Genomic DNA, 46,724 nt, shown 5'->3' on the forward strand with positions numbered 1-46,724 from the left:
TGAAACATAAAATTATTAAATATCTGTTAGTACTACTTGTTGTTTTTTTAACATCAAAATTAAGTGCGCAACAAGATCCACAGTTTACTCACTATATGTATAATATGAGTGTTATAAATCCTGCCTACGCCACAGATAATGCTGATGTGATAAATTTTGGTGGATTGTATCGCACACAATGGGTTGGAATTGAAGGCGCACCAACAACACAAACCTTCTTTGCCCACAAACCAGTATCCAAAAGAGTAGAAGTAGGTATTTCAGTTGTTCATGATGAAATTGGAGATGTAGTAAAAGAGAACAATATTTTTGCCGACTTTGCGTATGTTTTACCATTAGGCGAAACAACGAAGCTGTCATTTGGATTAAAAGCTGGAGTTACTTTGTTTGATACTAACTTTAACGGATTTGTATTAACAGATCCAACTATTGATCCTGCATTTCAAAATAATATCAGCCAAACGTTTCCTAACATCGGAGTTGGAACTTATTTGTTTGGGTCCAATTATTATCTTGGTTTTTCTGCGCCAAACTTAATGACATCGAGACATCTGGAAACTATTAACGGGCATGCCGGAAGTGGCGTAGAGTCGGTTCACTTTTTTATGACCGGTGGTTATGTATTCACGTTTAACGGAAATGATAACTTCAAACTGAAACCTGCGTTTATGGCAAAAGGTGTTGAAGGCGCACCAGTTTCGTTAGATTTAACAACCAATGTTTTAATCAATAATAAATTTGAAGCCGGAGTTGGTTATCGTATAGGAGATTCCGTTAGCGGTTTAGCCAGTTTTTATATCACGCCAACACTCAGAATAGGTTATTCTTATGATTATACGCTTTCTAATTTGAAAGATTTCAATTCTGGTTCGCATGAAGTTTTTTTACTATTTGATTTAGATTTAGGTAAACTTTCAGGTAAAGGATACGATAAATCACCACGATTCTTTTAAAATGAAAATGATGAAAAAATTATACTACATACTTTTTATTTTTTGCAGTATCACCACTCTTTTTGCCCAAAAAAAAGTCAGTGTTAAACAGGCCAACACTCTGTTTGCAAGTAAGTCTTATGTCAAAGCTGCCGAAGCTTATGAAGAAGTAATCAAGACTAAACAATCCAAACAGGTGTTGCAAAATTTAGGAGATTGTTATTATTACAATTTCCAAATGACAAACGCGGTTCGTGCCTACGGACAACTATTTTTCACCTATAAAGACAGTGTGAAAAAAGACGTGCTTTTCAGATATGCCAATGCCTTGAAAGGAACAAAAGATTTCGATAAAGGCGACGCAATGATGTCGGAGTATTTAGGGTTTGACCAAAATACTCCTAAATTCATGAAGAACATAACCCGAAACACACCAAATAGTTTCAAGTTGGAAATCATGTCAAAAAACAAAACCAATGGTGATTTCGGAATTTCGTTCTATGGCGACAAAGTGACTTTTGCTTCTACAAGAAATGCCCAGGAGAAAGCTTATGGCTGGAACGATAAACCTTATCTGGATTTGTTTTCTGCATCGGTTGACAAAAATGGTCAACTGGTAAGTGTGGAACCATTTCCGGCTATCATCAATACAAAAAAACACGAAAGCTCTGCAACATTCAGCGCCGATGGGAAAACAATGTATTTCAACAGAAGTGGTGAGAAACAGGTTAAAATTGGCGAAGAAAAAGTCGCAATGATTAAAATCTATAAAGCAGAATTTACAGATGGAAAATGGACCAATGTCAAAATGCTGCCTTTTTCAAGTGATACGTATTCTGTGGAGCATCCATTCCTGACTAAAGACGGAAAGAAACTTTACTTTGCCAGCGATATGCCCGGAACTTTAGGTTCAATGGATATTTTCGTTGTTGATGTAAATGAAGACGGAACTTACAGCCAGCCAAGAAATTTAGGCGAAACGATTAATACGATTCAGAGAGAACAGTTTCCTTTTTTAACTGAAGATGGAACGCTATATTTTGCTTCTGACGGACATCAGGGCAATGGGAATTTGGATGTTTTTATGAGTTTAAAGCTTAGCGATACCGAATTTGATAAACCGCTTAATTTAGGGTCGACTATCAATAGCGAAATGGATGATTTCAATTTCATTTTGGATGAGAAAACCGATAAAGGATATTTTGCTTCCAACAGAACAGGCGATGATAATTTATACACTTTCATTCAGGAAGATAATAAATTGCAATATTTGGTTGAAGGTGAAGTTCGGGATATAAAATCAACGGAACTTTTGCCTGGTGCGACAGTAAAATTATACGACGACAAAGGCAATCTTCTGGAAGAAATTTTGGTAGGCAAAGATGGTACTTTTACTTTCAATACCGAGCCAAACAAGAAATACAAAATCATGGCTTTCAAAGATTTTTATATTCCGGCCGAAGCCGAATTCGACACCAGCCAAAAAGGGAAAGTGTATATAGATTTGCAAATGAAAGTCGAGTCTTATTATGATGCAGAAGATATTATCAACAAAAAAGATGACGGAACCGTTCTTATCGATTTAGAAAACATTTATTTTGATTTGGATAAATGGGATATCAAACCACAGGCTGCGCAAGTGCTTGATGTCTTAGTCGGATTATTGAAAAAATATCCATACATGGAAATCCAAGTCGGTTCCCACACAGATACACGGGCTTCAGCAGTTTATAATCTGAGGCTGTCAAACAAACGTGCGGCTTCAGCCTTAGAATACTTAGTACAAAACGGAATTGACAGAAAGAGGCTGCGTTCAATAGGTTACGGCGAAACCAAACCATTGATTATTTGCCCTAGTAATGATTGTACCGAAGCAGAGCACGCCACAAATCGTAGATGTACGTTTATGATTTTGAAATAAGAGTAGTTAGTTGTTGTTAAATATTTGAATTTTTTTTTAGCAAAATGCACACTTTAAACGGTGTGCATTTTTTTGTCGACTATTCATCCCTAATCTGTATTTTTGTGATACAATTACATCTTATGAAAAAAATTCTTCCTTTCGTATTCTTCTTATTTGTTATTTCAAATCTGTCAGCGCAGCAAAGACCAAAATTGGTAGTTGGTATTGTTGTTGACCAAATGAAAATGGAATATTTGTATCGCTTTCAAAGTGATTTTTCCGAGAATGGCTTTAAGCGATTGATGAATGATGGTTTTACGTTTTATAATATGCATTACAATTATATGCCAACTTATACCGCACCTGGGCATGCGTCAATTTATACAGGAACGACACCAGCAATGCACGGAATCGTGAGCAATGAATGGTATAGCAGAAGTTTGGGAAAAGAAAGATATTGCACAGATGATGCTTCGGTACAAACTCTTGGTGATGGCACCAAAGAAGAAGGTGAAATGTCGCCAAAAAATCTGCAGACAACAACAATCACAGATGAGCTTCGTTTGTCAACCAACTTTAAAGGAAAAGTAATTGGCATCAGCATGAAAGACAGAGGCGCAATTCTTCCTGCTGGGCATTTTGCCAATTGGGCATTTTGGTACAGCAAAACAGGCAGCTTTATTTCGAGTACTTTTTATGGAGAAAAATTTCCGGATTGGGCAACCGAATTCAATGCGCAAAAAGGCTATATGAAATATATAAATCAAGGTTGGGATTTATTAAAGCCAGTCGCGACTTATGATGAAAGTTTACCAGATGATAATCCGTATGAAGGCAAATTATACAAAGTCGACAAGCCTATTTTTCCGTATGATTTAAAAGCCATGCTTGAAAAAAATAACCCAAGTATTTTGAGAGCAACACCTTTTGGAAATGATTATGTGGCTGACTTTGCCAAATTAGCTATCGAGAAAGAATCTTTGGGAAAAGACAATGTTACCGATTTTTTAGCTGTTAGTTTTTCTTCTACGGATTATGTCGGACACATTCTTGGACCTCGTTCAATGGAACTACAAGATACCTATTTGCGTTTGGATTTGACAATTGCGGATTTCTTAAACTATCTTGATAAAACAGTCGGAAAAGGAAATTATTTACTTTTCCTGACAGCTGACCATGCCGGTGCAGAGAATGCGCAATTCCTTAAAGCAAATAAATACGATGTAACCAATATCGACAATAAGGAAAGCACCAAAAATTTGAGGAAATTCTCTACTGATACTTTTGGAGCAGATTTGGTTTTGCAGTATGATAGCTTTAATCTGTTTTTCAATAAAGAAATTATCAAAACCAGGGGTTTGGATTTGGTTAAGGTAAAACAGGCTTTTAAAGACTTCTTAATGACGCAAAACTATGTAAAGCGAGTTTATACTGAAGAAGAGATTTTAGCCAATTCGGGAGCCGATTATCATTTGGATTGTATTGCAAAAGGTTATGACGTAACTCAAAACGGGGATATGATTATTCTCGATAAGCCAGGTTATATTGAATACGGACCAACGGGAACTTCGCATGGGACAACTTATAGTTATGATACCAATGTTCCGTTATTGTTTTATGGCTGGAATATAAAACATGGAGAATCTCATGATAAAAAAGTAATTACCGAAATTGCGCCAACACTTTCACAAAAACTGAAAATCACTATTCCGAATGGCTCTGAAAGTCATGTGCTAACAGAGATTTTGGATAAATAAATGTTGTCTTATCCGCAAAAAAGCAAAGCTTAAATCAATAATTGATTAAAAAAGCTTTCGCTAATCGATAATTTTTGAATTTTAACGATGAGTTTTGGTTAGCCCAATAAAGATGGGTACATTAGTTTTGAACTTTAAAACTCGTTAATATGAAAAAAATCTACTTTTTTATGGGTTTGCTTTTCGCAAACTTTACTTTCGCTCAAATTCAAACTGAAGATTTTGAAGCGGACACCTTGCCATTAGGCTGGACTACCAATATGGTTTCGGGTACTTTCGACTGGGCATTTGGTTCCGGAACGATGCCGTCAGGAGCTAGTTTTACTTCAAACGCAGCTATTTATGATGATGACGCTGCAGGTGAAGGAGCATTGGATAACACGGTGGAACTTTTGTCACCAGCAATAAATTTGACTTCATACACTGATCTTAATTTAAGTTTTGAATACGCTATTCAGGATTATATTGGGTCAGGTTATTTCACTGCAGAAGTTTGGGACGGCACAGCATGGGTTGAGATTTTAAACGTTTCAGTCGATACGAGTCCCACTGTATTTACATTAGATGTTACTGCTTATGCCAATCCTGCTTTTCAGGTTAAATTTACTTATGGAGATGATAATGACTGGGGCTGGGGTGCAGGTGTCGACAATTTTAGTATAACCGGAACTTTGGGTATCAACAGTTTTAATCAATCCAGAATTACAGTTTCACCAAACCCAACTGCTGATTTTATCAATATCAATACTACGGATGTTTTAACAAACATGAGAATTGTTGATATAAGCGGTAAAATAGTTCAGAATATTCAAAATGGAACTTCCAGAGTAGATATTTCAAATCTGTCTGCAGGTACGTACTTTTTACAATATGACACCGAAGGGAATCATTATTTAAACAGAATCGTTAGAAAATAAATTGAACAAAAAAGACTGCGAAAGCAGTCTTTTTTTTATACCTCAATCATAATCTGATTTTGCAATAAATCATCAAACGTTTCGCGTTCTCTAATCAAATGACCTTTGCCGTTTTTCCATAAAACTTCGGCTGGTTTAAAGCGCGAATTATAATTAGATGCCATCGAGAAACAATAGGCTCCTGCATTTTTAAAACAAAGAACATCACCTTCGTGAATTTCGGCAATTCGGCGGTTATTGGCAAACGTATCCGTTTCGCAGATGTAACCTACAACAGTATAAAAACGCTCTTTTCCTTTTGGATGTGAAATGTTTTCAATGCTATGTTGTGAACCATAAAACATTGGGCGTATTAAATGATTAAACCCACTGTCAATTCCGGCAAAAACTGTTGATGTGGTTTGTTTGACCACATTCACTTTTGCTAAAAAATAACCAGCTTCGCTTACAAGAAATTTTCCGGGTTCAAAAGCCAATGTCAATTCGCGGCCGTATTCTTTCTCGAAAGCCAAAAAACGTTTGGTCAACTTTTTGCCCAATTCTTCAACATTCGTTTCGATATCGTCTTTTTTATAAGGCACTTTAAATCCGGAACCAAAATCAAGGAATTCTAAATCTTTGAATTGCTTCGCGGTATCGAATAGAATTTCAGAAGCATACAGGAACACTTCAATATCCAAAATATCAGAACCTGTGTGCATGTGGATTCCGTTGATATTCATTTTAGTATTTTCAACAATACGCAACACATGTGGAATTTGATAAATAGAAATCCCAAATTTGCTGTCGATATGACCTACGGAAATGTTCTCGTTTCCACCAGCCATAACATGCGGATTGATACGGATGCAAACCGGAATTTTTGGATACTTAGCACCAAAATGCTCTAGAATAGAAAGGTTGTCAATGTTGATTTGAACACCCATTTTGGCAACTTCTTCAATCTCTTCAAAGGAAACGCCGTTTGGAGTAAAAATAATCCTGTCAGGAGTAAAACCAGCATGCAAACCCAATTGTACTTCCTGAATAGAAACAGTATCTAAACCCGAACCCAAATTCTTCAGCAGCTTCAGGATAGAAATATTAGACAAGGCTTTCATCGCATAATTAATACGAAGCTTTTCAACTTTGAAAGCATTGGTCAAACGGTTGTACTGAAAGGCAATTTTATCAGCATCATAAACATATAACGGATTCCCGAATTGTTCTGCTAAGTCAAGTAATTCTTTGGGTTGCATTAATATTTAATGTTAAATGTTCCTTCGGTAATGGCTAAATCTGGGTATCCGCCCATTACTCCCGAAAAAGCCCCAATTAGCTTATTATCATTTCCATTGGAAGTAATAGTATATAAAAAATCATCTGTAGGAAGATAACCAATATCGCCTTCTTTTACATAAGTGAAATTGTAAATATGGTCCATATCTCCTTTTATAAAAGAAAAGCTAACACCATCATTGTAAGCACCTAGATTGGCGTAAATGTCCACACCAATATATTCATCAGGCGTGCCTTGCAAATAGGTTTCTTCATGAAAATTAATTGATTTAAATGTTTTCAGATAACCATCTACTTTAAAGGATATTGTTCCTGTTGCTTTATCATAATCCGATTTTCCACCGCCATCACTTGAACAGGAGTTTATAGAAAAGGCTGCTATTATCAAAATTAGAAGTAAAAATATTCTTTTCATAACTTTTTTAGTATAAGTTAGGGAATTGGTTTGGTTTTGCTTCGTGCATAATCGCATACACTTTCTCGAAAACATCTTCTGCAGATGGTTTTGAGAAATAATCGCCATCAGTTCCATAAGCCGGACGATGCGCTTTAGAAGTCAGGGTTTGCGGTTGGCTATCCAAATATTGATATGCATTTTGCTCGTCGATGATTTGTTGCAAAATATAGGCAGACGCTCCACCGGGAACATCTTCGTCAATTACCAGCAAACGATTTGTTTTCATAACCGATTTCACACAGTCTTTATTGATGTCAAATGGCAACAACGATTGCGCATCAATAATTTCTACATCAATACCAACTTCCAATAATTCCTTAGCAGCCTGCTCGATAATTCTAAGTGTTGAACCATAAGAAACAATAGTCAGATCGGTTCCTGTTTTGATGGTTTCAACAACTCCAATCGGAGTTTTGAATTCACCCAAATTGGTTGGCATTTTTTCTTTTAAACGGTAACCATTCAGACACTCAATAACTAAAGCCGGTTCATCAGTTTCTAACAAAGTATTGTAAAAGCCTGCCGCTTTCGTCATGTTTCTCGGCACCAAAACATGGATTCCACGAATTGCATTGATAATCATTCCCATTGGTGAACCCGAATGCCAGATTCCTTCCAAACGGTGTCCACGGGTTCTGATAATCAACGGCGCTTTTTGTCTGCCTTGTGTCCTGTATTGTAAAGTTGCCAAATCATCACTCATGATTTGAATGGCATATAACAAATAATCTAAATATTGTATTTCGGCAATTGGTCGTAAACCACGCATTGCCATTCCGATTCCCTGTCCGAGAATGGTAGCTTCACGAATTCCAACATCAGCAACACGAAGTTCTCCGTATTTCTCCTGCATTCCTTCCAGACCTTGGTTCACATCACCAATGTTTCCGGCATCTTCTCCAAAAACCAAAGCTTCAGGATATTTATTGAATATTGCGTCAAAGTTGTCACGCAAGACCAAACGTGCATCTACTTCTTCGGCAGTGTCATCGTAATTGGCCGGTACTTCAGTAGCATTCAGTACATTTTTATCAGATTGCGAAAATAAATGTGAACTGAATTTTGGCTGAATTTGGTTAATGTAATTTGTTATCCAGTTTGCCAATTCTTGTCTTCCATTTTCGTTGACAATCAATCGTAAAACTTTACGGGCAACCGTTAAAATTTCTTTACGGATCGGCTCTTTTATGGATGCTAAATCTGAAGCTTCTTTTTCGATAAAAACTTTGTTAGCGCTTGAGCCGGCTATTGAATTCAATAAAGAAACTAATTCCTGTTGTTCTTCTTTCATCGGAGAAACAAACGCTGCCCAAGCCGCTTTTTTGCCTTCCAAAACGTCTTTTTTAGAAGAGGTTTCAATCTCTTCTAATTCTTCAGCTGTAGCCAAATCATTTTGAAGTAACCACGTTCTCATTTGAGCCACGCAATCAAACTCAGTTTCCCAAGCCAATCGTTCAGCATTTTTATAACGCTCGTGTGAACCCGAAGTTGAATGTCCTTGTGGTTGTGTTAACTGATATACGTGAATTAGAACCGGAACATGCTCTTCACGGGCAATTTCAGCAGCTTTTTCATAGGTAGAAACCAATGAAGGATAATCCCAGCCTTTAACGGTTAAGATTTCGTAGCCATTTGCATTTTCATCACGCTGAAAACCTTTCATGATTTCAGAAATACTTTCTTTTGTTGTCTGATGTCTGGCGTGAACTGAGATTCCGTATTCGTCATCCCAAACGCTTATTACCATTGGAACTTGCAGCACTCCGGCAGCATTCAGAGTTTCAAAAAATAACCCTTCTGATGTCGAAGCATTACCAATTGTTCCCCAGGCAACTTCATTTCCTTGATTCGAGAAATTGGTGAAATCTTCCAATCCGCGAACGTTTCTATATATTTTTGATGCTTGTGCCAATCCTAACAATCTCGGCATTTGCCCAGCAGTTGGAGAAATATCAGCACTTGAATTTTTTTGTTGTGTCAGGTTTTTCCAATTTCCATTTTCATCGATAGAATGCGTTGTAAAATGTCCGCCCATTTGTCTACCAGCACTCATTGGATCGTGTGCCAAGTCAGAATGCCCATATAAACCGGCAAAGAATTGCTGAATGGATAATTCGCCAATCGCCATCATGAATGTCTGGTCGCGATAATAACCCGAACGAAAATCACCATTTTGAAATGCCTTAGCCATGGCTAATTGTGGCACTTCTTTTCCGTCACCAAAAATTCCGAATTTTGCTTTTCCGGTTAGTACTTCCTTTCGTCCCAACAGACTACATTCTCTACTTATTGTGGCAATTTTGTAATCATTTAAAACTTCTTGCTTGAAATCTTCAAATGTAATTTCGGTTTTGGATGTAGCTTCAGACATAGTGGAAAATTATTTCTTTACGCAACAAATTTAAAGTAAAAAGAGGAAATAATATATTTTTACTTCGATTTAAAATATTATTTTGATTTTTTTGTTAAAAGATAATTCAAATAAAAATGTTGACTATAAGTATCATTTATTTTTGTATATTTGTCAATATAATTAAAACTTTCTAATGTTAGTTAAACAACCTAAAAACATCTCACAAATTTCGTTTTTCCTTGAAAAGGTTGTTTTTGGGCAAAATGGATATGAAAAAAGTTTAAATACAACTGACAGAAAGAAGAACGGGGTTTTTTTAACTAATTCTTTACATACAGTTGAAGATTTATTAAATGTGGTAATTATTGATTCCGAAATTTTAAGTAAAAGAATTCTTGAACCATCCTGTGGTCAGGGAATTTTTATTTTGAAATTATTATCCGATGTTTATTTAAAATACCCAGATAGTTTATTGATTTCAAGTTTCATTTCAAATAATATTTACTTTGTTGATGTTCAAGAAGAAATGATTGAAAAGACTAAAAATAATATTAAAAATCTATTTACTTTTTTGTTTGATGAAGATTTTGAAGGCTCATTTAATGATATAACTTGGGATTTTACGGATAAAATTTCTACTCGAATATCTTTGTTTGATGAAATAAGAACAACTCCATTTTCCGACTTGTATAATTCATTTGATTATGTGATTGGTAATCCGCCTTATGTTACTTTATATGGACGTAGAGATAAGAAAGAAAATGAGCAGCAAAGGATTAATTATCTGAATAACTACCAACAGTTTCCAAGCTCTGTAAAAAATGGGAAACTAAATCTTGTAATGTTATTTATTGAGCATTCTCTTGATTTTTTAAAAGTAGATGGAAAGTTGAGTTTCATTATTGATGTTTCTTTTTTTGAAACTGCATATGAATTTACAAGAAAGTATTTGTTAGACAATACAACTATTGATGAACTACAAGTCAATATTAAAGATTTTGAGGTTGCAAGTGGCCAAGTCATTATTAAACTATCAAAATCTAAAAAAACAAATAATAAAGTACAAATAATTGACCATAAAACGCAGCATAATTATTTGGTTGATCAATCAAGTTGGGATAATAAAAGGGATGAGTATAAATTTAGATACAATGGATGTTTTGTTTTTAAACAAATATTAGATAAAGTTGAAGCAAAAAAAGATAAAACTATACTTGAACTATATCCCAATAAAAATTTGCGGACTTGTGTAATGCTTCTTGATATGGAAGACAAATTTACTTTTGTTGAAAAAGAAAGTAGAGATGAGAAATTACTTTATCCTTACTATCAGGGTTCAAAAGCACTTTCTGAGAAATATTGCAAACTGAATTATAAGAAATACTTTTTTTATGATAAACCATTACAGGATTCAATTAATGATGAGCTGAAAATCGAACTTATAAAACAAGGTATTAAGAATAAAAAAAGATTAGGATTAGGAGAACCTATTATCTATGATAATCCAAAACTATTCGTTAGACAATCAGCTAAAGAAATAATCACAACCATTGATTTAAGTAAAAGCGCTGCAAATAATAGTCTGTATGTTTTTTCATTAAGAGATAATTCACAAAAATCTATAGAGTTTTTGTATTTTTTATGCGGCTTCTTAAATAGCGATTTTGTCACTTATTATGCTCAGCAAATGAATATAATAAGATTTTCACAGGGTAAGCAGCCACAAATTAAAATTGGAGATTTAGGGACAATTTACATTCCGAATGATGTTAAATTACAAGATGAAATTTCTGTTTTATGCAGAGAGATTTACAATGATTTAGATTCAAAGGAAGTGATTAGTTCAAAAATAAACAGTTTAATTTATACTTATTACAACTTGACTAATGCTGAAATTGATAACATTCAGGAAAGTATTATAGTTTTTTGATTTTATCTTCCTGTATCTTGTTTAGTTTTTTTAATAGCTCTATTGTAATTTCTTTTTGTTTAGCCGTTTCTTTTTTTAATATTCCAGTCTTGAAATTTTCTAATTCTTGAGCAGCTTTTTTTAATTTTCTTTGATTAGACTCAATTTTTTTTTGCAATAAAAAAGATAAAAAATCCTCTCTGGTTCTATATTCAGTTTCAGCAAATCCGTCAACTTGCATTTGATTTGCGGGAGTTATTCTCATGCTTGAACTTATATTTTTAAGAAGATATGATTTCACAAAAAGATCATTTTTTTGAACAAATTCAAGTCCATTCTCTGCGCCTTTATAATATATTATGATATATGCTAAATAGAAAAATCCGCTTTGCATTAATGTGATAACTTTATCAGGTGTCCCACTGTCAGGATTTGTGGCTTCATTGTCAATATTAAGAGCTTTGAAATCTATCCAAATTAACTCACGGTGTCCATTCAATTCAAAAACAGTTTGTACGTCAAAAGGGTTTTTAGTTTTTCCCTCAGGAGAAGCTATAGATTCACGAAAATATTTGTGATTTTGAGTAGACTCAACAAATTTATTTTCAAGAAATTTGCTAATCCCATCTCCGACACGTTCTCCTTTTTTTACGGCAATTTTAAGGTTTGGATTTTCTTTAATAATATTTTCAATGAGTTGGTCCAATTGAGATATAATAAGCGCCTCGTATTTTTCAATTTCCATAATTATTTGAATAAATCTGATTTAAAGAATTCACAAACAGACATATCAAAGGCTTTAGCTATTTTTTCAATATTTTCTACAGAAACATTCCTTTTTCCTTGTTCAATACTGGCAATATATGTTCTGTCAAGTTCGCAAACAAATGAAAACTTTTCCTGACTAAGGCCCCTTTTATTTCTAAGTTCTTTTAGCCGTAACCCTATTTTTTCTCGTATGTCCATTGTTGTAAAGATGTAGAATTGTTGTATATAATACAACGGACTATAAGTATAGTTGTTTCAGGAAAGCAATAAAAATTTAAAACCATTTTCTGGTAAAAAGATTGATAAGAGTTTCAGGTCGGAATGTTACAATAAAACGAATCTTTTCACCATAATTTTTGTCTCCAATTTCCCAACCATTATTAGAATAAACAGGAAAAAACAACTCGAAATAATCGGTAACTAAGTTCAACCGAATTCCACTATCATTTACAAATTTTGGGTTAACATCTTTATTTTTGATGAAACCAATATCACTATAACCTTCTACCCAACTCCAAATAGTGTAGCTTGCATTAACTGTTGTCATCCACCGATTTGCTGTTCGGGTTTCCAGTTTTGACTTAAAAAAACCATCGGCAACAATCGATTGCTGACTAAATAATCCAGTGGTTTCTGAACGGCCTAAATATTCGCTTTCAAAAAGATAATCTGACGGTCTGTCCAGACCAAAATCAAAATAGTTAGAAGTTGTTTTATTGTGTAAAAAAGTACCGGCAAACAGTCGAAGATTGAGCGAACGGTTGTTGTCAAACAATTTTCGGTATTGTACTTCAGCAGCTAATTTTCCAAAAACATTTGAATATTGGAAATCACCTAAAAACGAAAAATGATTGGTTACCTCGGTTTTAGTATTGATATATTTTGCGTTAAAAATTTGATAATTTTCGCTGTTTTCGGTAACTGTAAAGGCGGATTTTTGTTTGTCTACAATGATTTCTTTAATAATAATTAATTGCTTTCTGTTATCCCTAAAATTATCGGGCCTGAAATTCAAAAAAACGGTCGGTGCTAATTTCTTATAATAGGCGTCAGGTGCATAATGCAAATAACTTCCGCTAAGCATATACTTAATGTGATTCAAATTACTGTCGCGATTGAATTGGTTTACATACACAAACCCTTTTCCCGAAAAACTCTTGGTTTTGGTTGAAATCGTTGGATTAAGATCGAAAATGAATGATTTATCTAAAATGGTTTTGTTATGAAAACGAAAACCAGGCAGTAAACCATCATATAAATTGTATTCTAAGGTTGGAACATATAAAATTTGGTTGTAATATGGATCTTCCAAATCCTTCATAAAATTGAATTTTATCGGGCGATTATTGAGATGGAATCCATGTAAAGAACGCCAGTTGTTTCTCAGATTATATTCGGGAACTTCATTTTTGTAATTGATAACGATTTTCTCTGCATCTTTTCTCGGAATAGTATAAATGCTATCGGAAGCAACATTATCTAACCATTTTTTAAAGACTATATTTTTATCTTTTATTCCATACACTGAAATCGGGACATTTGTTTCGGTTTTGTTCTTTAACGAAAAGCTAATGCTGTCTTTGGTTCGGGTAACTTTGTCGAATTTAAAATCTATAATGTCACGTGAATCGATGATTTTGTCAAAAAACCAATCGATTTTTTTAGGAGAATTGGCAGCTAAAATGCTGTCAAAATCCTTTCGGTTTGTTTGTTGCTTTTCATTCAAAACAAGAAATTGCTGAATACTATTTGGAACAATATCATTTTCCAGATAACTGTCCAAATATCTCAAACTCAATCCTGCTCTGTATTTGGAAGCAATTTTTTCGTTGAATTTGATTAAAGTATTTTTTGGATTGCTCAATGGCTGGTCTAAGTTTTTTCTGGCCATTAGCATATACAAATAACTGTATTGACCATTAAAATCTAATGAAACTAAGTTATAGCCTTTTAGCAGTTTCAGCTTGGCAACACTTCCCATCATCTTGCTGTCAGGATGATTTTCTTCTATATATTTCATCATAATATACACCTGAATTCCATCATAAATCCAGTTGTCTTTTCGTGGGTCAAGCTGTAAGGTGCTGTGCAGATAATTGTTCGTATAAGTTTTTAAAAACTTGATTTCATATAAAAATTCATCTGGAAACGGACTGATAAAAAATGGTAATTGATTCAGTCCATAGAATGGATTTTTATCATAATCGGCTTGGGCTACCGTTACTTTTGATTGTGGAAATTTCCCCAGATTTGCTGAAACATAATTCACAATCCTATCAATGACAATCGCTCTTTGAATGTCGTTCAGCCGAGTGTCTTTTAAATTCGAAACTATTTCAACATCACCGTTTTTATAGACTTCAAAATCTTTTTTACTATCAACAAACAGATTGAAATCCAAGCGATTTTTTGCTGTAAAATGATAATTGTTAAAACCGTTTACAGTTTCTTTTTGTGCTTCATTCAAATCAGAAAACAAGTCAAAATTTTGTGGAATTCTGACATCAATATCATAGTCAGAAAGCGCGTTGGCACAATCGTCTAAATTTAAATTGTCATATTTGGCAAAGGCTCTGTTTTCGTATCGCGCCGGAATAAGAAAGCAGTTTTTGAGATACATTTTACCATTTTCAGCATAACCATATTTAGTGAATTTATCACTTGGAATTTTTACGGTATAAGTCAGTGTAAATGTTGCTTTTTGATTGGGCAGCAACTTATCTTTAAGCCGAATTTGAATAACATCGGGATAGTTCTTATCTCTTTCCCAAGTCATCAAAGTTTTGCTTTCATCAATGATATTAATGTTGCTCGTTCTGCCTCTTTCTTTTTCTTTTGCCAAATGAAAACTTCTTTCAAATTCATCGGAAAACCTTGCGGCTAAAGGCGTGTTCTTTGAAGTATAGCCATTCATCCAATCGTTTAAAACGATATTGGTCAGCGTGTCATTCGTTTGGTTGTAATAAGTCAATTCCTCATTAACGGTCAATTCTTTTTTTTCATTGTCAATTTCCACAATCATTTTGGAATGATGTTGTGCCAATAATTTTATCGGAAATGATAAAAGTAAACCAAGAAAAAATATTTTAAAAATTGATTTCAATGAAGGTTAATTACAAGATTTAGGAAAACATACGTTAGAAGTTTGGACTCAAATTGTACTTTTTATAGAAATTATCCAGTGCTTCAACTACTTCGTCTTCGGTGTCAACGATTTTGATTAAGCTCAAATCGTCGGCATTGGCGTTGCCTTCTTTTGCAATCATTACCGTTTTTATCCATTCAAATAGTCCTGCCCAGAATTCTGAACCAACAAGTATGATTGGGAATTTTCCAATTTTCTTGGTTTGGATAAGTGTTACGGCTTCAAACAATTCGTCTAAAGTTCCGAATCCGCCAGGCATAACTACGAATCCCTGTGAATACTTAACAAACATTACTTTACGCACAAAGAAATAATCAAAGTTTAGGTTTTTATCTTTATCGATATACGGATTGTAATGTTGTTCAAAAGGTAATTCGATGTTTAAACCAACAGACGTTCCTTCGCCATTATGCGCACCTTTATTTCCGGCTTCCATAATTCCGGGACCACCGCCAGTGATAACGCCATAACCGGCTTTACTGATTTTATAAGCAATCTTTTCGGCTAATAAGTAATATTTCGTATCAGGTTTTGTTCGTGCTGAACCAAAAATAGAAACGCAAGGACCAATTCGCGCCATGCTCTCGTAACCATTTACAAACTCGGACATGATTTTAAAAATCGCCCAGGAGTCGTTGGTTCTAACTTCGTTCCAGGTTTTTTGTTTTAATTTTTCCTGAATTCTATCATCTTCATTTAGAAATTCTTCTTTCTTCATTTTATATATTGATTGTAATTTTTAATGTTTAAGCAAACGCGCTAAAGTAATTCTTTTTTCAAAAACGGCGCGGTATAACTTTTCTTGTTTTTTGCAATTTCTTCCGGCGTTCCTTTGGCAACGATTTCGCCACCCGCTTTTCCGCCTTCGGGACCAATGTCAATAATATAATCCGCTAATTTAATTACGTCCATATTGTGTTCAATAATTAAAACAGAATTGCCTTTGTCAACCAGTTTATTGATTACATCCATCAGCACACGAATATCTTCAAAATGCAAACCAGTTGTGGGTTCATCCATGATATAGAATGTATTCCCGGTATCTTTTTTGGATAATTCAGTCGCCAGTTTGATACGCTGCGCTTCACCGCCCGAAAGCGTGGTGCTTTGTTGTCCCAAAGTGATATAACCCAAACCAACGTCTTGTATGGTTTTGACTTTGCGATATATTTTCGGAATGTTTTCAAAAAACGGCACCGCTTCATCAACCGTCATATTCAACACATCCGAAATGGATTTTCCTTTGTAACGAATTTCCAAAGTTTCTCTGTTGAAACGCTTGCCCTGACAGGTTTCGCATTCAACATACACATCCGGAAGGAAACTCATTTCGATTGTTCTAACTCCAGAACCTTCACAGGTTTCACATCTTCCACCGGAAACATTAAAGCTAAAACGACCTGCTTTATAACCGCGAATCATCGCTTCGGGCGTCATAGTATACAAACTTCTAATTTCAGAAAACACTTCAGTATAAGTCGCTGGATTACTTCTTGGCGTTCTTCCAATCGGACTTTGGTCGATGTCGATTACTTTGTCGATATGTTCTAAGCCTTCAATTTTTTTATACGGCTGTGGCTTTTTGACGCCATTAAAATAATAGGCGTTCAGAATCGGATATAGCGTTTCATTTATCAAAGTCGATTTTCCGCTTCCCGAAACTCCGGTCACGCAAATCAGTTTTCCTAATGGTAATTCAATGGAAACATTTTTCAGATTATTTCCATTCGCGCCAGTCAGTTTCATGAATTTTCCATTGCCTTCGCGTCGTTTCTTTGGCACCTCAATTTTCATTTCACCATTCAGATACATTGCCGTCATCGTGTGTTCTTTCAGCAACTCTTTTGGAGTTCCTTTGCTGATGATTTCGCCACCAAATTTTCCTGCTTTTGGTCCAATATCAATCACATAATCAGCACGTTCAATCATGTCTTTATCGTGCTCGACAACCAAAACAGAATTTCCAATGTCGCGCAATTGTTCCAAAGAATGAATCAGTTTTTCGTTGTCTCTTTGGTGCAAACCAATACTTGGTTCATCCAAAATATATAAAACGCCAACCAATTGCGAACCAATTTGAGTTGCTAAGCGAATACGTTGTGCTTCGCCACCCGAAAGTGATTTGGAACTGCGGTTTATCGATAAATAATTCAGTCCAACATTCACCAAAAAGCGCAAACGGTCTTTGATTTCCTTGACGATTTCCGTTGCAATTATTTTTTGTTTTTCATTCAGATGTTTATCCAAATCATCAAACCAGCCTGATAATTCAGAAATATCCATTGTAGACAAATCAAAAATATTTTTCTCGTAAATTCGGAAATACATCGCTTCTTTTTTCAAACGCGAACCTTGACATTCGGGACAAGTTACTTCGTCCATGAATTCTTTTGCCCAACGTTTTATGGATGTTGACTGACTTTCGTCGAATTGGTTTTTGATGAAATGCGATATTCCTTCAAACTCTATTTTGTATTCTTTGGTAATGCCCAATGTTTTTGATTCGACAGAGAATTTTTCTTTTCCGCCAAGCAAAATAACTTCCATTGCTTCGTCCGAAATTTTCTCAATTGGATCAGTTAACGAGAATCCGAATTTTTCGCCAATGATTTCCAATTGCTTGAACATCCAGGAATTTTTGTATTCACCAAGCGGAGCAAAACCACCATTTTTGATAGACAATTTTGGGTTTGGAATTATCTTTTTCAGATTGATTTCGTGTACAGTTCCTAATCCTTTACAGACTTCACAGGCGCCTTTTGGTGAATTGAACGAAAATAAATTCGGTTCCGGATTCTGATAAGAAATCCCCGAAGTTGGGCACATTAAATTCCGGCTGAAATAGCGAACTTCATTAGTATCCTGATCCAAAATCATCAATACATTTTCGCCGTGATACATCGCGGTTTTGATGCTTTCGGTCAAGCGTTTTTCATTCTCTTCGCTGTTCTCAATTACCATTCTGTCGATGACAATTTCGATATCATGGGTTTTATAACGGTCGAGTTTCATTCCCGGAAGTAAATCCTGAACTTCGCCATTGACACGGACTTTTACAAATCCCTGTTTAGTAATTTGCTGGAATAATTCGGCATAATGACCTTTTCGTGCGCGAATAACTGGCGCCAGGATATTAATACGTTTCCCGGTAAAATTTTTGATAATCAATTCCTTGATTTGGTCATCTGAATACGAAACCATTTTTTCACCAGTGACATAACTGTAAGCTTCACCAGCACGGGCATAAAGCAAACGCAGGAAATCATAAATTTCGGTAATCGTTCCTACGGTTGAACGCGGACTTTTACTTGTAGTTTTTTGTTCGATGGCAATTACTGGTGAAAGCCCGTCAATTTTATCAACATCAGGACGTTCCAATCCGCCAAGGAATTGACGTGCATAAGCCGAGAATGTTTCGATATAACGACGCTGACCTTCGGCATAAATCGTATCGAATGCTAAAGACGATTTTCCCGAACCCGAAAGTCCGGTAATAACCACCAGTTTTTCTCTGGGAATCGTGATGTCTATATTCTTCAGATTGTGCACACGGGCACCAAGAACTTCAATCGTATTTTCAGTATCTAGCATAGCAATTTGGCAAAACGCAAAGGTAGTGTTTTGGCTTGGAATTTCTAGTAATGAGATAAGAAGTTATTGTTAAAAAAGACTAATCAATTATCATCTCTTTTAACCGCTGGCGATAATTTTCTAAGACATCAATTTTGGAAAGGAAACCAAAGTATTTTCCTTTTTGAATCACAGGTAAAATATTTGTGTTGGAAGTTTCAAATTGTTTCATCACTTTTTCCGGTTTGTCTTCTAATTGAATGACATTTTCCGGTTGACTCATTATTTCACTGATAGATGTAAATTTTACACTATACTGATTGAAAATTACTGCTTTCGCTGCTTCGAAGTTTATGATGCCAATTAGGTTTTTCTCTTCGTCAAGAATAGGGATTATTTTTTGTTCTGTTGAGGAGAAGATTTTTACTGCACTTTCTACGGTGTTATCAAGTGATAATGTTTTGTATTTTTTCTGAACAAGATTATAAAGATCAATGCTTTGCAAAATATTTTTGTCTTTATCACTAGTGAAAACATCGCCTTTATCGGCCAGCGCTTTTACATCCATCGAATGCTTTTCAAATTGTTTGGAAACAGCATAACTAACCGAAGAAACTATCATCAATGGCACCATCAAATCATAACCGCCAGTTATTTCACCAATAAGGAAAATCGCGGTCAACGGCGCATGGAACAAGCCACTCAGAATTCCGGCCATGCCTACAATAGTGAAATTGGCAATTGGTAAATGATGTGTGAAATTAAGCAGGTTTACTGTTTTGGCCACAAAAAAACCAAGATACGAACCCACAAAAAGCGAAGGCGCAAAGTTACCACCGTTTCCGCCGCTTCCCACAGTTAAACCAGTTGCAAAAGCTTTCAGCAAAACAGTTATTCCAATAAAAGCCAGTAAAACCCATTCGTTGCTTTTAAAGTGTTCCAGCATTGTATTGTCTAATAAAACTCCCGGGTTTTTGGAAGCCAGTATCTTAATGCTTTCATAACCTTCACCAAATAGCGAAGGAGAAAAGAAAATTAATACTGCCAAAATCGATGCGCCAAACAATGCTCTGCGGTAGCCTTTGTTTTTAAATGTCCCGAAAAATTTTTCTACACGCTGGAAATTACGCGCATGATAAAGAGAAGCAAAACCTGCCAAAATTCCCAAAAGAATATAAAAAGGCGTGTTGTGATAATCGAATTTGAGTGTTTGTTCAAAATTTAACAACGTATCCGGACTCAAAGTAACTTTAGAAATCAATGCACCTGTAGCTGCCGAAATAATGATCGGGATAAAAGCCGAAATTGAAACATCGGTAAGCACTACTTCAATGGCGAATAACACCCCGGCAATTGGCGCATTAAATGCCGCTCCAATTCCGGCCGCGACGCCACAAGCTAAAAGAAGAATTCTATCTTTTTGTGAGAGATGGTATTTCTGCGCAAAGTTGGAACCAAAAGCCGCACCCGTAATTACAATTGGGCTTTCTAATCCGGCGGAACCACCAAGACCAACGGTTAATGAACTCGTGACAATCTGCGCATACATTTGTTTTTTGGGAACAATACCGCCTTTTCGGGCAACGGCATATAAAATCTTAGAACTTCCTTTTTCGAGGCTGTTTCCTAAGAAATTACGAACTACAAAAACGGTCAATAGAATACCTGCAATTGGAAGTAAACTATTGATATAAGGAAGTTTTAAATAACCATTGATGTCATTTGCCCAAAGGAAAATATTATGCGCAAAACTTTTAAGGATAATTACGGCTAAGGAACACGTAATAGCTACAACGACACTCGCAAAGTAGATAAAATTCCGCTCGCTTACTCTGTCTTTCAAAAGATAAATTAAATTCTCAGCTCTTCTGAAAAAACTTCTGAATATGATTTTAAAAAAGGAAGCTTTGCTCTTCGACATTATTCAAATTTTGAATTTGCTAAAATACTTCTTAAAAGCAGTATTTTGCAACAATCATTCGTTAAATTAAGATAATTTTAAAAACCGGCTGCTTTATCATCACCACGAAAATCGGCTCCGCCTTCCAGTTTTCCTTCAGGCTGGACTAAAATGGCATCAACTTTTCCAAGAACTGGAGCGAATTTTTCATTGATGTTGTATCCTTTAGACATAAGATTTTCCAAAGTGATTTTATCAAATTTTTTGGGTTCTACCATGATATCATCAGGCAGCCATTGGTTGTGAAATCTTGGTGCATCAACGGCTTGTTGCATGTTCATTTTGAATTCGTATACATTCAGGATTGTCTGTAAAACAGAAGTGATAATCGTAGAACCACCAGGCGAACCCAACAGCATTAAAAGTTTGCCATTTTTTTCTACTATTGTTGGCGTCATTGAACTCAGCATTCTCTTTTTTGGCGCAATGCTATTCGCTTCGGCACCGACCAAACCGTAAAGATTCGGAACTCCGGGTTTTGAAGAAAAATCATCCATTTGATCATTCAAAAAGAAACCCAATTCGTCACAATATAACTTGGAACCATAAGCATCGTTGAGTGTTGTTGTCACTGCAATGGCATTACCTTCACTATCAACAATAGAGTAATGTGTGGTTTCCATACTTTCATAAACAGAAACATTTCCATGGCTGACATCAGCAGAAGAAGTTGCTTTTTCAAAAGAAAAACTCTTCATTCGGTCTTTGAGATATGTTTCATTCAGCAATTGTTTCTGTGGAATTTTGACAAAATCAGGATCGCCTAGGAAATAGTTTCTGTCGGCATAAGCTCTACGTTCTGCTTCCGCCAAAAGTTGTATATATTTTGGTGAATTATGATCTAGTTTCGAAATATCATAAGGTTCAATCATTTTCATAATCTGCGCCAAAGTAATGCCTCCGCTTGACGGTGGTGCCATCGAAATAATTTTTAATTCTTTGTACCTAAAAGTTATCGGTTTGCGCCAAACGACTTTGTAATCGGCTAAATCTTTCATCGTAATAATGCCACCATTTTGCTGCAGAAATGCAACTAATTTTTTAGCGGTGTTTCCTTTGTAGAATTCGTTTTTTCCGTTCTTCAGGATTTGTTTCAGCGTATTGGCTAAAGCCAGATATTTGATAGTGTCGCCAACCTGAAACGTCTTATTATATAAGGTTTTGTCACCACTTATTTTTACGATTGCAGCGCGATATTCGTCTAATTTGGCTTTCTCTTTTTCGGAAACGATAATTCCTTTTTCAGCCAAATCTATAGCTGGCTGGAACAAGTCTTTCAACGGAAGTTTTCCAAACTTTTTATGGACTTCAAAAATCGCAGCAATACTTCCCGGAATACCAGCAGCTAAAGCGCCATTGACGCTCAAGTTTGGAATTACATTTCCGTCTTTATCCAAGTACATATTTTTGCTGGCTTTCTGTGGTGCTTTTTCGCGAAAGTCTAACGAGCCAACATCGCCGTTTGCTTTTCGGTACACCATAAATCCGCCACCGGAAATATTTCCTGCATAAGGATAAGCCACTGCTAAAGCTAACTGTGTTGCAACCATAGCATCAAAAGCATTGCCGCCTTTTTTGATAATGTCAACCCCAATTTTGGATGCTTCTTCCTTTGCCGAAACGACCATTGCTTTGTCGGCAACGAGGCTTTTTTGTTGGGAGAAAATAGAGAAAGAAATAAAAAAAAGTAATAGAAAAATCTTTTTCATAAAGCTATAAAATGATTCGTGTATTCGTGGCTTTAACCATTTAATTCTTTTATTTTTTCTGCACAATGCTGACGCAATTCTTCAAAAAACAAAGTGAATTCCTGCTCAAATTCGGTGTAGTATTGTTTTAGTTCGACAATTGATTCGTGCATGTCGACACGGTTTTTGGTGCGATGATCCATATGAAACATAATCATTTGCAAACCGTCAATAGTTGCATAACTTACCAGCCAATTTCTGGCAAACATATACGGAATCATGGCTTTGACTTTCTCGGTCAGGATTTCGTAATTATCTTTTAGCAGATGGTAAAAAGTATCGGCATAGACTTCTAGTTTTATATTGGAATAAGTGCTCCAGTTTTTGGCTAAGAAATGGTCATAGAAAATATCCATAATCACACCCGAATAATGACCGTATTTTTCGTGTAAACGGTGCTTGCTCTGCCTGTAAATTGGATGCATATCAGTAAAACTATCTATAGAACGGTGCAACAGTATTCCTTTTCTAACCTCGCCTTCATATTCATCATAACTGTGTCCGCGAATACTATCCGCCATAAAGTTGCCGATTTTTAGCAAATCGTTGTCGCCGGAAAGATAAATGTGCGCTAGGAAGTTCATTTTAGTTAAGGTTATAAGTTGCTAAGGTACTAAGGCACTAAGGTTGTGTTGCTGTTTTGTAAATATAGAAAAAGTTTAGCTTTAATTACACTGTTTTTAAAACTTAGCGCCTAAGCGTCTTAGTTCCTTAGTAACTTTTTTTACATTTGTATTCCAAAACAAAACACATAAAATGACTTTAATAAAATCTATATCGGGAATTCGTGGCACTATTGGTGGTAAAGTTGGTGATAATTTAACGCCTGTTGATGCGGTGAAATTTGCTTCGGCTTATGGAACCTTCCTGAAACAAAATTCCAATAATAAAATTCCAAATTCCAAACTAAAAGTTGTAATTGGTCGTGATGCCCGTATTTCGGGACCAATGATTCATAATTTGGTGATGAATACCTTACTTGGATTGGGGATTGATGTTATCGACTTAGGACTTTCAACAACACCAACGGTTGAGATTGCTGTTCCATTGGAAAAAGCTGATGGCGGAATTATCCTTACCGCTTCACACAATCCGAAACAATGGAATGCTTTGAAATTATTGAATTCTAAAGGCGAATTTTTAAGTGGGAAAGAAGGGGAATTGATTTTAGAAATTGCCGAATCTGAAGCTTTTGATTTTTCGGATGTGGATTCTTTGGGAGAAATTACCGTGAATGATGCTTATATGGATATTCATATTGATGAGGTTTTGGAATTGCCTTTGGTGGATGCCGGAGCTGTTGCCAAAAGAAAATTCAAGGTTGTTGTTGACGGTGTGAATTCTTCGGGCGGAATTATTATTCCGAAGTTATTGGAATTAATGGGTGTGGAGTGCGTGAAATTATACTGTGAACCAAACGGACATTTTCCACATAATCCTGAACCGTTGAAAGAGCATTTGGGTGATATCTGTAAATTGGTTGTAGAAGAAAAAGCCGATTTCGGAATTGTGGTTGATCCTGATGTTGACCGTTTGGCTTTCATTTCAAATGATGGCGAAATGTTTGGTGAAGAATATACTTTGGTAGCCTGCGCCGATTATGTATTGAGTAAAACTCCCGGAAATACAGTTTCCAATATGAGTTCGTCACGTGCTTTGCGCGATATTACAAACAAACATAGCGGAAGCTATCAGGCGAGTGCTGTTGGTGAAGTCAATGTAGTTGAACTGATGAAAAAGACTAATGCAATAATTGGCGGCGAAGGAAACGGCGGAATCATTTATCCTGAATCGCATTATGGAAGGGATAGCTTGGTTGGTGTTGCGTTGTTCCTGACACATTTGGCGAATCTTGATATGACGGTTGCAGAATTGAGAGCTTCGTATCCACAATATTATATGAGCAAAAACAAAATAGAATTGACGCCACAAATTGATGTTGATACGATTTTGGTTGCAATGACGGAGAAATACAAAAACGAAGAAATCAATACGATTGACGGAGTAAAAATTGACTTTGCTGAAAATTGGGTTCACTTACGTAAATCGAACACAGAACCAATTATCAGGATTTATACTGAAGCACAAACGCAACAGTTGGCTGATGATTTGGCCATTCGAATTATCAATGAGATCAAAGCGGTAGCCGGGATTTAATATAATATTGCAAAACGTCTTAAAAAATGGAACCACCAAAAATCAATTTTGGTGGTTTTTTTGTTTAAATTTGATTCATTCTCTATTTTAGGGAATTACACAACTAATCCAACTTTTAAAATTAGAAATCATGAAAAGACAAATTATGTTTACGCTATCGTTTATTGTTTTTGGGTTTACTGTCAATCAAACGTTTGCTCAGGAAGCAGCTGCTGTTACCAAAACCGCAGGTTATGATTTGAAAAAAAATGTAAAATGCAGAATGGCCAGTACTCCGGAAGGTTGTTCGGTTGTTTTTGAACACGTCAATCCATTAACCAGAGAGACGAGCAGCGGCATGTCAACAGGAAGAAGAAAATACGAACCTATCCGCCTCATAAAAGAGTATAGAGTTAGTGCGACAGACAATTCGGTTTCGGAAGTTAGAAGTCCAAGAGATTTGGCTTCTGGTCAGGCTACCGGAAGGGCAGCGCAAAAAGCTGAAGAGATAGTAGAAACAACAGCGGTTGCTTCAACTGGTTTGGGAGTAGGGAAAGTATCCATTCAGGATATTCATTTTGTCGTGAGCAACAAGGACACTAAAAGAGAATTGGCCACAACGAACGGCGAATGTGATTTACCAAACGATTTACCTGATGGAACATACACTATGACTGCTTCTTGGAGTTGGGGCATGTCACAATCAGGAGGAACTAGTTCAGGAGGAATGTCAAGTGGCAGAAGTGCAAATAAAGGTTGCTCAGTTGACTTCTTAGTAGAAATCAAAGGTGGTAATTATATGGCGATTAACGAAAAAGGATTGCCAGGCGATAAAGGGCCTAAAAAAAGTAACAAGTAAAGCAAAAACCCTTTCTAATTTAGAAAGGGTTTTTTTATTTAAAGATTTTAAACTTAAGCACAAATTTCTTTTGCTGAATCAGCGAACGCCAGTCAATAAATAAAAGTGCACAGAGCAATAGCAAACTTCCTGTTAAACCTGCAATAGACTGCCATGAAAAAATATTTTCTTCGAGCGTATTTACATTTTCTGACGCAAATTTACCCATTGACAATGCTATGGAGTCGCTTGTGAATTTACCAACAAAAAATGCCGGAATAATATACAACGGACCCATTCTGGACATACCGGCGGCAACAAATAAAGGAGTTGTAGGCAAAGGCAATAAAGAATAAGCAACAATTACCAATTGGCTTTTCCATCCTTTTTCTTTTAGTTTTTTCCCTAAAAAAATAATGTCTTTGTTTTTAGCAGGTTTGAAATAGGAATCAGAAATGTAAGGAATATATAAAGTCAGAATATAACGTCCAAGAATGGAACCTGCTACACCAATACAAATGCAAGCCCATAAGTTTAGATCGAAATAAATCTGCAAAAAAATCATGATAGTAAAAGCGGGAAGAAATGGAAAAGGGACAATGTCAAATAACAAGGCTCCCAAAAAAACTAAACAGTATTGCCACCACATATTTTGAAGATTTCATGAATGGCTAATTTACAACAATTGATTTCCGGGCTTGTTACATAATTTTCACTTTTTAATATGAAATATTTTTGTTTAATGGTTGTGTTTTACATCAAAAAGGTAATATAAGATTGCTTCCCTTTGAGCAGGATTATCAAGTTCCTTCCTTAACAACTGATGATAAGTATTGATAAAAAGCAACTCATTTTCTTCAAGGTAATAGGTTAGGATTTGTGTTTTGTTGATTTTGGAATGCGCATAATCTCCTTCGAGCATTTTTGTTTTTTCGTTCCATTTATATTTAACCAAAGTAGAATCGTTAATAATCCATAAAGTTTCACGGTCGATATTTGGAGAGAATGGCTGTTGGCGGTAAACCATTTTTAAAGTCAGTGGGTTCGTGCTGACTATGGTTGATTTTAGCCATAGAGTTCTGTTTCCGGGCCAGGTCATGTTTGCATTTTGAAGTTCGTTTAGAATTGGAATCAAACGGTCTCCCTCATATTTATAGAAATAATAGTTAAACCACCAGATTCCGCTACCACTTTCATAATTTTCTTTGTAGTAAACAATGGTTTTTCCATCAAGATCTTTGTAATGTTCTAATTCAAGCCCATATCTATGATAGATGTGATGTTTTGAAATCAGTTTTTTCGTTTTAAAAAAGTATGCATCACTTGTCCAACTCAATCCAAGATAGCCTAAACATATTGCAAACTCATTATAGTCAGTTTTGTTCTTATCAAAAGAGAAAAGCGTTATTAGAATTTTTCCTTCTTCAACTTCTGTAGAATCAAAAGGGAATTTTTCAAAAATACGTTCAGCAAACTTGATGTCAATTTGTTTGTTTTTAATCGCCAGCTTGAGCTGTTGGAATTCGGAAGAAGATAATTTTTTATTGATTTTTTCCATATTTTTAAAAATGGAATCAGTCCTAAAAGAAACTTTATCCTGTAAAGATTTGGAAGACAATTTGGCCACACTATCCATAAAAGCAATTAATTCTTTTTCAGGATATTGAATTTGAGCAAGTTGTTTCTCTTTTTTTACCATTGGCTTGACCGTCTTTTTAGGAATTGCAACCTTTTTTTCTTCCTGCTTACAGGAAAACAAAGCCGCTATTAAAAGAAGAACAACGAGTGGTTTGGCGAGTTTCATATATATCTTAATTATATATCCACATCAAAACAGGTTTTTTGGTTGCCTGCAGCATTGGGTCAAGAATTTTCATATTGTTGTTGGATATTGTTGGACAGCCCCAACCTTCGGCAGTTCCATCGGGATAAACTTCTTTTTCAGAAACTTTTTCCCAAGAATGGAAAACAATAAAACGACTTTCGGCATTGCTATTGGTCTTTTCAAGTCCATGCATTACATATTTGATATTAATTCCCCAATTGCTGTATGCTCTTTTCCCAATTTTATATTTCCCTAAAGAAGATAAGTGACTTCCATCCGTATTGCTAAAACCAGGATTATCCCTTGACCAATCGTAACTCCAAGGATAATTTCCGCAGCCATGTCCGACAAGCATGCTCAATGAAGTTGTGTTTTTCCTGAAATCATAAACAAAAAAGCGATTCAATCCGGAGTGAATGCTCATGTCAATGAGTATGCAGAAATCTTCATTATAGTTGTTCTTTTTACAAAATGCTAAGGCTTCTTTGGCTTTGGTTTCTGTCCGGGCGATATTGGTTTTGGGAATATTGTTTTTGGCAACAAATCTGTTATATCTGTTATAACCAAAGGCGCTGACAACAATTATAAGCATTAAGAGAAAGGCCTTTTTCATATACTATTTAGGTTTTGAACGCATCTTTTTATAAAACGTAAATAATCAGAAAATATTATCTTTTTCGTTTGATTAATTTATGATAAACCAAAGCTACTACGATGGCTGTCAGCCAATAATAAAAAGCGAATACCCAAAAGTAAATTAAAAACCAAACTGTCCAAGTACAAATATAATCTTGCCAATTGGTATCCCAGTAATTTTCGATGAAAATCCAATCATCATATATCATATAAGTCCAATATGTTATTGAAAACAGAATTGAGAGATATTTGAAAAGTTTTAGTGCTTTTTTAAAGGAGTTTTTCATTTTTTATGCATCTCCATATAATCTAAAACCAAATTACAGGTTGCTTTTAGTCCTGTTTTGAAAGCGCTGTCATCAATGATAAATGTTGGAGTGTGATGCGGTCCTGAAGTTTTTGCATCGGCGCCTTTTGGTAAACCACCAATAAAAAAATACATGCCCGGAACTTTTTCCTGAAAGAAAGAGAAATCTTCTGCGCCTGTAATAGCAGGCACTAACTGTACATTTTCTTTGCCAGCCGATTTTTGTAGCGATGGCAGCATTTCTGCGGTTAGTTTTTCGTTATTGAAGGTAACAGGATAATAATGCTCATAAGGCAATATTACATCTGCAGTAGCTCCGGCAGCTTCGGCAGTTTTCTCAGCAATTTGTCGGATTCGGGCATAGATTAATTTTTCATCTTCTTGAGTAAAAGTTCTTACTGTACCAAGCATTTCTACCTTTTCAGAGATGATGTTATCGCGGTTTCCACCATGTATGGAAGCAATAGTTACTACCGCAGGGTTTTGTGTGATGTTTACATTACGGCTGACTATCGTTTGCAAACTATTGATTATTTGCGCTGAAACCACAATTGGATCAACAGATGTCCATGGTGCGGCACCATGAGATGGTTTTCCATTAACGGTTATTTTGACAGTTCCAACAGCAGCCATAAAGCCACCGGGTTTGTAATTAATTTTTCCAACTTCGGTTTGTGCAGCCATGTGCAGTCCAAAGATTACATCTACTTTTGGGTTTTCGAGTACGCCTTCTTTTATCATTAACGCTGCTCCGCCTTCTTCTCCGGCAGGCACACCTTCTTCAGCAGGTTGAAAGATGAATTTCACGGTTCCTTTTAAATCCTTTTTCATACCCGAAAGCATTTCTGCTACTCCCATTAATATGGCTACATGTGCATCGTGTCCGCAGGCGTGCATCACGGAAGTTTCCTTTCCGTTGTACATGGTTTTTACTTTGGAACAATAAGGCAAATCATTTCTTTCTTCAACTGGCAGTGCATCCATATCGGCACGAAGTGCCACTACTGGTCCGGGTTTGTCACCTTTTAAGATGCCAACTACGCCTGTTATTCCGACTCCGGTTTTTACTTCTATGCCTAACGATTCCAGGTGTTTCGCGATCAAAGCTGCGGTGCGCACTTCGTGGTTTCCCAATTCGGGATGCTCGTGAATGTCGTGACGCCAGGCTATGACTTTAGATTCTATTTTATCGGCGGCTGCACTAATTACAGCAGCGTGATTTGTTTTTTGAGCATGTAAAGAAATTGAAGCGAGGGTTAATAAGAATATTAGTTTTTTCATTTGGTTGGTTTTATGATTTGTTGTTGGCACGGATTACAAATCCGAGCTATCGGATAAGAAAATAAAGAAAAGCAGAAGTGAGGCAAGTTGGTTGGTTTTCATGATGTAATGTTTTGTATGCTAATATAATAAAAAAAGGCAATCCTTTTGGAATGCCTTTAGATATCGTAAAACTATGATTAGCTTTTGCTTTGTTCTGAAGCAAATCGCTCTTTCAACTCTTTTGTCATTGATTTTATAAATCCTTCTTTATCTTTCTTAGCTTCTTTTATTCTTGCTTGTATTTCAGGAGAAATTAAAAAATATTTGTTTGCCCAAAAATGAATTTCAAGTAAAATAGGCAATAAGTCAATTCCTTTCGGTGTCATTGTATAGAGCACTTTTGCTTTACTGTCTGGATGTTCTAATTTTTTTAAAATTCCATTTTCTTCAAGTGTTTGTAATCTTGATGCTAAAATATTAGTGGCAATTTTTTCTTCTGATTTTAAAAAATCACCATACGTGTTTTTATTGAAGAATAGCATATCGCGGATTATCAATAAAGACCATTTGTCTCCAAATATATCGAGCGTACAACTAATCGGACACTCTGATCTGTTTATGTTTTTTTTCATAGTTCTTAAAAATATTTTTAAAAAGCACTTGCAAATTAAAAGTAATATTATACATTTGTACTTGCAAAACGCAAGCAAATATAATTATAAAAAAAATAAGAACAAAATGGAATTAAAAGACAAAACAATTTTGATAACCGGAGGTGCCTCTGGCATTGGGCTGGAAGCGGCCAAACAATTTTTAGAAAACGGAGCCAAAGTAATTATTACAGGTAGAAGCCAGAAAAAATTAGATGCTGCGAAAAAACTTTACCCATCGATAACAGCCATCAATAGCGATGTAGTAAGCGCTGAAAATGCAGCTTCATTATTCAAAGAAATTCAAAAACTTGGCGGGATTGACATTTTATATAACAATGCAGGTGTTATTAGCAAACCCAAAAATTTGGGACTTGCCAGCGAAGGACATTTTGAAACTGCTGAATACGAAATGAGTATTAATTATTTTGGAGTAATCCGTATGAATAATTTGTTTATGGATATGCTTAAATCTAGAAACGAGAGCGCTATTATCAATACGGCTTCTATTTTGAGCTATGTGCCGTTGAATCTTACACCAACGTATTCTGCATCAAAAGCTGCCGTTCGGTTTTATACTGATTCTTTGCGCAATCATTTAGAGATTTTAAAAAGTAATGTCAAAGTATTTGAACTTTCACCGCCATTAGTGGCAACAGCAATGGCCGATGGTATGAGTGCAAAAACAATCACCACTGAAAAACTAGTAAATGGATTAATTAGTGGTTTAAAAAACAATAACTACAAGATTCGTATTGGTGATACAAAAGCTATTTATCTTTTAAACCGATTTTTACCTAAAATTGCCTGGGGCTTAATCAATGGAAAATCAAATGCAAAACAACTTCAAAACTAGATTTAGATTTGTCTATCACTCAGCGCGTTTGACTTGAATTTTCTCAAGTCCTTTGATATATCGCCTGCCGCTTTTAAAATCGCCGGTGGAGATAAAGAGTATTCTTTGCTCCATGTCTTTGATTTTTTTACCTTCCATTTCGGTGACGAAATAGAAGTTGTTTCCGGCTTCGGAATTGTAAATTTCATTCCATGAAAAAACAACTTTATATCCATCTGTGGCAACAAAAACAAAATAAAACTCGTTGAGTTCTTTTGGTTTGTCATAATCAAACTGAATAGAAGCCAATACTGTTTTGAGCAAAACTCCTTTCATATTCTTAACCGTGCTTTTCGCTTCTCCTTTATGGTTGTAAAGCGTTTGGTCTGGTATAGCAACTTTTGGAAAAGTGTCTATATCGGTTATAGAAAATGTCTTTTCAGCTTTTATCTTTCCTTCAATTTTTAGTGTTTCAGATGGAGTTACCTTTCGCTGGGCATTAATGGAATAACATGTTAAAAAGAGTACGATAAGAAGTTGTTTCATTTTCATATTTTATCTGCTAACTGCGACTGCCAACTGAACACTATTTTTGTGGAGCTTCATCAAAATTTATCATCCAGTGGATGCCAAACTTATCAACGAACATTCCAAAGTAAGCACCCCAAAACGTATTTTGCATTGCCATTATTACATTTCCACCAGCCGAAAGTCCGTTAAATAGTTTATCAGCTTCAGCTCTGCTTTCCGTATTTAAAGACATCGAAACATTTGAGCCAATAACTACATCGCCGCTTTGTGAAGTGCTGTCGCTTCCCATTAAAATGCTTCCGCCACCGATAGGCAAAGAAACATGCATTACTCTGTCGGCATCTGCAGCAGAAGGTGGTGGGCAATTTTCATCATCAGAAGGTGGCATATCACTGAATTTTCCTATGTATGGAAACTCGCCTCCAAAAACAGATTTGTAAAATAGGAACGCTGCTTCGCAATTTCCGTTGAAAATTAAATAAGGATTGATTGTTGTCATTATTTTTTTAGTAATTAGTAATTAGTAAATAGTGATTAGTAAATAGTGGCTAGTGATTTTATATGTGCGCCAAATTGTTTATGGCTTTTCACTAATCACTAATTACTTTTCACTTAAATTTGTTCTACATATTTTTTAAAATTGTCTAATATAGTTTGCCATCCGCCACGTTGCATATCATGTGGATTCGCATTTTCAGGTTCGAAGTTTTCGGTAACGATTACTGTGCCATCCAAAACATCAAATTTCACAGTTACTTTTCTTCCGTCTGCGATAACGTAAACGTATTTTTTCATTGGAACCACTTCTGTATAAGTTCCGTCAAAATCAAAGCTCATTGCGCCATCTTTCGAAGCCATCGTTGTGCTGAATGTGCCACCGACTTTTAAATCGCTTTCCGCTTTTGGACAATGCCAGTCATCTGAAGCAAAGCACCAATTGACAATATGTTCCGGCTTGGTAAAATAGTCCCAGACTTTTTCAAGCGATTCTTTTGTGGAATTTCTAACCGTGATTGATTTGGTATCGCTTTCGGCAATTTCTTTTAACTTTTGCAATGCTTTTGGAAACGCATCATTAAAATAATCAGCAAATTTTTCGACTACGTCCATTGTTGTTTTTACAGTTGTAATTCCGTCTTTTTCGGTCAAATCATAACGTTCTTCTGAACCAGACCAGGCTTTAGTTTCTTCGGTTATTGGAAGTTCTTTAAAATTTTTCAGTTCACCATTATGGATAAATGACATTACGTCAAATGGTTTTTTGATAGTAATTTTGGAATTCATTCCACCGCCATTTGGTCCCATGAAGTATATTTTGCTTCCTTCATTCCAGTCGGAAACTGCATAACAACCTTCGCTGAAAGCTGAAGTCCAGTTTTCATAATTTTCGTCATCCCAAAGCGAATACCATACTTTTTCTTTGGTCGCTTTGATATCAATACTAAATGTTGTTTTTTTCATGCTTTTTAAGTTATCGGTTGTCAGTTATTAGTTATCTGAACATTGCCATTTGAACACAGATTACTGTGGCATTTTGCTAAAATCCATATGGAGAACATTCCAACGGTGACCATCTAAATCACAGAAACCACAACCATACATCCAACCTTGGTTATCGGCTGGTTCGGCAAAAACAGTTCCGCCGGCAGCTTTCGCATTCTGGGCAATTGCATCTACTTCTTCGCGATTTTCGGCATCAATAGAAATCAGGAATTCACTCGATTGTTTGGTATCTGTAATTTGGTGCTGGATAAAATTCTGAAACATGCTTTCGGCAAACAGCATCACTACAAAGTTGCTTTCGCCAACGAGCATGCAAGCCGAATCAGGTGTAGTTCTTTCTTCAAAAAATGTAAATCCAATTTTACTAAAAAAGTCTTTTGACTTCGAGGCATCTTTAACGGGAAGATTTAGCCAAATTTGTTTTGTCATAATGTGTCGTTTAATAATTATTCCAACATTCTTTCGCGAATATACTTCACAGGCGAACTACCAAAACTTAAGAATTTTTCATGGAAATCTTTCAGGCTGTATTTGTCGCCCATTTTCTTTTTGTAATCATCTCTAAGCTGCTGAATGGCTGTTGCGCCACTGAAGTATGAACAAAGCTGAACCTGCGAAACAGTAGCTCTGTGGTATTTCTCCTCAACCTGCTGAGCGGTTTGAAAGCACTCTTTTGTCAAAAGGTTTACGATATCTTCTTTTGGTTTGTTCAGACATTGAATATCATAATCAATGATAACATTCGCCAATTCGCGAAGTTTCCAAACACCTAATGCCAATTCGATTTCCGGTTCGTGATTTCCCCAGCCGTTTTCAACCATCATGCCTTCACAATACACAGCCCAACCTTCAATCATAGCACCATTTTGGAAAACAGAACGCAACACATCAGGTGATTTTTTGTTGTTGTAAATTCCCTGTACGCAATGACCGGGAACCGCTTCGTGGATTGATAATATCTGCGAAGAATAAGAATTGGTTTCGCGCAAAGCACTTTCTGCTTTCGCTGGTGGATATAAAGTTAGGTCGTCTATATTATAATAAGTTGTTCCCTTTTTTTGATATGGCGGAACAAACTCGGCGCTTGCCATGGCAAAACCTCTTGCATATTCCGGCATATAACGAACTTTGATAGGCGTAGAAGTAGTGTCGAAATCGAATAAGTCTTTTTCGATGATGAATTTTTTCAATTGCGTTACCTGATCTTTAAGCGTTCCGTAGAATTTCGCAGGCGTTGGATGATTCAATTGCATTTTGCTCAAAACCATTCGGATTACTTCCAGACTGTCTTTTGGTTTGGCTTGTGTTGGATAGTATTTTTTCCACACTTTATCGGCAGTAACATACATTTTGTTGTGCCACATTTTCTTATCGGCAACAGCCTTGTCATAAATCTGCTCCGGAGTAAAATCGGTAGCCAAATCGTATTTGAATTTTTCGGCAAACAGCTTTTTACCAATTCTGTAATCTTTGAATTTAAAATTCTTATCAGCATCAATTTTTTCCAAACCTTTTACATAATCACCCATTGCAGTAACTGCTTTTGTAATGTTTTTTTGCAGCGCATCTTTATCAGCTGTATTCAAATGAGAAGCCGCAATCGAATCGGTAAGTGATTTGCCAAACAACTGCATTCCGCCTTTGTTTTGATTTATCGCCATTTCCAAATGTTCTTTGGTTGGCTGTTTCAGGTTTTCTAAAGCTGCTTTATAATATGCATCTGAATTCTCAAGATATTTAGTCAATATTTTCAAACGCTCATCCAATGGCGCATATGGCTGATTGATGATATAATCGCAAGAACCGCTGATATTGTAAACAGAAGCATCCCATTCCTGTTGTTTGAAAACTGTGATGTACCAAATATCGCTTTCCAATTGGTTTTTGATGATGTTGGAACTTATCTTGTTGTTGTCGCTTAGTTGATCATAATCCAAAGCATTTAAATCGGCTAACCATTTTTTAGAAAAACTGACATTATCGGCAAACGCAGCCGAATTTGGCACAACCAGTTTATCATAATATTTGCCATAACCCTGCGCTATAGAACCCGAAGGATATTGTTTCCAGTAAGCATCTAAAAATTTAGTTTCAAAAGATGAGAAGTTTGTGTCGGTGTTGTCTGTGTTGTCGTTGTTTTCTTTTTTTGGAGAATTACAACTAACGAATGTAATGGTTAGCAATACAATAAGTGCAGCAAAGGATTTTTTCATGAGATTGGTTGATTAATTTTTGGATTACGAATTTACGAAAATATATTCAGTAAATAGTTTGGTTTTATTTACTTTAACTCATGAAAAAAGCATAAAACCTTAAGCAATAGTTTTATTCACAACAAGCAGGTAAATTATATAGCTGGGTTATTTCTGTTGGTGTTAGAATGTGGTCATAAATAATTACATCATCTAGCAAACCAGTGAAATTGTCTCCTAAAAATAAATCACCGGTATTTGTTGTTGGGAAGCTTGTACCACCACAACCTGTGTTTGCAGTTTGTGTTGTTAAGGTGCCATTTATGTATAGTTTTAAATCGGTGCCTTGACAAGTAACTACAAGATGTTTCCATTGAGTAGCTATTGCTGTTACATCATACCAAAGGCTATATTCATTAATTCCAAATACAGGATTTCGTAAATCATAAAGAGCAACGGACCACTGACCTTGAGTGTCAGGGCAATGAAGAGGAGTGTCTCTACCAATTAAAAGTTCAAAATCACCATTTGATGAAGAAAGGCTTTTGTACCAAAGTGAAATTGAAAATGGCAAAGTTTGAAAATCATTAATAAATGTTGGGTTTGTATATTTAAGAAAATCGCTATTAGCAGCTACAAAATTAAAAGCACAATTAGGATTTCCTGCTCTGTCAGCTCCGGATGCAGCTGTTGAAGTATTTGTCAGATTATAACTGTTTCCTGAATGATCGTTTAGGGAACCATTACTAAATGGGTAAAATGCAATGATACCATTTTGTAAACTTGTTGGAAGACAGTCGGCAGTAATTTGAGTTGACTTATCAGATTCGCAGCCAGCCATAATTACGAGTAAAAATAAAATGCTAATTTTTTTTAAAGTATGTATCATGTTTTTTTATTTAGAGACACAAAAAATTACTTATAGTTGCGTCAAAATTATAACTTCACTTTTTTCAGGTTTGTTTTAATGATGGTGTTGATATCTTCGGAGATTTTTAATCTGTAATTCAAATATACATACAAAGCACCAACCAAAATAGATTTCAATCCGATATTGATAATCGTGTGAAAAGGGAAATCCCAAAAGTAGAACAACAGGAAACAAACCGCTAAGATGCCAAGCGATTCGAGGGTTTTAATAGTAAACGGATACAAATCCATTTTCTTTACGACAAACAAAAGTTTGATTGTGTTGTAAATCATTACCGTAATCAAAGTCGCAAAAGCAGAACCTTCGATGCCGTACATCGGAATAAAAATCATGTTCAGAACAATCATCAATACAACAGTGAAAACTCCGAATAGTAAAACAGTGCGATAGTGTTTCGTATTGACAATGATCGAATTATTATTTCCAAGCAAAACATCGTAGAATTTGGATAATCCAATTAGGAAAACAACCAGAATTCCACCGCTATATTCTTTCGGAATCAGATGATACATTTCTTTGATGTTTACAAAAATGAGTATCATGATAAATCCGCCAATAACCTGCAGATTGATAGCACTCTTTTTATACAAATCGTTAAGTTCATCGTGTTTCTTTTCGACCATTAGTTTGGCGGTAATCGGTGCGATGATTTGTGTCATGGCGCGACTTGGTACTGCAATTACTGTCGAGATAAATATCGCCACAGCATACAAGGCATTTTGACCAATGTCTTTGTATTGCGGAATCATTACTTTGTCAAAATCGACAAGCATCACGGCAACACCGCCCGAAACAATAATGAATGATGAATACTGAATTATTTCTTTAACATTCTTTGGAATGACCAATCGCAGGACAGGCATTTTCACCGAAATCGCATACAATTTCATTCCGACTAATTGCGCAAAATAGGCGAGAGCCACACAATAGACAAAAGTGTCTTTTGCCAGCCAATTAAAATGGACTCCAATAAGTAACCCCATCACAATCAAACGCACCAACACTTCGCTGATAAAATTTCCAATTACGGATTGCATGTGGACTTTTGCCCAGGCATAAAACACTTCGAAATACGCCATGAATAATCCAATTACGGGAATAAGCCAAAAGAACGGTTCGAGCGTTGGGTTTTCTTTTATCCAGCTGTGTGAAATGTTGTCATAGAAAAAGTAAAATCCCAATCCAAGTGGAATAGCCAAAGCCAATGGAAGAAATAAAATGAACGTTAAAAACTCATCGCGCTCTTTCTGATTTTTATAGGATGAAAAGAATCTGATTAGTGTGTTTTGTGCGCCAAAAGCCATCAGCGGCATCATGATATTCGCGCCCGAAAGCACGGTGGCTACAATTCCGTAATGCAGTTTTCCTAGAAAGTTAGTATATAAAAACAACGCATTAATGGCACCAATTCCAAATCCAAGGAACGTGATGATGGTGTTTTTAATGGATTGCCTTTGGACGATGCCCATTTTAGAGTTATGAGTTATGAGTTATGAGTTTTGCCAATTGCGCTGTCAAATTTTTTCTGGAATATTGTTGCAAACCAACGGCATTTACTTTCAAATTTTGATTTTGATATTCCAGATAGTATTTCAAAAGTAATGCTTTTAGTTTTTCTTTTTCGTCATAAGTAAAGAAAACACCGGTATTGGTTGAGGTAATGATTTCGGCAAAATCGGAATCTTCAGGGCCAATGGCAATAATTGGTCTTTCGGAAACCATATATTCAAAAAGTTTCCCGGGAATAATACTTTTTGTAGCTGATGAATTGATTTCTATTAACAATAGAACCTGAGATTTTCTTTGATGTTCAACTGCTTCCTGATGCGAAACATAGCCGAGATTCTGAACATAATCATTGAGTTTGAATTCGGTAATCGTATCCAAAACTTCCTGACTTGTCGCGCCAATCAGTTTCAAACGGAAATCGTTTTTAAAATCTTTATTTTCTTTTATGAGTTCCTTTAATGCTTTCCACAAAATCCTTGGATTTCTTTCAGATAAAAATGAACCAATATGCGCCAAAGTGAACTTTTCGTCTAGAGTTTGTTTCTCAATTTTTTCGATATCATAACCATTCGTGATAACTTCAATTGGTTTTGAAGTTATCGCCTGAAATTCAGTTTTGGTAGTTTTGCTGGTTACGATAATTGTGTCGGCGGAATTCAAAACTTCTTTTTCTAAAGCTTTGTGTTTCTTTTCTGCGGAAGCTGATAATTTCAAAGCTTTGTGATACCCAATAGTTGTCCAAGGATCACGGAAATCGGCGAACCACTTTATGTTTAAATCTTTTTTTAATTGCAAACCAATTAAATGCAGACTATGCGGCGGTCCGGAAGTTACAATCGTGTCGATATTGTTTTCTTCGATATATTTTTTCAGATATTTTACAGAAGGTTTTACCCATAGAAAACGTGCATCGGGAATAAAAAGATTGCCGCGAACCCACAGCAAAGTCTTTTCTAAAAAAGATTGTTTCTTTTGATTCGGAATAATTCCGGAGCTGATTTTTTTGGTTTTGGATTTGCCAAAAAAGGATGCTAAACCATAAGGTTCGAAGATTTTGTTTTTGATGATAATCGCTTTGTCCGAAACTTCACTTTCCAAATCGTTATCAATAATTGGATAGGTTGGGTTTTCGGGAATATAAACAATCGGCTGAATGTTGAACTCGGGTAAATATTTGACAAACTTTAACCAACGCTGTACTCCGGGACCACCGGCTGGCGGCCAATAATAGGTGATGATTAAGAGTTTCTTTGGTTCCAAATTGAGTTTAGTTGTTTAGCCACGAATGCACGAATAATTTTTTTCTATTTTCTTTGTTCTTTTTTCTTGCTTCTTTCTTCTAAATAAACGCCACCAATAATTACTAAGAACATCACAATCGAACTGAACAACGCAATCAAGCTTCCTGTTTTTACAACTTGAGGGTCAAATTTGAATTCGATAGTGTGTTTTCCTTTTGGGATATCCATTCCACGTAAAGTGTAATCTACTTTGAAAATTGAACTTTCTTTTCCATCAATCGTAGCTTTCCAACCATCTTTATAATAGATTTCAGAGAATACTGCGAACCCATCATTAACATTATTAGAAGTATAAATCAAATGGTTTGGTTTGTATAAATCCAATTTAATTGTAGCTGTACTATCGGCTGTAAATTTTCTTGTGCCTTTATTGATGCCTTTTGTTAAAGGTTCAGTTCTGAAAATCGCAACATCTCTGGTTTCAATTTTGCCTAATGCATTGATTTCTTCATCGGCTGAGTTCACTTCCTTCAATTCTTTTACAAACCAGGCATTGCCATTATGAAACGGATTCACAATTGGAATATCGCCTTTTTCGGTACCAACTATTAAATACTTAATGTTGAATGCATTTATTACAGGAATACTTGCTTTAAGCGAAAGTGTTTGTGGATCGATAATGCTTCCCAAATCGCCCATGCTTCTTTCGAAATGATGCTCATAAACTTCTTTAAAACGTCTTGGCATAACCGCACTATAACCACCAATCGATTTATGGAAATAAGACGAGCGTGGACTATAAATGCCACCTGCTAATTCATAAACCCTGAAGTTGGTTGTGTCCTGAAGTATCAGCGAATCGGCTTGTGTTGGTTGGTATGGCATATTAACTTCCTGAGCACTTCTGAATTGTTGTCCATCGTTGCTTAGATAGTTTTTGTCAACAAAGAACAAATCACCCACCATAAATATCCCAACCAAAATCACGGCAGTATTAGCTGCCAGTTTATTTTTGATATACATATAAAGAGCACCAAACGTAATGGCAATCAAAAATCCCGAACGCAATAAATCGGCAGAATATAAATCTTTTCGGTCTTCTTTAAGCGCATCAATAAATTGTGTGCCAAATGCTTTGTCAGGATGTTGTTTAAGTGCGTCTACTAATTGGTGGTCAATTTCGCCCACAAAGTTGAACATGCTTTTACATACAAACAGCAATACTATAATTCCAAAAGTTGTAGCTCCGGTTTTCCATAAGCTTTTCCAACGGTTTTCTTCATCGGTAAAGAAAGACTGTAAACCCATAATCGCTAAAACAGGCACACATAATTCGAGCAAAACCTGAATTGAAGAAACCGCTCTGAACTTGTCATACATCGGAACATAATCGATAAAGAAATCTGTCAGGATTGATAAGTTCTTTCCCCATGAAAGCAATAAAGAGAAAATGGCTCCGGCAAAAAAAGCATATTTTATTTTGCGTTTATCATGATATAATGCCAACACAAAAAGGAAGAAAACGACAGCGCCAATATAAGCAGGTGATGCCACTTGAGGTTGATCGCCCCAATAGGTTACAGCATAATTATCGGTAAGTTCGCGAGCTTCCTGCGGCGATGCGCCATAGTTGAGCATGAAATTATAAACATGTGAATCTTCGGTTAGCTTTTCGTTGTTCCCACCACCGAATAATCGTGGAGAAAACAAATTCAGACTTTCTACAATGCCATAACTATATTCGGTGATATAGCTTCTGTCCATTGCGATGTTGCTTTCTTTTTTAGAACCATCGGCATTGAACTGTAATTCGCTTTTGCCACGCGTACTAAAATCAGCGTATTCTTTGGTTGCCAATATACTCGTAGCATTAACACCAACGGCTAAAATTACAGCAACAGCAAATGTTCCAATGATTTTTGGCAAAGATTTTAAATCCTTTTCCTGTATAAGCTGGTATATAAAGAAGAAACTCATCACTATCAAAAGCATCAACAAATAGTAAGTCATTTGAAAGTGATTGGCTGTGATTTCAAGCGCAACGGCAAGCATTGTTAGGATTCCGCCATGCAAATATCGTTTCCTGAAAACCAGTATAAAACCTGCAACAACAAAAGGCATATAGCCAATAGCATGTGCTTTGGCATTGTGTCCGACGCCAATAATGACAATCAGATACGTTGATAATCCAAATGCAAGTGCTCCAAAAAATGCTTTCAACGGGTCGACTCTAAAAACCAGCATCAGTGCATAAAATCCTAAGAAATAAAGGAATAAATAATCGGCAGGACGAGGCAGGAAACGGATAGCATTATCCAGCATTCCGATATAATCATTCGGGTAATTTGCGCCCGACTGATAGGTTGGCATTCCACCAAAAGAGGAATTCGTCCAATAGGGTTCGGTGTGATTTTCGGCTCTGAAATCAATTTGCTCCTTTGCCATTCCTGTATATTTCGCAATATCGGATTGGTATATTTTTTTGCCCTGGATAATAGGATAGAAGTAAACTAATGAGATAATGATAAAACCAATGATGGCTAATAGATGCGGATAGAGCTTTTGAAGTTGCTTCATGTAATTTGGTTGTCGGTTGTCGGTTGATAGTTTTTGTTAAAACTTAAAACGAAGTTATTCTATTTCTTCAAAATCAACGTAGTCACCAACGATTTTTTTCTCTTTTGGTTTTTCGACAGTTTGCTTTTGAGTGGTATTTTGGTTTTGATAATTTTCTTGCTGTTGTTGAAATTGCTGTGATGCTTTTTCAACTACTTTTTTGGCAATAACAGGTAAAAACAAACGCGCTAAAAACTTCATTACGTAATAGAAAACGATAATGAATAAAAGAGTGTCCAGAATTCCCTGAAAAGATGCAGTTTCCATTGAATAAATAATTTTTGTCAAAAATACTAAATTCCACAATTTAAAAATCGCTTTGACTTCTTAAATAAATAATAAATTATACTACTTTTGAAAGACTAAGTTGTAACGCTTAAATTTCCTGACGTATGATGAATATGAAAACATTTCTTGTGGCTGCCTTTTTGCTGATTTCGGCTACTCAATATGCACAATATACAGACATTATTAATTCCAACAGACCGGGCGAATCGATGTCCGCATTTTCAGTTGGTAAAACAGTAATTCAGGCGGAAGCCGGTTTGTATGGTGTTAAGGAAGAGCATAATTTAGCACGTTATGAAGCAAATGGTTTTGGAACTGAAATCGATGTAAGATATGGCGCTTTCTTTGATCAGTTTGAATTTACGTTAAACACACAATATCAATATGATTGGTATAAAGCACCCTTAATTCAGGATACGCGTGGCGGATTTAAGCAAATCACCGTTGGCGCAAAATACCTGGTTTATGATCCGTTTATCAAACAGGACAAACCAAATTTGTTGAGCTGGAAAGCCAATCACAAGTTTCACTGGAAGCAATTTATTCCAGCAGTTGCGGTTTATGCCGGAGTTAATTTTAATATTGGAACTAATCCGTTTACGTTTCCGACAGATAGAACCGTAAGCCCGAAAATAATGGTCATAACTCAGCATCATTTTGGAAGCAAATGGGTTTGGGTCAACAATATTATCGCCGATAAGTACATGACTGATTACCCGACTTTGGGGATTATTTCCACAATGACAAGAGGATTTAATATGCGTTGGTCAGGATTTTTAGAATTCCAGGGCTATAAAAGTGATTGGTATGCTGATACTGTTTTCAGGCTTGGTGCTGCTTATCTGGTTCGTGAAAACATTCAATTGGATGCTTCTTTTAGTAAAAATGTGAAAGATACACCTTCTTTGCTTTTAGCAAATGTTGGGATGGCCTGGCGTTTTGACAGCAATTATGAAACAAATTACAAAAGAGTAAAAGGCGATAATAAGAAAGATAAGAAAGACAAAAAATCTAAAAAAGATAAAGGTAAAAAACGTAAAGACGAAGTAGAATTAGAAAAGACCAAATAATGATTACCATAATTGAAGCCAATACTCCGAAACTCCTCAAAGAGTTTGTCATGTTTCCGTTTGCCTTATATAAAAACCATCGGTATTGGGTTCCGCCGTTAATCAATGACGAGTTGGATACTTTTGATAAAACTAAAAATCCGGCGTTTACTTCTGCTGAGGCAAATTTCTATTTGGCTTACCAGGATAATAAGGTTGTGGGCAGAATTGCGGCCATTATCAATTGGGATGAAGTCAATGACCAGCAAAAAATGAAAGTGCGTTTTGGCTGGTGGGATGTTATCGATGATATTGAAGTGACTAAAGCTTTGCTTGAGAAAGTATATGAATTGGGTAAAAAGAACAATTTAGAATACGTTGAAGGACCAATGGGTTTTTCAAATTTGGATAAAGTTGGAGTGCTTACCGAAGGCTTTGATGAAATTGGTTCGATGATTACGTGGTATAATTTTCCATATTATGCAGCTCATTTGGAAAAACTGGGTTATGTAAAAGAGAAAGAATATCTCGAAAACAGATTTCCTTTTTCTAATGTAAAAACCGAATTTTTTGTCAAGCCAAATGAATTGGTAAAAAGAAGGTACCAATTGAATGCGCTTAATTTTACAAAGACAAAAGATATCCTGCCTTATGTGGATAAGATGTTTGACTTGTTTAATGCATCTTATGCAGACTTATCTTCTTTTGTTGCGGTTACGGATGTTCAGAAAGAGTATTTCAAAAAGAAATATATAAGTTTTATCAATCCGGAATATATTAAGTTCGTAATGGATAAAGATGATAATATGGTTGCTTTTAGTATAGTGATGCCAAGTTTTTCGGAAGCATTGCAAAAAGCCAAAGGCAAGTTGTTTCCTTTCGGATTCTATCATCTGCTTAAAGCAAAAAAAGAAAGCAAAGAAGTGCTTTTCTATTTGATAGGTATTGACCCGGAATACCAAAGTAAAGGAGTTACGGCAATCATCTTTAATGAATACTACACAACTTTCAAAGAAAAGGGAATTCAAAACTGCATCCGAACTCCCGAATTAGAAGACAATCACGCCATTCACAACATGTGGAAACACTTTGATCCGGTTACCTTTAAAAGAAGAAGAACCTACAAAAAGGATTTAAAGTAGAGGTCTGTTTCAAGTCCAAATTTTTAACCAAATAGGTTAGCTAAATATTTTGAAAACTAAAGGATTAAATCTTGAATTTAATCTTTTTTTTATTTTTGGATATTGCAAAGTCAATGTGCTTATGATGACTATTTTAACAATAGATTATTCAAAGTTTTTAACATAATTTAGTTAATAAAAACCAATAATTACGTTAAATGTGCCTTAATTTTTATTTGGTTTTGTGCAGTTAGTCGATTAAAACGTTTTGTTCGTAGAAAACTTACGCTTTTTTTAACGTTTATTTATAATTCTATATAATTTTATCATCCCTTTTAAAATCTACTCTGATTTGATTGGTTAAATAATTTGATTTTCAAGTCTTTTAATCACCCCCAAAAATACTAACCCAACCTATTCGTGATGTGGTATTACTTTAAATACTTAACATTATGAAAAAAAGTACATTACTACAATTTCTAGGATTTCCCTGTTGTGACAGTTATGATGTCACACAAGGAGAAAGTGGTCTTAAGCTTGATTTTTCTAAATCAAACACCACAGATTGTTGTTGCCCTGATAACAGAGGCAGTATAAAAAGCAAAGGTATGATTAGCATTATTATGTTATTCGTGCTTTTTTTATTTTCTAACATTTCATCTGCACAGATTACATTGGATGGAGATCCAAGTGATTGGTTCAATACTCTAGCCCTTCCAGGAGGAATAAAGGCTAGGATAATTGATCCAACAAATCCATCTGATGATATCTGGCAAGGAGGAGGGTCAAAAGACATCAATCCTATTAGTAGTTGGGGTTGGCAAACCAATAGTTCCAATGATAAAAATAATATCGCCAATGGGGGTTATTATTTAGATGGTAATATATTGTATTTCTTTGCTGACAGATATTCCAATAATGGGGATTCAGCTATCGGGTTTTGGCTTCTTCAAGGTAGCGTTGCGAAACTAGTAAATGGTAGCTTTAGTGGAGACCATACCGATGGAGATATTCTAATGATTAGCCATTTCGTTAATGGGGGATCTGTAGCTCAGATACAGGCTTTTAGATGGGATGGGGGTGCTAATGGAACTCTTAATCCAACACCAATTCCTTTACCTACATCAGGACTTGATGCTCGTGTAAATTCTACTGTAGTCAATTCACCACTGGCATGGGGTTATACTCCAAAAGCTGGTGCTGCTAATACTTATCCTGAGAATTCATTTTTTGAAGGTTTCATAGATTTAACAAGCATTAATTTTAATTTAAGTGTTTGTTTGGGTACTTTTATAATTGAAACAAGACAATCTCAATCATTAAATTCAACTTTAGAAGATTTTGCAGGAGGACGATTTGGCTCTGTTCCTCTTGATAAAACTTTAATAGGAGGTTCTTATTGTTCTTCTTCACCAAATACAGGTACTATCACAATGGCTAGTTCTGAGACCGGAGTTAGTTATCAGTTAGTATTGGATTCAGATAGTAGTAATGTGCAAGCAGCACAGTTAGGAACCGGAGGAACACTCACGTGGTCAGGTCTTCCCGCAGGAAGTTACCATGTCTTAGCGACAAATACGACGTCATTATGTACGGCAGTAATTGGTCTGCCTACAATTGTTACTGTAGTCAATTCTCCAACTTGTTCTATAACAGGTATTGATTCGGTTTGTCCAAGTACAACTTCAATTGGATATTCTGGTCCGGCAGGAGCTGGATTAACATATGCATGGTCTATTGTCGGAAATGGCACTATTTCAGGAGTAGCTAATCAACAAAATGTAACCGTTAATGCTGGTAGCGTTTGTGGACAAACTTTTACCCTTACTTTAATTTTAAGTAATGCGGCAAACTGTTCTTCTACTTGTACTAAAATAGTTACTGTTAATGATACAACGCCACCACAAATTACATTCTGTCCTCCAGGAGCAGCATTAGGATGTAACCCAGCGGGAGTTCCTGCGGCAGGAGTTGCAACTGCAACAGATAATTGTAGTACACCATCGATTACTTCAGCTTTAGGCGCTGTTTCTTCAGATGGATGTGGTCGTTCACAAACAAGAACGTATACAGCAACAGATGCTTGTGGTAACAGTTCAACATGTACTCAATTGTTCACATGGACAGCTGATACTACTGCACCGGAATTCACATTCTGTCCTCCGGGAGCAGCATTAGGATGTAACCCAGCGGGAGGAGTTCCTGCAGCAGGAGTTGCAATCGCAACAGATGCCTGTGGTACACCGTCAATCACTTCTGCTTTAGGTGCTGTGTCTTCTGATGGATGTGGTCGTTCACAAACAAGAACATACACTGCAACAGATGCTTGCGGTAACAGTTCAACCTGTACTCAATTATTCACATGGACAGTTGATACTACTGCACCGGAATTCACATTCTGTCCTCCGGGAGCAGCATTAGGATGTAATCCAGCAGGAGTTCCTGCGGCAGGAGTTGCAATCGCAACAGATGCCTGTGGTACACCATCAATCACTTCTGCCTTAGGCGCTGTGTCTTCTAATGGATGTTCTCGTTCACAAACAAGAACCTATACAG

The 46,724-nt window shown here is 35.9% G+C and carries 37 protein-coding genes and 1 pseudogene; 11 read left to right on the plus strand and 27 right to left on the minus strand.

What is annotated here, in order from left to right; all coding sequences use genetic code 11:
- The 4 genes from ABIQ27_RS02700 to ABIQ27_RS02715 form a co-directional block, all read left to right on the plus strand.
- On the plus strand, nt 1-953 hold a 953-nt coding region (locus tag ABIQ27_RS02700), incomplete at its 5' end, for a type IX secretion system membrane protein PorP/SprF (protein WP_348031816.1).
- A 10-nt stretch (nt 954-963) separates the two neighbouring features.
- Complete coding sequence (locus ABIQ27_RS02705) at nt 964-2,853, plus strand: OmpA family protein (protein WP_348031818.1); 1,890 nt, start codon at nt 964-966, stop codon at nt 2,851-2,853.
- A gap of 122 nt (nt 2,854-2,975) precedes the next feature.
- Nucleotides 2,976-4,592, plus strand: a complete 1,617-nt coding sequence (gene pafA, locus ABIQ27_RS02710; RefSeq protein ID WP_348031819.1) for an alkaline phosphatase PafA — start codon at nt 2,976-2,978, stop codon at nt 4,590-4,592.
- 149 nt (nt 4,593-4,741) lie between these two features.
- The gene (locus tag ABIQ27_RS02715; RefSeq protein WP_348031821.1) at nt 4,742-5,509 is read left to right on the plus strand and encodes a T9SS type A sorting domain-containing protein; all 768 of its coding nucleotides are present in this window, start codon (nt 4,742-4,744) and stop codon (nt 5,507-5,509) included.
- A gap of 35 nt (nt 5,510-5,544) precedes the next feature.
- Here the strand turns inward: ABIQ27_RS02715 and lysA are convergent, their stop codons facing one another.
- Genes lysA through ABIQ27_RS02730 form a run of 3 tightly spaced genes read right to left on the minus strand, consistent with a single transcriptional unit; the run spans nt 5,545 to nt 9,615 of the window.
- Entirely contained in the window at nt 5,545-6,747 is a 1,203-nt protein-coding gene (gene lysA / locus ABIQ27_RS02720; RefSeq protein ID WP_348031823.1) for a diaminopimelate decarboxylase, read from the minus strand.
- Complete coding sequence (locus ABIQ27_RS02725) at nt 6,747-7,202, minus strand: hypothetical protein (protein ID WP_348031825.1); 456 nt, start codon at nt 7,200-7,202, stop codon at nt 6,747-6,749. Before ABIQ27_RS02725 ends, lysA begins: the two co-directional genes overlap by 1 nt.
- A gap of 7 nt (nt 7,203-7,209) precedes the next feature.
- Entirely contained in the window at nt 7,210-9,615 is a 2,406-nt protein-coding gene (locus ABIQ27_RS02730; protein WP_348031827.1) for a thiamine pyrophosphate-dependent enzyme, read from the minus strand.
- Nucleotides 9,616-9,790: 175 nt separating this feature from the next.
- Here ABIQ27_RS02730 and ABIQ27_RS02735 point away from each other — a divergent pair, with 175 nt between their 5' ends.
- Nucleotides 9,791-11,527, plus strand: coding sequence for a TaqI-like C-terminal specificity domain-containing protein (locus ABIQ27_RS02735; protein ID WP_348031829.1), 1,737 nt, complete (start codon nt 9,791-9,793; stop codon nt 11,525-11,527).
- Here ABIQ27_RS02735 and ABIQ27_RS02740 read toward each other — a convergent pair.
- From ABIQ27_RS02740 to ABIQ27_RS02775, 8 genes are all read right to left on the minus strand, one after another.
- A complete protein-coding gene (locus ABIQ27_RS02740; protein WP_348031830.1) occupies nt 11,514-12,251 on the minus strand; it encodes a hypothetical protein in 738 nt (245 codons plus the stop codon). The genes ABIQ27_RS02735 and ABIQ27_RS02740 overlap by 14 nt on opposite strands.
- A gap of 2 nt (nt 12,252-12,253) precedes the next feature.
- The gene (locus ABIQ27_RS02745) at nt 12,254-12,472 is read right to left on the minus strand and encodes a helix-turn-helix transcriptional regulator (protein ID WP_348031832.1); all 219 of its coding nucleotides are present in this window, start codon (nt 12,470-12,472) and stop codon (nt 12,254-12,256) included.
- A gap of 76 nt (nt 12,473-12,548) precedes the next feature.
- Nucleotides 12,549-15,377, minus strand: a complete 2,829-nt coding sequence (locus ABIQ27_RS02750) for an aminopeptidase (protein WP_348031834.1) — start codon at nt 15,375-15,377, stop codon at nt 12,549-12,551.
- A gap of 34 nt (nt 15,378-15,411) precedes the next feature.
- On the minus strand, nt 15,412-16,137 hold the full coding sequence (locus ABIQ27_RS02755; protein WP_348031835.1) for a TIGR00730 family Rossman fold protein: 726 nt from the start codon (nt 16,135-16,137) through the stop codon (nt 15,412-15,414).
- A gap of 41 nt (nt 16,138-16,178) precedes the next feature.
- Nucleotides 16,179-19,010 (minus strand): excinuclease ABC subunit UvrA, encoded by a 2,832-nt coding sequence (gene uvrA / locus ABIQ27_RS02760; protein ID WP_348031836.1) that lies wholly within the window; start codon nt 19,008-19,010, stop codon nt 16,179-16,181.
- 79 nt (nt 19,011-19,089) lie between these two features.
- Nucleotides 19,090-20,910 (minus strand): chloride channel protein, encoded by a 1,821-nt coding sequence (locus tag ABIQ27_RS02765; RefSeq protein WP_348031838.1) that lies wholly within the window; start codon nt 20,908-20,910, stop codon nt 19,090-19,092.
- A 77-nt stretch (nt 20,911-20,987) separates the two neighbouring features.
- Nucleotides 20,988-22,658 (minus strand): gamma-glutamyltransferase, encoded by a 1,671-nt coding sequence (ggt, locus tag ABIQ27_RS02770; RefSeq protein WP_348031840.1) that lies wholly within the window; start codon nt 22,656-22,658, stop codon nt 20,988-20,990.
- A gap of 32 nt (nt 22,659-22,690) precedes the next feature.
- The gene (locus tag ABIQ27_RS02775; protein WP_348031841.1) at nt 22,691-23,281 is read right to left on the minus strand and encodes an acyl carrier protein phosphodiesterase; all 591 of its coding nucleotides are present in this window, start codon (nt 23,279-23,281) and stop codon (nt 22,691-22,693) included.
- A 172-nt stretch (nt 23,282-23,453) separates the two neighbouring features.
- Between ABIQ27_RS02775 and glmM the strand changes: the two genes are divergently transcribed.
- Entirely contained in the window at nt 23,454-24,854 is a 1,401-nt protein-coding gene (gene glmM / locus ABIQ27_RS02780; protein ID WP_348031843.1) for a phosphoglucosamine mutase, read from the plus strand.
- A 130-nt stretch (nt 24,855-24,984) separates the two neighbouring features.
- Nucleotides 24,985-25,692, plus strand: coding sequence for a hypothetical protein (locus ABIQ27_RS02785; RefSeq protein WP_348031845.1), 708 nt, complete (start codon nt 24,985-24,987; stop codon nt 25,690-25,692).
- Nucleotides 25,693-25,726: 34 nt separating this feature from the next.
- Here the strand turns inward: ABIQ27_RS02785 and ABIQ27_RS02790 are convergent, their stop codons facing one another.
- The 6 genes from ABIQ27_RS02790 to ABIQ27_RS02815 all read right to left on the minus strand — a co-directional run bounded on the left by ABIQ27_RS02790 (nt 25,727) and on the right by ABIQ27_RS02815 (nt 30,334).
- Nucleotides 25,727-26,320 (minus strand): hypothetical protein, encoded by a 594-nt coding sequence (locus tag ABIQ27_RS02790; protein WP_348031847.1) that lies wholly within the window; start codon nt 26,318-26,320, stop codon nt 25,727-25,729.
- 90 nt (nt 26,321-26,410) lie between these two features.
- Nucleotides 26,411-27,475, minus strand: coding sequence for a hypothetical protein (locus ABIQ27_RS02795; RefSeq protein WP_348031849.1), 1,065 nt, complete (start codon nt 27,473-27,475; stop codon nt 26,411-26,413).
- 7 nt (nt 27,476-27,482) lie between these two features.
- The gene (locus ABIQ27_RS02800; protein WP_348031851.1) at nt 27,483-28,109 is read right to left on the minus strand and encodes a murein L,D-transpeptidase catalytic domain-containing protein; all 627 of its coding nucleotides are present in this window, start codon (nt 28,107-28,109) and stop codon (nt 27,483-27,485) included.
- A 55-nt stretch (nt 28,110-28,164) separates the two neighbouring features.
- Nucleotides 28,165-28,419 (minus strand): hypothetical protein, encoded by a 255-nt coding sequence (locus ABIQ27_RS02805; protein ID WP_348031853.1) that lies wholly within the window; start codon nt 28,417-28,419, stop codon nt 28,165-28,167.
- Nucleotides 28,416-29,720, minus strand: coding sequence for an amidohydrolase (locus tag ABIQ27_RS02810; RefSeq protein ID WP_348031855.1), 1,305 nt, complete (start codon nt 29,718-29,720; stop codon nt 28,416-28,418). Before ABIQ27_RS02810 ends, ABIQ27_RS02805 begins: the two co-directional genes overlap by 4 nt.
- Before the next feature lie 179 nt (nt 29,721-29,899).
- Entirely contained in the window at nt 29,900-30,334 is a 435-nt protein-coding gene (locus ABIQ27_RS02815; RefSeq protein ID WP_348031857.1) for a helix-turn-helix domain-containing protein, read from the minus strand.
- Between the two features lie 106 nt (nt 30,335-30,440).
- Here ABIQ27_RS02815 and ABIQ27_RS02820 point away from each other — a divergent pair, with 106 nt between their 5' ends.
- Complete coding sequence (locus ABIQ27_RS02820; protein ID WP_348031859.1) at nt 30,441-31,208, plus strand: SDR family NAD(P)-dependent oxidoreductase; 768 nt, start codon at nt 30,441-30,443, stop codon at nt 31,206-31,208.
- 15 nt (nt 31,209-31,223) lie between these two features.
- Here the strand turns inward: ABIQ27_RS02820 and ABIQ27_RS02825 are convergent, their stop codons facing one another.
- The 10 genes from ABIQ27_RS02825 to ABIQ27_RS02870 all read right to left on the minus strand — a co-directional run bounded on the left by ABIQ27_RS02825 (nt 31,224) and on the right by ABIQ27_RS02870 (nt 41,977).
- Nucleotides 31,224-31,733, minus strand: coding sequence for a molybdopterin-binding protein (locus tag ABIQ27_RS02825; protein ID WP_348031861.1), 510 nt, complete (start codon nt 31,731-31,733; stop codon nt 31,224-31,226).
- A 40-nt stretch (nt 31,734-31,773) separates the two neighbouring features.
- Nucleotides 31,774-32,217: a VOC family protein gene (locus ABIQ27_RS02830; RefSeq protein ID WP_348031863.1), complete on the minus strand. Its 444-nt coding sequence runs from the start codon at nt 32,215-32,217 to the stop codon at nt 31,774-31,776.
- A gap of 113 nt (nt 32,218-32,330) precedes the next feature.
- Nucleotides 32,331-33,179 carry an SRPBCC domain-containing protein gene (locus ABIQ27_RS02835; protein ID WP_348031865.1) on the minus strand — a complete coding sequence of 283 codons (849 nt, stop codon included), beginning with the start codon at nt 33,177-33,179 and terminating at the stop codon, nt 32,331-32,333.
- Nucleotides 33,180-33,239: 60 nt separating this feature from the next.
- Nucleotides 33,240-33,650 (minus strand): VOC family protein, encoded by a 411-nt coding sequence (locus tag ABIQ27_RS02840; protein ID WP_348031867.1) that lies wholly within the window; start codon nt 33,648-33,650, stop codon nt 33,240-33,242.
- A gap of 17 nt (nt 33,651-33,667) precedes the next feature.
- Complete coding sequence (locus ABIQ27_RS02845; RefSeq protein WP_348031869.1) at nt 33,668-35,434, minus strand: DUF885 domain-containing protein; 1,767 nt, start codon at nt 35,432-35,434, stop codon at nt 33,668-33,670.
- A 112-nt stretch (nt 35,435-35,546) separates the two neighbouring features.
- On the minus strand, nt 35,547-36,302 hold the full coding sequence (locus tag ABIQ27_RS02850; RefSeq protein WP_348031871.1) for a LamG domain-containing protein: 756 nt from the start codon (nt 36,300-36,302) through the stop codon (nt 35,547-35,549).
- Between the two features lie 47 nt (nt 36,303-36,349).
- Nucleotides 36,350-37,813: a polysaccharide biosynthesis C-terminal domain-containing protein gene (locus tag ABIQ27_RS02855; protein ID WP_348031873.1), complete on the minus strand. Its 1,464-nt coding sequence runs from the start codon at nt 37,811-37,813 to the stop codon at nt 36,350-36,352.
- A 7-nt stretch (nt 37,814-37,820) separates the two neighbouring features.
- Nucleotides 37,821-39,113, minus strand: coding sequence for a glycosyltransferase family 4 protein (locus ABIQ27_RS02860; protein ID WP_348031875.1), 1,293 nt, complete (start codon nt 39,111-39,113; stop codon nt 37,821-37,823).
- A gap of 44 nt (nt 39,114-39,157) precedes the next feature.
- Nucleotides 39,158-41,671, minus strand: a complete 2,514-nt coding sequence (locus tag ABIQ27_RS02865) for a YfhO family protein (protein ID WP_348031877.1) — start codon at nt 41,669-41,671, stop codon at nt 39,158-39,160.
- Nucleotides 41,672-41,725: 54 nt separating this feature from the next.
- The gene (locus ABIQ27_RS02870; protein ID WP_348031879.1) at nt 41,726-41,977 is read right to left on the minus strand and encodes a DUF4834 domain-containing protein; all 252 of its coding nucleotides are present in this window, start codon (nt 41,975-41,977) and stop codon (nt 41,726-41,728) included.
- Between the two features lie 134 nt (nt 41,978-42,111).
- Between ABIQ27_RS02870 and ABIQ27_RS02875 the strand changes: the two genes are divergently transcribed.
- From ABIQ27_RS02875 to ABIQ27_RS02885, 3 genes and pseudogenes are all read left to right on the plus strand, one after another.
- Nucleotides 42,112-43,068 carry a transporter gene (locus ABIQ27_RS02875; protein WP_348031881.1) on the plus strand — a complete coding sequence of 319 codons (957 nt, stop codon included), beginning with the start codon at nt 42,112-42,114 and terminating at the stop codon, nt 43,066-43,068.
- Nucleotides 43,068-44,189, plus strand: a complete 1,122-nt coding sequence (locus tag ABIQ27_RS02880) for a GTP cyclohydrolase (RefSeq protein ID WP_348031883.1) — start codon at nt 43,068-43,070, stop codon at nt 44,187-44,189. Before ABIQ27_RS02875 ends, ABIQ27_RS02880 begins: the two co-directional genes overlap by 1 nt.
- A gap of 431 nt (nt 44,190-44,620) precedes the next feature.
- Nucleotides 44,621-46,724: pseudogene (locus ABIQ27_RS02885) on the plus strand (hypothetical protein); the annotation flags it as partial.

Origin of the sequence: Flavobacterium sp. (assembly GCF_039916025.1) — a bacterium.
In the GTDB taxonomy this organism is placed as follows: domain Bacteria; phylum Bacteroidota; class Bacteroidia; order Flavobacteriales; family Flavobacteriaceae; genus Flavobacterium.

Coding starts and splice junctions, on each gene's coding strand:
- ABIQ27_RS02820 (WP_348031859.1), top strand. CDS start 30,441: ATGGAATTAAAAGACAAAACAATTTTGATAACCGGAGGTGCCTCTGGC.
- ABIQ27_RS02865 (WP_348031877.1), bottom strand. CDS start 41,671: ATGAAGCAACTTCAAAAGCTCTATCCGCATCTATTAGCCATCATTGGT.
- ABIQ27_RS02840 (WP_348031867.1), bottom strand. CDS start 33,650: ATGACAAAACAAATTTGGCTAAATCTTCCCGTTAAAGATGCCTCGAAG.
- ABIQ27_RS02880 (WP_348031883.1), top strand. CDS start 43,068: ATGATTACCATAATTGAAGCCAATACTCCGAAACTCCTCAAAGAGTTT.
- ABIQ27_RS02785 (WP_348031845.1), top strand. CDS start 24,985: ATGAAAAGACAAATTATGTTTACGCTATCGTTTATTGTTTTTGGGTTT.
- ABIQ27_RS02800 (WP_348031851.1), bottom strand. CDS start 28,109: ATGAAAAAGGCCTTTCTCTTAATGCTTATAATTGTTGTCAGCGCCTTT.
- ABIQ27_RS02705 (WP_348031818.1), top strand. CDS start 964: ATGAAAAAATTATACTACATACTTTTTATTTTTTGCAGTATCACCACT.
- ABIQ27_RS02775 (WP_348031841.1), bottom strand. CDS start 23,281: ATGAACTTCCTAGCGCACATTTATCTTTCCGGCGACAACGATTTGCTA.
- ggt (WP_348031840.1), bottom strand. CDS start 22,658: ATGAAAAAGATTTTTCTATTACTTTTTTTTATTTCTTTCTCTATTTTC.
- pafA (WP_348031819.1), top strand. CDS start 2,976: ATGAAAAAAATTCTTCCTTTCGTATTCTTCTTATTTGTTATTTCAAAT.
- ABIQ27_RS02830 (WP_348031863.1), bottom strand. CDS start 32,217: ATGACAACAATCAATCCTTATTTAATTTTCAACGGAAATTGCGAAGCA.
- ABIQ27_RS02805 (WP_348031853.1), bottom strand. CDS start 28,419: ATGAAAAACTCCTTTAAAAAAGCACTAAAACTTTTCAAATATCTCTCA.
- ABIQ27_RS02745 (WP_348031832.1), bottom strand. CDS start 12,472: ATGGACATACGAGAAAAAATAGGGTTACGGCTAAAAGAACTTAGAAAT.
- ABIQ27_RS02845 (WP_348031869.1), bottom strand. CDS start 35,434: ATGAAAAAATCCTTTGCTGCACTTATTGTATTGCTAACCATTACATTC.
- ABIQ27_RS02790 (WP_348031847.1), bottom strand. CDS start 26,320: ATGTGGTGGCAATACTGTTTAGTTTTTTTGGGAGCCTTGTTATTTGAC.
- ABIQ27_RS02715 (WP_348031821.1), top strand. CDS start 4,742: ATGAAAAAAATCTACTTTTTTATGGGTTTGCTTTTCGCAAACTTTACT.
- ABIQ27_RS02765 (WP_348031838.1), bottom strand. CDS start 20,910: ATGTCGAAGAGCAAAGCTTCCTTTTTTAAAATCATATTCAGAAGTTTT.
- ABIQ27_RS02875 (WP_348031881.1), top strand. CDS start 42,112: ATGAAAACATTTCTTGTGGCTGCCTTTTTGCTGATTTCGGCTACTCAA.
- ABIQ27_RS02740 (WP_348031830.1), bottom strand. CDS start 12,251: ATGGAAATTGAAAAATACGAGGCGCTTATTATATCTCAATTGGACCAA.
- ABIQ27_RS02810 (WP_348031855.1), bottom strand. CDS start 29,720: ATGAAAAAACTAATATTCTTATTAACCCTCGCTTCAATTTCTTTACAT.
- ABIQ27_RS02755 (WP_348031835.1), bottom strand. CDS start 16,137: ATGAAGAAAGAAGAATTTCTAAATGAAGATGATAGAATTCAGGAAAAA.
- ABIQ27_RS02795 (WP_348031849.1), bottom strand. CDS start 27,475: ATGAAACTCGCCAAACCACTCGTTGTTCTTCTTTTAATAGCGGCTTTG.
- ABIQ27_RS02825 (WP_348031861.1), bottom strand. CDS start 31,733: ATGAAACAACTTCTTATCGTACTCTTTTTAACATGTTATTCCATTAAT.
- glmM (WP_348031843.1), top strand. CDS start 23,454: ATGACTTTAATAAAATCTATATCGGGAATTCGTGGCACTATTGGTGGT.
- lysA (WP_348031823.1), bottom strand. CDS start 6,747: ATGCAACCCAAAGAATTACTTGACTTAGCAGAACAATTCGGGAATCCG.
- ABIQ27_RS02870 (WP_348031879.1), bottom strand. CDS start 41,977: ATGGAAACTGCATCTTTTCAGGGAATTCTGGACACTCTTTTATTCATT.
- ABIQ27_RS02855 (WP_348031873.1), bottom strand. CDS start 37,813: ATGGGCATCGTCCAAAGGCAATCCATTAAAAACACCATCATCACGTTC.
- ABIQ27_RS02815 (WP_348031857.1), bottom strand. CDS start 30,334: ATGAAAAAAAACATAAACAGATCAGAGTGTCCGATTAGTTGTACGCTC.
- uvrA (WP_348031836.1), bottom strand. CDS start 19,010: ATGCTAGATACTGAAAATACGATTGAAGTTCTTGGTGCCCGTGTGCAC.
- ABIQ27_RS02850 (WP_348031871.1), bottom strand. CDS start 36,302: ATGATACATACTTTAAAAAAAATTAGCATTTTATTTTTACTCGTAATT.
- ABIQ27_RS02835 (WP_348031865.1), bottom strand. CDS start 33,179: ATGAAAAAAACAACATTTAGTATTGATATCAAAGCGACCAAAGAAAAA.
- ABIQ27_RS02735 (WP_348031829.1), top strand. CDS start 9,791: ATGTTAGTTAAACAACCTAAAAACATCTCACAAATTTCGTTTTTCCTT.
- ABIQ27_RS02725 (WP_348031825.1), bottom strand. CDS start 7,202: ATGAAAAGAATATTTTTACTTCTAATTTTGATAATAGCAGCCTTTTCT.
- ABIQ27_RS02730 (WP_348031827.1), bottom strand. CDS start 9,615: ATGTCTGAAGCTACATCCAAAACCGAAATTACATTTGAAGATTTCAAG.